The following is a 46,127-nucleotide window of genomic DNA, read 5'->3' as shown; positions in this document are numbered from 1 at the left end:
CGCTCGACAGGAAGCATGTCCGCATTCTTTGCAATGAAAGCAAACCTCATTTGCTTCGCTCCGCAAAGAACTGGTTCGTCCATTGTCCTTGGACCAATGGCGGAAAATGGTCTCACCCTTTTTTAATACCTCCCTCTCCTCCCGAAGCATGCGGTTCTCTTTGCGCAGCTCCGCAACTTCGCGTTCAAGATCAGATTGGGTAGAAAGCTTCTCTGGATTGCGCCGATCCTGCTGGATCCAACGGCTCCGTGTCGAGAAGCCAACGCCAAAATCTGCAGCAACCTGCTTACGTGGCAGCCCGCTGGTTAACGCTACCCGCACTGCCTCTGCACGGAATTCCGGGTGGGGTTCGATGCCATGATGTCTCTCCTTTGTGGCAAAATACCAAGTCAAAGGAGCGGTACAATTCCGTGACAGGTCCAATACTGTCGATCTCTCAGAAGGTTGGATGCAGCAGGGACAGCCTACGCATCTGGGTTAAGCAGCATGAGACCGACACCGGCAAGCGCGATGGTCTGACAACGGCTGAGCGGGATCGTATCAAGGAGTTGGAACGCGAGAACCGGCAGTTGCGTGAGGCGAATGAGATCCTCAAGAAGGGTGAGCCAATGGTCCGAGAGACATTGGCGAACGCTTATTTTGCGCAGGCGGAGCTCGACCGCCCGTTCCGCAAATGATTGCTTTCATCAAAGCCAACAGAGAGCTGCACGGGGTCGAGCCGATCTGCCGAGTTCTGCAAATCGCCCCGTCTACATTCTATGAACGCCTTGCGATCGAGCGCGATCCCGACCGCCCCTCGGATCGTGCGAAGCGGGATGCGTATCTGCGCAAGGAGATGACGGACATTTGGGAGAAGAACAGATCAGTCTATGGCGCACGCAAGCTGTGGCACGCGATGAAGCGTGAAGGCATTGATGTCGCCCGCTGCACCGTTGAGCGATTGATGCGCCAGCTTGGTATTCAAGGCGTTCGGCGGGGAAAAAGGATCAAAACCACCCACGGGCAATCTGCGGATCAATGCCCGTTGGACAAGGTAAATCGCCAGTTTCGAGCTTCGATGCCAAACGAGTTGTGGGTGTCAGACTTTACATTCGTCTCGACCTGGCGCGGCTTTGTCTACGTGGCCCTCGTGATCGACACCTTTGCCAATCGGATTGTGGGCTGGAAGGCATCAACAACACAGGACACGCAGTTTGTCCTGGAGGCATTGGAACAGGCGATCCACGCGCGCAGGCCTGCCGAAAAACTGATCCACCACTCAGATCGCGGCAGCCAATACGTGTCGATCAAGTACACGGAACGGTTGGTCGATGCTGGGCTAGAACCATCCGTCGGCAGCGTTGGTGACAGCTATGACAATGCACTGGCCGAGACGATCATCGGCCTGTTCAAAACCGAAGTCATCAATCGGCTGGGCCCTTGGAAGTCTAAAGATCAAGTCGAGTGGGAAACCCTGCAATGGGTAGACTGGTTCAACAAAGAGCGCCTGCTGGAGCCGCTCGGATACATCACACCAATCGAAGCGGAGGAACGATACGAACAAACCTTGAAATCCGACAAAATCGCAGCTTGAAATACGAACTCAACAGTCGCCGGCTAAACCGGGGCGGTTCAAGTTGCTCGACCGCCGGAAGTTCAAGACAAAGGCCGAAGCCCGAGTGGCCTGCTTCGAGTGCATCGAAGGGTGGTACAATCCCTCGCGCCGACACTCAGCTTTGGGGTATAAGTCACCGATCAACTACGAAAGGACTGCCGCTGAAGGGCTGGAATCTCTAAGCCCATAACCGTCTAAAAAACCGGGGGAACTACAAACGTCGCCTTCGATCACGATATGATCGCGCCGCTCCAGATCTGGCCATGCAGCGGCCAGAGATCCCAGCGGTCCTTCGGCAAAGTCCGTAACATCCAGATCGCCAAAGGGATGGCACAGCCGGATGACCGCCCGGGGCGCGAATGTCCGCGCCATGACATCTCGCCAATCGGTCGGCTGACCATCGCGCAGAACCTACCGGTAGGGCCCTAGGGCGGGATGTGTCATGTGGGAAATCCTGCGCCCACGTCAATTCTTTCGATTGCGCGTGATCAGAACATAAAGCGCGATGCAAAAGGTCAGCAAATCCATGATCCCCGTGGGACTGGGCGTGTAGCCGCCCTGGGATCCGCCCGGCGCCTGTTGAACAATCGTTTGCAGTTGCTGTTGATCCGCTCCGGTCAGGGACAGATCATCCCCGCCTTCGATCAGCTTATCTAGCGATTTGATCAGGTGTTTCCATGCCACTTCCGGCCCGTTCATGGCATCAAGCAGCGCCATGATCGCCTGCGCTAGCTTCACAGTCAGTGCCCGCAATCCCGCGACATTCGCCCTGTGGCCTTTCATGCTTTGGCGCTCCGAAAAGCTCAGCTTGCGGCCTTGAGCGAACCGAACCCGGACCAGCCCAGCCTGTGATTTGACGCTGCTTTGAAACCCTTTCAGCTGCCCCTGCCAGCGCGCAATCTTGGCCATCAACGCATCATTGGCATTCGTGTTGGGCGATGGCGCGCCCTTTGCCAGGATGGCGCGGGTCTCACTCTCGACGGCCCGGATCATGCGCTGCAGCACGATCACCTTGGCTTCGTGGTTCATCTGGGTCCCCCTGAGCTTCGTCAAAATGTGAAATCAGGCGGGGCGACGGATCAATTGGCAGCCCCGGGCTGACGTCACCGTAAACCGGATCCTTCCGCGTCACAATCAGCCGTGATGCCGGTCATGCTTCACAAAACGTGCTCTACCACGGCCGAACCGCGGCTACAGCCCGGCCACCCAATCGCGCATTAAAGCCACGGCCGGGGCGGTCTGCCCAGGGCTCAGGATGTCACCCATGATCACATGGGCACCCGGATCATCCGCATCGGTCAGTTTCGGCGTTTCCATCTGCGTGGGCGCGCCCCAGCGATCAATCACGGTGCGGGTTGTTTTGGCCTTCACGACCATGTCGCCGTCCGAGAAAATGAACAGGGCCGGGATGGTCACCCCTCCGTAATCCAGGCGGCGCGCATGGCGCACGAGGGCTGCCATGGGAAAGACGGCTTCTGACGGGTAGCGGGTGGTCCAATATCGCGCGTGGTCATCATTCAGCGGGGCAAAGCTGCGTTCGGATCCCGCCAAAAGGGGTAACCAGGACCGGGCAAAGGGCCAGGTCAGCAAGCGTGCCAGCGGATTGACCAACTCGAAATTGGGTGAGACCAGGATAAGCCCCGCCACCTCTGCTGACATTGCCGGGTCGGTTGCGGCAATCGCGGCGAGCGTCCCACCGGTGGAGGTCGCGATGACGATGACCTGATCCCCGATCCGGCGCCCGATCTCCAGCGCTTCGGCGGTTTCTTCCAGCCAGTCGCCCGCCGTTGCCTCTGCCATCGCGGCGCCGTTGCGACCATGGCCTTTGTAGCGGACGAAATGCAGATTTGCACCCAATGCTTCGGCCAACCGGTCGGGCACGGGCCGGATCTCTTCGGATGTTGCGGAAAATCCGTGCAGATAAACAATGGATAACGGTGTGGATTGGCCCGCTGACCCGGCCCAGACGATCCGCCGCAAAACGTCCGGGTTCAGGTTGGCAACCTCCGCTTCGGCCTCCGCCAAATAGCGGTCCAGATTGGGGGTCAGGCTGTCAGGGTCAAAGCTGATGTCGCGATCCACCGGTTCCCGCGGGCCAAGGACCCAGACGGCTCCCCCCGCGACGATCAAAAGCAACAGCAATCGCCCCAACCATTTGCCCAAGCGTCTCACCCGTGATCTTTGACTGATTGCAATACATTTTCCACGGCGTCCTCGATCAGCTTCAAGGCGTCAAGATCGGAAAATCGGTGATCGCCGCCTTTTAGCAGCACCAAGCGCATGTCTGGGCCGGTCGCGTGGTCCAACAGACGCAAGGCCACATCCATCGATACATCGGCATCTGCCGTGCCTTGCAGAAATCGCACGGGAAAGGGCAAATCCAACAGATCGCGCAGGACCAGCGAGTTGCGCCCCTCCTCGATCAGCCGACGGGTGATTATGTAAGGGTCACCGTAATCGGACGGCAGGGCGATCTGCCCGTCCCGTTCCAAGGCTGCGCGCTGATCCACATCGAAACTGGCCCACATACTGTCTTCGGTAAAATCGGGAGCAGCCGCGATGGTGACGAGCCCGGCAATCCGCTTGGGTATGGCCTTGGTCATCAAAAGCGCGATCCAGCCCCCCATGGATGATCCGATCAAAACCTGCGGTCCGGCTGTCCGGGCGGCGATGATCGCTTGCGCATCGTCGGCCCATTCGCCGATCGACCCCTCCTCGAACACCTCCGATGATTGTCCGTGGCCGGAATAGTCAAACCGCAAAAAACCCATTCCGCGCGCCTTGGCCCATGCTTCAAGATGCACGGCCTTGGTCCCGGTCATGTCCGACTTGAAACCTCCCAAAAACACCAGGCCCGGCCAGCTGCCCTCTGTTTGGTGAAATGCCAAGCGGCGCCCGTGCGGCGTTTCGAATATCTGCGGTGTTTCCATGGGCTTGCTCTGTTGTCTTGAATAGGGGTCAGGCGGTGGCCAAGATACCTGCTGCGGCATCCAACGCCCCGTCGCCATGGGGCACCTGCAATGCGACGAGGCCCGCATTGATGGCGCCCAGTGCGCCCATCACCATCTGCGCATTCACATGGCCCATATGGCCCAGTCGGATGAACCCCGTGGCCTCCGGGTCCTCTGGCGTTGCCATTCCCAACCCGATGCCCAGCGTCACCCCGGCGCGGGCAGAGATCCATTTGCGCAATTCCGTGCCATAGGGGACGGGCATCCGGATGCTTGTCACAGCCCGGCTGCGGGATGCCGGATCCCTGACATTCAATTCCACCGCCCCGGCGCTGCCCCACCGATCAAACGCCGCCCAAACAGCCTGGGCAAGGGTCTCGTGCCGGGCCCAGATCTGGTCAAGCCCCTCTTCCTTGATCATGTCCAGCGCAGCGCGCAGGCCATACAGGTGATGCGTCGGCGCCGTGCCACAGAAATACTGGTAAAATTCCGCGCCTGCACTCCGGGGGCGCCAATCCCAATAGCGGGTCAGCAGGTCCGCCTGATCTCGGGCAGCGTCGGCCTTGTCATTGAAAAACACGAAAGCCAGGCCGGGCGGTACCATCAGGCCCTTTTGGCTGCCGGTCACCACCAGATCCGCGCCCCAGGCATCCATCTCAAACCGGTCGCTGCCCATGCAGGCGATACAGTCGATCATCAGCAGGGCAGGGTGGTTCGTGCGGTCAAGAACACCGCGCAGGCCCTTGATGTCATTCAGAATGCTGGTCGAGGTGTCGACCTGCACCGCCAGAACCGCCTTAATCTCATGGCCGGTATCGGCGACCAGTGACGCTTCGACCCGGGCCAGATCCACGGCATCGCGCTTGCCAAAATCCAGCCGCCGGGTTTTGACGCCCATCACCTCCGCCATATCGGCCCAGCCATGGGCGAAAATGCCGGTGGCGAGCGACAGGATAGTATCCCCGCGGCTCAACGTGTTGCTCAATGCGGCCTCCCACGCGCCATGCCCGTTGGCAATGTAGATCGCCACATTGTGCTGGGTGCCCGCAACCGCCTTCAGATCCGGTATCAGGTTGTCGACGATCTCGTGCAGCTCACCCGTGTAGATGTTGGGGGCTGGCCTGTGCATCGCGCGCAACACGGCATCCGGCATGACGGACGGTCCAGGAATGGCAAGGTAATGGGTTCCGTTTCCAAGCGACATTTGCAAATGCTCCTTTGCGGCAGACCTATGCCGCCGTTTCGCAGGGGTCAATCTGGACTGCTTGCGTCCCATGGGTGTTTCACGCTAGACCGCCCCGTCAGTTTCAGAGCCATCGGCCCAGCATGTTCACCCAGCTTAGACAGCGCCTCAAGACCGCGGAACGCAAGGTCAGAAAATCGTTTGGCGATGACATCTCCACACCGTTCAAGCGCTGGCAGGCCTGGTTGCATTTTCATTTGCTGGACCATGCTTTTTTGCGGGTCTGGTGGACGAATTTCGGTCGCGTGGCGGACGGTGTCTATAGATCCAACCATCCCGGACCAAAAAGGTTGAAAAAGTACAAGTCGATGGGGATCCAGACGGTCCTAAATTTGCGCGGAAACGATGGATATTCACCATGGTTGTTCGAACAGGAGGCGTGCGACCGTTTGGGCCTGACCCTTGTTGAGCGCAAGATATATGCAAGAAAAGCAGCTGGTCAGCAGGAGATCCTCAACCTGATCGACACCCTCAAGACCTTGCCGAAACCCTTTGTGCTGCATTGCAAGTCGGGCGCGGATCGTGCGGGCTTTGCCGCCGTTCTTTACCGCGCAATTGTTGAAAAAGTCCCCCTGTCCGAGGCGCGCAAAGAGCTTAGTGTGCGCTACCTGCACCTGGATTGGACCGCGACCGGCATCGTCGATCACATCTTTGACGTCTATGAAAAGCGCAATGCCCAGGACCCCATCGATCTGGAGACCTGGTTCCGGACCGAGTACAACAAACGCGAGGTCGAGGAGAGCTTTGCCGCATGGCGCAAGGGCACGTCGTAAAACCGGACAGATTGTTCGCCTGGCTGTGGACCCGCTTCCTGGGGCGTCACTGGTTCATGATTGCCCTGGCGACCCTGCTCATGGCCATCGAAGGCTCCATGATGGGGCTGCTCAGCTACATGATGAAGCCCATGTTCGACGATGTCTTCATCGGCGGCAGCCGCGATGCGCTTTATTGGGTCGGTGGGGGCATTCTGGGCATCTTCGTGTTGCGTGCCGTCACCTCGGTCACCCAGCGGGTGATCCTCAGCCGGGTCGGTGCGCTGACGGTCTACGACATCCAGACCAAACTGTTGCGCCATGTCATGGATTTGGACAGCGCCTTTCACCAGACCTACCCGCCCGGTGCGATGATCGACCGGATCAGCGGCGATAGCGGGGCGATCCGCAGCATTGCCACCACTATCATCTCCGGCGCCGGGCGGGATATCGTCGCCCTGATATCCTTGCTGACGGTGGTTTTGTGGATCGACTGGCAGTGGACGTTGGTGGCCTTGATCGGAACGCCGCTTTTGGTGCTGCCCACCCTGGCCGTGCAGTCCTTCGTGCGCCGCACCACGCTGATATCGCGCCAACTGGCGGGTAAAATGACCACACGGCTGGATGAGATTTTCCACGGCATCGCACCTGTCAAGCTGAACGCGCTGGAACGCTACCAGACCAAACGCTACCGCGACCTGGCCGACGATCGGGTCAAGGCTGATGTGAATGTCGCGATGGGCCGTGCGCTCATTCCGGCCCTGATCGATGTGATGACCGGCATCGGGTTCTTCGCCGTACTGCTTTATGGCGGGGCAGAGATCATCGACGGCACCAAGACCGTGGGGGAGTTCATGAGCTTCTTCACCGCCATGGCGCTGGCGTTTGAGCCGTTGCGCCGCTTGGGCAATATCGCAGGGTACTGGCAGGCCGCCAAGGTCAGCATCGGGCGGCTCAAGGAGTTTTTCGATGAAGAGCCAAACCCGCAAAGCCCCGCCAACCCCCAACCCCTGCCAGCGGGCACACGGATCGCCCTGAATGATGTGCACCTGTCCTATGGCGCAACACCCGTTTTGCGCGGCCTGAGCTTTGTTGCCGAGGCCGGGCAAACCACCGCCCTGGTCGGTGCATCGGGTGCGGGAAAAAGCACGGTGTTCAACGTCCTGACCCGGCTGGTTCAGCCGCAATCGGGCCAGGTGACGCTGGATGGTACACCGATAGAGGCTCTTGATCTCACCGATCTGCGTGCCCAATTTTCGATGGTGACACAGGATGCGTTGCTTTTTGATGAGACCCTCCTCGAAAACATCACCCTTGGCGATGATCGGCTGCAGGGTTCGCTGCTGGAAAGCGCCATGACTGCAGCCCACGTGACCGAATTCGTTAATGCACTGCCTGACGGCGTGAACGCCAAGGCAGGCCCCCGCGGATCTGCCTTGTCCGGCGGGCAGCGGCAGCGGGTGGCAATTGCGCGCGCCTTGCTGCGCGATACGCCGATCCTTCTGCTTGATGAAGCGACCTCGGCCCTGGATGTGCGGTCGGAAGCGGTCGTCCAGGACGCGCTCGAAGGGTTGAGCAGGGGCCGCACCACCCTGGTCATCGCCCATCGCCTGTCGACGGTCCGAAAGGCGCACAAGATCGTTGTTCTGGATAATGGCCGCGTGGTGGAGGAGGGCACCCATGACGCCTTGCTCGCCCATAACGGTACCTATGCCGCGCTCCATGCTTTGCAATTCGAAAAAGGAGATCGCTGATGGAACGCACCGTGTTGCGCCTCTCTGGCCCGGATATGTCTGATTTCCTGCAGGGCCTGATCACGAATGATATCGCTCGGCTGGCCGATGGTCTGGTCTATGCCGCCATCCTGACGCCCCAGGGCAAATATTTAGCCGATTTCTTTCTGCTTCAAAGCGCCGATGATATCCTGCTGGATGTCGCCGCGCCGTTGGCCGCTGACCTGACCAAGCGCCTGACCATGTACAAACTCCGCGCAAAGGTTGAGATTGCGCCGACCGATATCAAGGTCCTGGTCGGAGACGGCGATGCGCCTGCCGGAGCGTTCACTGACCCACGCCACGCCAAGCTTGGGTGGCGCGCCTATGGCGACATTGCCGGTACCTATGACGATTACGATCGCCAGCGCATCCGGTATATGGTGCCCGAAAGCACAATCGAACTGATCCCGAATGACAGCTTCATTCTTGAGATGAATTTCGAAGCCCTCAATGGCGTCGACTTCAAAAAGGGATGTTATGTCGGGCAGGAAGTGACCGCTCGGATGAAACACAAGACCAACTTGCGCAAGGGGTTGGCCCGTGTTGCCATCGATGGATCCGCTGAACCCGGGGCAGAGATCACGGCGAATGGAAAGTCGGCCGGCCAGCTTTACAGCCAGTCAAGTGGTGAGGGTCTGGCCTATCTGCGCTTTGACCGTGCCACCGGGGCGATGACCGCCGGTGAGGCCACTGTAACGCGCCTGTAAGGGGTCAGGCGCGTTCCGAATATTCCATGGTTTCCGTGTTCACGACGATATCCTCGTCCTGACCCACGAAGGGCGGCACCATGACCTTGACGCCATTGTCCAGAACGGCCGGTTTGAATGAATTGGCCGCCGTCTGGCCTTTCACGACCGGCTCCGTCTCGATCACCTTGCAGGTCACCTTTTGCGGCAGCGTCGCGTTCAGCGCCTCTTCGTCATGGAATTCAACGACGATGGTCATACCGTCTTGTAGGAACGGCCGCCGGTCGCCTAGTATCTCTGCCGGTAATTCGATTTGATCAAACGTCTCGGCATCCATGAACACCAGCATGCCGTCAGATTCGTACAGAAATTGCTGGTCTTTCTGTTCCAACCGCACCCGTTCGATCTTATCCGCCGACCGAAAGCGTTCGTTCAATTTGGAACCATTGCGCAGGTTTCGCAGTTCCACCTGGGCAAACGCGCCGCCTTTGCCCGGCTTCACATGGTCTACCTTCACGGCGGCCCAAAGTCCATCATTATGCTCCAGCACATTGCCGGGGCGGATCTCGTTTCCGTTTATTTTGGGCATTTGCGGCGAAACCTTGTTGAAATCTTGTGGTTTTCTTGAGCCGTTCTATATATTGAGGACTGTTGTCATGCAAGCGAACATACTGTAGCTCGAAAACGCTAGATATGCGTTGTGCGCATGGCAGCCATTCCAATATCGGCATACCGAATCGCGGAATATCAGCCATATTCGCGGTCACGCCAGATCGAGAAAAGCAAGAACAAAGGACGACCAGATGATCGATTTCGTTGATGGTACAGCCTTCAACCACGAACAGGGATCACGGGCACGCAAATTGTTCGCAGCTGTGGTGCTTGCTGCTTTGGACGACGCCATTGCCGATGACAAGAAATACGGCAACGGCCCTGAGCAGATTGCGCGATGGGCGCGGTCACGCGATGGGCGTGAAGTTCTCAGCTGTGCGGGCATTGACCCGAATGAACGTGTCGTGTCGGGCTTGATGGAATTCGTCGGAAACGGCGTTCGGACATCTGTTGCCCTGTCGCGGGAAGAAAGCGAGCGCCGCCAGGCGGCGGAGCAAGCAGAAGCCGCGTAAATTCACATCGCGCGTTTCAGGAAAAAAGCGTGTCCCCGCGGGGACACGCTTTTTCGTTCTCGCGGGTCAGGCATTCGCAAAGACGAAAAACCAGATCATCACCGGTGAGATCTGGGTCAGCACAGCCAGCACAATCACCGCACGAGACAAAGGGGCTTTGAACCGGCGCCACAAGACACCGCACAAGATCAACGAGGCCACAACCTCGATCGGTCCGACGATGTTGCCATAGGCGCGGCTGTCCCAATAGCTGACGGGGCTTTCAAAGATCCAATTGGTCAACGGCCAGAATTGTGGTCGCCCGTCATCGTGGTGCAGGGGGAAATCCAGCGCCAGGTGGAGCAGCGCCGCCCCGGTCAGCGCGATGCACCAGCGGCTGCGACAGGCCAGGGCCGCCGCGAAGCCAACACCCCACAGGATGAAACTGTTATCGACGCGAAAGATCCGCATCCACGCATCCGAAAAATACAGTTGATCGAATACCACCTGCGCAGGCGTTCCCAACCACAGCAGATGCCAGCCCACCAAGACATAAAGCGACAGGTCCGGCAGCATCGCCCCTGCGAGTGCGGCGGTGGTCACAGCCGGTGCGTTGGGGCGGGCAAAGGCGGCGGCGCCAAAAATCAGATGTGCCGGTGTGTTCATCGCCGCTTCCTTCCCGGCTGGTGACATCCTATGTCGGGCATATTGGTAGGGCGGACACAATGACAAAAGCTATCATGATCCAGGGCGCCGGCTCGAATGTCGGCAAATCGATCCTGGTTGCGGGGCTGTGCCGTCACTTTGCGCGCCAGGGTCTACAGGTGCGGCCGTTCAAACCGCAGAACATGTCGAACAACGCCGCCGTCACGCCCGAGGGGGCAGAGATCGGGCGGGCCCAGGCCCTGCAGGCCAAGGCGGCAGGCGTCGCGCCCCATGTGGATATGAACCCTGTTCTTTTGAAACCCGAAAGCGAGGTCGGCGCCCAGGTGATCTTGCAGGGCAAACGCTTTGCAACGCTCAAGGCACGCGACTATGCGACGGCCAAGCCGCAGCTTCTGGCATCCGTCCTTGAGAGCTTCCACCGGCTGGCAGAGGGCGTGGATCTTGTCGTGGTCGAAGGGGCAGGCAGCCCGGCGGAGATCAACCTGCGCGCGGGCGACATTGCAAATATGGGATTTGCAGAGGCTGCGGACCTGCCCGTCGTGCTGGTGGGCGACATTGATCGCGGCGGGGTCATCGCGCAACTGGTCGGCACACAAGCGGTGTTACCAGCGCAGGATGCCCGGCGGATCAAAGCCTTTTTGGTCAATAAGTTCCGTGGCGATCCAACCCTGTTCGCCGACGGGCAATCCGCCATTTCCCAACGCACCGGGTGGCATGATCTGGGCGTCTTGCCCTGGTTCGATGGTGCCTGGAAATTGCCGGCTGAGGATATTCTCGACCTCTCCTCCCGCGCGGGGGGCAAGATCAAGGTGGTCGTGCCAAAGTTGCCTCGCCTTGCCAATTTTGATGATCTGGACCCGTTGGCGCAGGAACCTGACGTAACGGTCGCGATCGTGCCGCTGGATCACGCGTTGCCGGGGGATGCGACCCTCGTGCTCTTGCCCGGATCAAAATCGACCATCAGCGATCTGGAAGCGCTACGCCGCAGCGGGTGGGATATCGACGTCGCCGCCCATCTCAGGCGTGGGGGGCATGTGTTGGGCCTTTGCGGGGGCTATCAGATGCTGGGGCAGCGCATTGATGACCCGCTCGGGATCGAAGGGCAGGGGGGCACGGTGCCGGGCCTGGGACTGCTGGATGTGACAACCAGGATGGTGCCGGAAAAACAGGTGGTTCTGACCGCCGCCCACCATCCGGCCAGCGGAACGGATGTGGAGGGGTATGAAATCCATATCGGTGAGACGACGGGGCCAGATCGCGCACGCGGCTGGCTTCAGATGAACGGGCAGTCAGAAGGGGCCGCATCTGCAGATGGCCGGATCCTGGGCACCTATCTTCACGGGATCTTTGCGGCCGATGGGTTTCGCCGGGCGTTTCTGAACGAATTGGGGGCCGCGTCGAGCGACCTGCAATACGATATGACAGTCGAGGCCACGTTGGACGCGTTGGCAAATCACATGGCGGCCCACCTTGATCTTGAGGGGCTACTCGCCTGCGCAACCGACCTGCCGGTATCAGCCCGCTAAAGCGGCTGCCCCACGATCCGATGCGATTTTGGCTGGCAAGACAAGGCCTTGGCCCGATCCCATACCTGCCCCCAAAAACGACTATTATTTTTCCTGAATGTAGATTACAGAAAAACTGAAAATCACGATGGAGCCGGATATGACCCAAGCCCCAAACGTCTATGACGCCGAACCGATCCCTGACGCGGCGCGGGCAGAGATCGACCGTCTTTTGGCGTCGGGCGATCTGTTCCGCTACACCGCACCGGAAAACGCCCCGGTCACGCTGCTGGAACAGGAATTCGCAGCTGTCATGGGGTCCAAATATGCACTTGCGGTATCGTCTTGCTCGGCGGCGCTGTTTTTGTCGTTGAAGGCCTTGGATCTGCCCGAGAAAGCCCGTGTTCTGATCCCGGCATTCACGTTTGCAGCCGTGCCATCCGCTGTCATCCATGCGGAATGTTTGCCGGTTCTGGTCGAAGTCTCAGATAATTATCGGATCGACATGGCCGATTTCGAAGCCAAGCTGGATGACACGATCAGCGCCGTCATCATCAGCCATATGCGCGGGCACACCTCTGATATGGACGCGATCATGGCGTTGTGCGATGCCCGCAATGTGCCGGTGATCGAAGATGCCGCGCATTCCCTTGGCACCACCTGGCATGACCAAAAGATCGGAACCTTGGGTCAGGTCGGCTGCTTTTCGTTCCAGTCCTATAAACTGGTCAATGCAGGCGAAGGTGGCATCATGATCACCGACGATGCCAATCTGGTGGCGCGCGCTGTGATCATGTCGGGCGCCTATGAGCATACCTGGAAAAAGCACAACATGTTGCAGGAGCATTTTGCGAAATGGCAAAACCAACTGCCGCTGTATAATCTGCGCCTGCAAAACCTGTCTGCCGCTGTCATTCGTCCGCAACTGGCCCATATCGAACGCCGTGTACGTGATGGACGCGCGGGCCATGATCATGTGGCGGGGCTGCTCAACGGGTCACCCTGGATCGATGTGCCTGCCCCTTTGCGCCCGGAATGTCGCGCCCCGGACTCCATCCAGTTCAACCTCGTGGATATGGACGATGCCGAGACAATGGCCTTTGCCAGCGCTGCTGCGGATCGCGGGGTCAAAGTGCAGGTCTTTGGCATGAGCCAGGACAATGCCCGGGCATTCTGGAACTGGCAGTTCATTCCGGGTGAAGTGCCCGATCTGCCGCAAACGCGCGCCATGCTGATGCGGGCCTGCGACGTTCGCCTGCCCGCCCGCCTTACCCGCGCCGAACTGGATGCCGTCGCAAATATCCTGCTCGCAGCCATGGACGATGTCATGGGACAGCCCCTGGCATACGGCACATAATGAACTTAGGGCGTTGCGTCGGTCAGTACTTTCAGTCTGCCGTCCAGCCATGGCACGCGGGCGATTGTCGGGGTCACGATCAACTCTTGGAGCAAGGGCCCGAGCCGATTGGCCAGTGTTTCAGGCATATCCTGCAACACGCCAGTGCGTGCGGTCAGGGAGATTGTGCGGATCAACGGATCCGTTGGCAGAGGCAGGATATCTGCATCATCGCGAAATCTATGGGCGCGCATCAGGCCAAGGGGGGGCAGGATCGTCCATCCAGCACCTTCCGCGACCATTGCCATAATGGCGTGATAGCTATCAAGCTCGAACCGGTGGGTCAGGCGCAGTTTCTGACGGGCCAGGTGGGTTGTGATCAGGCGCCCCATCAAGTGGCGCTGGGTGTATTGGATAAGTGGCATGCGTTTTAGCTGGCTCAGCATATTGCCATCGGGGTCAATCCGGCCCCGGGGGGCGGCCACCAGAAATGGCTCTTCCAGCAGCGGATAGACCTCCATCCAATCCTGCGGCGCGCTGATATCGCTGGCGACGATGACATCCAGCGTTCGGCTGTCCAGCAGATCGAACAGACGGTGGCTGGCCCCGGTTTCCAGCAGGAACTGGCAGCGTTTCAGCTCTTCGGCCATGTCGGAGAGTAGGCGCGGGGTGACGTCGGCATCGAAATCCTCGATCATGCCGAGGCGCAGATTGGTGAGGTTTGCCAGATCCTTGGCGGCCAACTCCGCGCGGGCCTGGGCCGCCTCGTTCAAGATGACTTGGGCACGCCTGCGAAAGGTCTCTCCCTGTGGTGTCAGGACCACGGGCCGGGTTGAGCGATCCATCAGGGACACACCCAGCGCGCCTTCCAGCGCCGTCAATTGCTGGCTCACGCCGGACGGGCTTGCCCCCAATCGTCGGGCAGCGGCCGAAACGGCGCCTTCCTCTGCGGTGGCCAGAAAAACTTCGATCCCCCAGAGGGTGATCCGTCCGGGCGCGTCGGGCATGGATCCTCACTTCGTATTTGTCGCGGCACGCTACTGGATCCGTTCAGGGAAGGGAAACGCCTTCGCGGCCTTGCCAATTGCGCAGACGTTACGCACCTTTGGGTCATGGGCAACATCACCGGTCAGTGTCTGTGCGGCGCCTGCCGATATACGTTCGCCGAAAGCGCGATCCTGTGGCAGCAGCTGTGCTATTGCGACAGCTGTCGGCGCGCGAGTGGTGCGGGGGTGGTCGGATGGATCGGTGTGTCGCAGGATGAGCTCGATTTGACGGGGGATGCCTTGACCGCATTCAGCGCCAGATCAGATACCGTGCGGCAATTCTGCGGGATCTGCGGCAGCCAACTGACCTATCGTTCCACCCAATGGCCCAATGAGATCCACATCACCGCGGGTACGCTGGCGGAGCCGGACAGGTTCGTTCCCACAGGCCAGGTCCATTGTGCCGAGCGTCCGAAGGCAACACCGCTGCGCCATGACCTGCCAGCCCATCCCGGCCAATCGTCGGACTGATTTACTTGTCCAGTTTGGCGAGCTTTTGTTGAAGATCCGCCAGCTGTTTCTTGATCTCGCCCAGATCCTCGCTCGTCGGGTCTGGCATGGCGGGGGCATCGCTGTCCGGAGCTGACCAGTTGCCCGCCATCCCGCCGGTCATCGCCTTCATGAACAATTCCTGCTGGGTCCGCATCGCATCAAAGCCTGGCATCGAGGTAAGGGGGTTCATCTTTCCCATATTCTCCATGACCTTGGACTGGCCATCGCGCAGCATCTCGAAACTCATGGCCAGAAACTGGGGCACAACGCTTTGGGCCTGCGTGGTGTAGCTGCGCACCAGATCGGTCAGAACGGTGGTGGGCAACACGTTGTCACCCTTGCTTTCATGTTCGGCGATGATCTGAAGGAGATATTGCCGGGTCAGGTCATCACCGGATTTCAGGTCAACGATCTGCACCTCGCGACCCGCCCTGATGAACTTGGCGATATCCTCCAGCGTGACATAGTCACTGGTTTCGGTGTTGTAGAGGCGACGGCTCGCATATCGCTTGATCAGGAGCGGTTTTTCATCGGTCAACTAGGTGTCTCCCATTCCCTGCGATCAACCGTAAGTCAGCGCCGCACAAAAAGAAAGAGCGAGCCGCAGGGGCTCGCTCTTCTTTAAGGCAATGTCGTTGGCCGTGGGAGGTCGGCCTTGGACCTTGCCCGATTACTTGGCCGTGGCGGCTTTCTTGGCAGCTGTCGTCACCTCATTGGTGGCTTTCTTGACAGCGGCTGTGGCGTCTTCAGAGAAATCCTTGCCAGCGGCCAGCATCAGTTCGACAGTTTCCATCTGAACTTTCTTGGCAACCTCAGCGAACGCGGCCATATGCTCGGCAACCAGTTCGGCCTGAGCGGAGGCGAAATCGGTGACGGCTTTCGAATAGTCAGCAGGCTCGTCCTTGATCTTGGTGATCTCGCCCATCTTCGACAGCGTGTCGGTGGTCAGCTTGGCGGAGATTTCGGTGGACTTGCTGGCAGCTTCCAGAGCCACTTTCGACATCTTCTCACCCAGGGCGGCAGATGTCTTGAATGCGTCGGTCATGGCATTTGTATCCATGGGGAAGGAAGCCATCATTTCCTGCATCATCTTTGTCATGTCGTTCGTCATGGTCGTGTCCTTTCTTGTGCGCCCCCACACACTGGTCAGCGCCATCTCATTTCGATGATCCATGATATACATGCTGCACTGCAGCATTGCAAGATTTTTCTGCATTGCAGCAAAATTAATTGGGGTAGGATCACTCGGCAGCGAGCACATAGGTGCCGGGTGCCGCATCCAGCACCGGAAAATCCTTTGTCCCCAGCTTGCGGGCCGGAACTTGCGCGCCCGACCGTTTCTTGAGCCAAGCTCCCCAGCGCGGCCACCACGACCCCTGATTGTAGCGGGCACCCTCCTGCCATGCGACCGGGGTGAGGGTCATGTCGTCATTGGTGTAGTGGCCGTATTTCTGTTTGGTCGGCGGATTGACGATCCCTGCGATATGGCCCGATTCCGACAGGATAAAGGTCTTTTGCTTGGACCCCATCCTTTGCACACCGCGATAGCTGGATTTCCACGCGGCGATATGATCGGTCTCGCAGGCGATGGCGCAAACCGGCAGATCGACATCTGCCAGCGATAGCGTTTCTCCGAACATCTGGATCTCACCACGGGCGAACCTGTCATCCTGGCACAGGTACCGCAGATATTCGACGGCCATCTTGGCGGGTAAATTGGTGCCGTCGCCATTCCAGAACAATAGATCAAAGGCAGGGGGCGCCTCTCCCATCATGTAGCTTTTGATGGCCGGGGCATAAATCAGGTCATTCGACCGCAGATAGGAGAATGTGCGCGACATGAAGAAACTGTCGAGCACGCCATGATCGGCTACCTCATCCTCGATCGCGTCGACGAAATCATTGTCCAGGAAAACGCCGACCTCTCCCTGATCCGAAAAGTCGGTAAGGGTCGTGAAAAAGGTGGCGGACCGCAAAGACGTATCCTTGCGCTTCTTCATCAGGCTCAGCGTCAGGCCCAGGGTCGTGCCCGCGATGCAGTAGCCCACGGCGTTTATCTTGTCTTCGCCGGTGATCGCCTTGACGGTTTCGATGGCGGCCAGATAACCTTCTTCGATATATTGCTCCATCCCGACATCGGCATAACTCGGATCGGGGTTGACCCAGCTGACGACGAACAGCGTGTAACCCTGGCTGACGATCCAGTTGATCAGGCTGTTTTTCTCCTTCAGGTCAAGGATGTAGAACTTGTTGATCCAGGGCGGGAAGATCACAAGCGGGGTGCGGCAAACCTTGTCGGTTTGCGGCGCATACTGGATCAGTTCGAACATGCGATTGCGGTAGACGACCGCGCCTTCGGTCGTGCCCAGGTTCTCGCCCACCTGGAACGCCTCCCGATCTGCCAGCGTGACCACCAGATTGCCATCATTGGCCTCAAGGTCGCGCACCATGTTCTCCAGACCATCGACCAGGCTTTGTCCTTCGGTCTCCACCGCGCGGGCCAGGGCATCGGGGTTGGTGCCCAGAAAGTTGGCGGGGCTGAACATATCGACGATCTGACGAGAAAAATAATCGAGCCGCTTCTTGTCTGCGTCGTCCAACCCGTCCAGGTCGGCAACGGCAGCTGTGATCGCCTCCGACGACAGCAGATATTGTTGTTTGATGTAGTTGAAATAGGGGTGGTTCTGCCACAGTTCCCCAGCAAATCGGCGGTCCTTGCCGGTATGGTCCGTGGGGGCTGTCAAATGGCCGCTGGCCAGCGCCTGGTTGGCCTCCATGTGATGTTTGAGCGTTTTTCCCCAGAAACTGATCTGATGTTCCATGATCTTGGCAGGATTTGCCATCATCTCGGTCATGTAGGCCGTGGCAGCCTTTAAAAACAATTCGTTAGAGGGGGCCTGCAAACCCGGTGGCACGCTGCGCTGATGCGATAGCGCCGTGACGACCCGGCGGGACAACTGCTCAATCTTGGCCAAATTGGAACCCAAAGTATCAAGCTCGCCCCCCGTGCGATTTTGATCAGTTGTCATGGCTACGGTTCCCCCCTAAGTTTGCGACATATTAATTACCGTCGCACATTGTTGGGGGGCAAAGCGACGATTTGTTCCGGGGTGGCCGGGGAAGGTGCGCATGAAATATATGGCGACATACGACTTTATGGAAAGTGTGCGGATTACCAACCAATGGTTGGGGGCCAGCGCCAAGGCCATGTATTCATACCCAGTTTTCGGGCTCACGGCCAATCCGATGATTCAGATGACCGCTGCCTGGGGGGAGGTGACGGAACGCAGTTTCGCCCGCATGGTGGTCAAACCTGACTGGAATATCGACTCTGTCGTCGGCGCGGATGGGCGCGACCACCTGGTCAAGATCAATGTCGAAGTGGATCGTCCGTTCGGCGATTTGATCCATTTTGACGTGCTGGGGCGGGAAGAGATGCCGCGCAAAGTGCTTCTTGTTGCGCCAATGTCAGGTCATTACGCAACGTTATTGCGCTCCACGGTCCTCAGCCTTTTGCCCGATTGTGAGGTCTATATCACCGACTGGCACAATGCGCGGGACATCCCCGTCAGCGACGGCAAGTTTGATGTGGAGGATTACACCCTCTATCTGGTGGATTTCATGCGCTACATGGGCCCCGACACCCATGTGATTGCCGTATGCCAACCTGCGCCCTTGGCCCTTGTCGCCACCGCATATCTGGCGGAAGAGGATCCGGCTGCGCAGCCGAACACACTGACCCTGATTGGTGGCCCGATTGATCCTGGCGCCGCCCCGACGGAGGTGACGGATTTTGGCCGCGCCGTCACCATGGGGCAACTTGAACGCCATGTGTTGCAACGGGTGGGTTTCAAATATGGCGGGGCCGGGCGGATGGTTTACCCGGGCCTGCAGCAACTCGCCTCCTTCATCGCGATGAATAGCGAGACCCATGCGACGGCTTTCTTTGATCAGATCGTCGCCACAGCCAAGGGCGAGGCCAGCGACAATGACCGGCACAACCGGTTCTACGACGAATATCTTGCCGTGATGGACATGACGGCGGAGTTTTATCTGTCTACCGTCGACCGCATCTTCAAAAAGCGGGAGATTGCCAAGAATGCGTTCGAGGTTGGCGGCAGGCCCGTCGATATCTCGAAAATCACCGATGTGGCGGTCAAGACAGTCGAGGGAGCGAATGACGATATCTCTGCCCCTGGCCAATGCATTGCCGCTTTGGATCTGCTGACCGGACTACCCGATGCAAAAAAGGCCAGCCATCTGGAACCTGATGCAGGCCATTACGGCATTTTTGCCGGGCGCAGCTGGCGCAATAATATTCGCCCGCTGGTTCTGGAATTCATCGACGCCAACATGACTCATTCCAAACGGTCCCTGAAGCGCAGCGCCTGACTGGGGCTCAACTGGTCGCATTGAAAAGACTGGTAAAATCCTGTCCCCGCGGGGACAGGAGCTTCTAGGCGACAGCTGTCAGCATTCGGTCAGTGGCAATTTATCAGACATTCAGCAACAGATGCTCTCTCTCCCAAGGGGAGATCACCTGCAAGAACCCGTCATATTCCAGCGCCTTGACTGCGCGGTAAACGTCGCAAAATTCCTTACCCAGAACCTGTTGGATCGGATCGGCCTTGGCAAAGGCATCGAGCGCTTCACCAAAGGTGCGGGGGATGTCCCCCTCGCTGTCATAGGCGTCACCGATGAACTCATCGGTCGGGTAGAGCTTGTCCTGCAGCCCCAGATATCCACACGCCAGCGACGCGGCGATGGCCAGATACGGGTTGCAATCCATGCCGGGAATCCGGTTCTCGATCCGCCGTGCCTCCCGCCCCGAAACCGGCACACGCAGACCGGTCGTGCGATTGTCGCGCGCCCAGGCCAGATTGATCGGCGCTGCGAGATCCCGGACATAGCGGCGATAGCTGTTCACATACGGGGAGAGCAGCGCGATGACAGACGGCAAATGCCGTTGTAGGCCCGAAACAAAGTGCATGAATTCAGGGGTCTCCCCGTCGTCGCCTGTGGCAAAGATGTTGTGGCCGCTGGCCGTATCAACGACGGAATGGTGGATATGCATGGCGCTCCCCGGCTCATCCTGAATGGGTTTGGCCATGAAAGTCGCATAGCAGTCATGGCGCAGGGCCGCCTCCCGGATCAGGCGTTTGAAATAAAAGATCTCATCGGCGAGTTTTACCGGGTCGCCGTGGCGCAGGTTCATTTCGATCTGGCCTGCGCCGCCTTCATGGAGGATGCCGTCGATCTCAAGGCCCTGCGCCTCAGCAAAGTCGTAGATGTCATCGATGATCGGCCCGTATTCATCGACTGCTGACATGGAATAGGCTTGGCGGGCAGCAGCGCGGCGGCCTGATCGGCCGATGGGCGGCTCGATGGGTTGGCCCGGGTCAATGTTGGGCGCAACGAGGTAGAACTCCATCTCGGGGGCTACGACCGGGGTCAGCCCCGCATTGATATAGAGATCGACCACACGTTTCAGGACGTTGCGCGGTGCAAAGGGGATCGGATCGCCCTGACGGTCGGTGATGTCATGGATCACCTGAATCGTGTAATCGGCGGTCCAGGGCGCGGCGGTCGCGGTGGAAAAATCGGGCCGCAGGACCATGTCAGGCTCGGTAAAGGCGCGACCTTCGACATCGGCCCAATCCCCTGTAATCGTTTGCAAAAAGATCGAGTCTGGCAAATAGAACTGCTCCTGCGTGGCGAATTTCGAGGCAGGCATGGCCTTCCCACGGGCGACCCCAGCCAGGTCTGAGACGATGCATTCCACTTCATCCAGTCGCCGCCCATCCAGATAGGTCTTCGCGGCCTCCGGAAGCTGTTCCATCCAAGATTTCATGCCGGTTCCTCCCGGTCCAGATGGAAGAAGGCGGCAATGTCAGCTGCGATCTGGACCCCATCCGTCGGGCCGCCCAATTGCGCGCGGGCATAGTCCAGACGGTTCTCGGGGACGACACCGGGCGCGCGGTGTTCAATCAGACCGGCCATGAAATCATCGCGAAACTCGGGGTGGGGTTGCAGGGTAAGTGCCTGTTTGCCATAGAGGAAACCGGCATGTTCGCAAAACGCATTCTGGGCGATGGAAGTGGCTAGAGGGGGCTTTTCGACGACCTGGTCCTGGTGCCAGGCGTTCAGCGTAACCTCGGCCCCGGCATAGCTGTAGACCTGCCGCCCGACACCCCAACCCTTTGTGCTTTTCTCGACCCGACCCCCCATAGCTTGTGCGATGATCTGGTGACCAAAGCAGATGCCGACCATGGGAACCTGGGCGATGAACGCGGCCTGGATGAACTGGATCAGGGGAGGAATGAAGGGATGATCTTCGTACACGCCGTGGCGCGATCCGGTGATCAACCACCCCTCTGCGGCGTCGATCGAATTGGGAAAATCCATGTCGACCACATCCCAGTTTTGGAATGTAAGCCCCTGATTTTCCAAAAACTTCGCAAAGACGGTTTCATAATCACCGCTGTGGGGGCGCAATTCTGCCGGGACATGCCCGGCCGTGAGGATACCGATATGCATATGTGCTCGCGTGCTGGATCTACCGGGAGGCTACCGGAGGCAGACGATGGTGGGAAGGCATCCGCAGATGCCATGCAGAACCGATGCACAAACCATGCATATCCTATACATACGGACCGTTCGGTGGGTGTTGCAACAGACGGAGCCGGGGCTTGTGCCGGGCGCCGTAGACATAGCGCGCCCAGAGCACGAAGAGCGGGGTCAACAGGCCCGCATTGATGATGACGTGATCGGTCAGGGTGGCACCCGTTTCTGTCGGGGTCACGGTCAGTTCATGCTGCCAGCTTTTGACGCCCGCACCGTGTTCAAGGGATCGAAACATGCGGGCGGCGGGGTCACATTCGACCACATCCATATGGTAGGGTTGCGCTGGCAGGATCCCCAGTATGGATACCTGAACGCTGATCTTCTGACCCTGGGCGATCTGCCCCCCGGGCAGTCCGGTGAAGGTGGCGACGCCCTTCATGACCTCCGGAAACGAATCCAGATCGGTGGCCAGTGCCCAGACATCATCTGCGCTGGCGGGGTAATGGTGGGTCAGGATGATCGTCCGGGGCATGGATCAGCCCTTGGTGTTGGGAAAGAGCAGGCGGCAAATGTTGTCGGCGTGTCGGGCGATTTCGTCTGGATCGGCGGCGGGGGCCACGGCGCGACCAACATAGGCCCAGTGCAAGAGCAGCGCCGAGGCGCGCGCGATCTGCACAGGCTGACCCATTTGGCGGAAGGTCTGGTCAAGATAGCCGATGCGGAGGGTGTCGACCTCCGTCACGGCCTTGGCGACGGCCGGGGTGGCATTGGCCCAATGTCGCATCGCGGCCTCCAATTCCTGCGGTGTGGTGAGGGCGCGGTGGATCAGGTCCCTGATCTGGGCCGGACCGTCGGGCAGGTCCTTGAGATCGGCGATCACGGCCCCGGTGATTTGGGTGCGCCAGGCGGTCAGGAGCGCTTGGTTGAAGTCGTCGATATTCTTGAAATGCCAGTAAAAGCTGCCGCGCGAGACATTGAGCGCTTTGACCATACGGTCGGCTTTCAGGCCGTCGGGACCGGTTTGCTTGAGTGTGGCGAAGCCGTGGAGGATCCAGTCCTGCCGGGTCAGTCGATCTGTCATGGGTTGACAATACAGTGGTGTACGGTCTTTTCAATACAGAACTGTATGGAGAGGTCAAGCATGTTGATATTAGCGGCAATTCTGTTGTTTGCAGTTGGACTGATGCACAGCCTGCGTGGCGACCGGCACCTGATCGCGCCGATCTTGGCGCTGCCGGATCTGCCCATCATCTTGGGCAGTCGGCGCAATACTGAGCTGACCTTGCGGATCGGGTGGCATGTCACCACGCTGTTTTGGTGGATCCTGGGGGTCGTGCTGATTGTGATGCAGTTTCGCATCGCGGCAGCGCCCGATGTGCTTTTGTGGGGGATCAGCGGTGCCTGCGGTGTGACCGGCCTTGCCGCGTTGATCTTGTCGCGCGGCAAGCACATGTCCTGGGTGTTTTTCTTGCCGATTGCGGTGTTGGCCGGGGTCTCGGCGCTTTGGGCGTGACCCAATTAGGGCTGATCGGTGCCGATGGCGTGGGCCAGGCTCCCATGGCCGTCGCGGGCGGCCAGGTCGTCAAGCTCACGCGCGATCTGAGCGGCGAGGCCTAGGCCGTGATAGGCCAGCGCCGTGTAAAGCTGGACAGCGGTCGCGCCTGCCTTGATCTTGGCATAGGCGTCTTGGGCGGAACTGATACCGCCCACGCCGATCAACGGCAGCTTGCCATCGGTGAGGCGGTAGAGATCGGCCAGCGTTTGGGTGGATTTCCTGAATAAAGGTGCGCCCGAAAGGCCGCCCCGTTGGTTTTTATGCGGGCCATGCAGACCATCCCGGTCGAGCGTCGTGTTGGTGGCGATGATACCGTCGATCTGGCGGGCGAGGGCGGTTTCGGCGATGTCGGCCAGTTCCGCCTTGGTCAGGTCGGGCGCGATTTTCAGAAAGAGCGCGGGGCGGTTCGGCAGCGCGTTCCGGGTTTCGATGACCTGGGCGAGCAGCGCGTCGAGGGCGGCCTTGCCCTGCAGATCGCGCAGCGCCTCAGTATTGGGGGAGGAGACATTGACCGTGGCGAAATCCAGATGCGCGCCGCAAGTGGACAGGACGCTGGCATAATCGGCCGCGCGGTCGGTGCTGTCCTTATTAGCGCCGAGGTTGAGGCCGATTACCGCGGATTTCGGGCGGTGTTTCAGGCGGGCGGCCATGGCGGCGGCACCGGAATTGTTGAAGCCGAACCGATTGATGACGGCCTTGTCCTGCGGCAGGCGAAAGAGGCGCGGGCGCGGATTTCCGGGTTGGGGTTTGGGTGTGACAGCCCCAAGTTCAATAAAGCCGAAGCCCGCGCGGGACAGGGGCGCCATGGCGAGGCCATCCTTGTCGAACCCCGCCGCGAGGCCCACGGGGTTGGGTAGGTCGAGACCTGCGAGGCTGGTTGCAAGGCATGGAGATTTGATGGCATCCGGCAGCGGAACGAGGCCCCCCGACAGGGCCTTGAGCGCCAGACCATGGGCGGTTTCGGGATTGACGCTGCGCAGGACGGCGAGGCCTGCGCGTTCCAGCAGGCTCATACCACGCCTTCGGGGAAGATATGGCCGGTGGCGCCCAGTGGCAAGGATTTGTCCCACACCACATCGGCCAGGCTGAGCGGGCGGTAGAGATGCGGAAAAAGAGCGCCGCCGCGGGACGCCTCCCATTTCAGGGTGTCGCCGAGGCGGGCCGTATCCACTGCAACGAGCACAAGGTCGCTTTCGTCTGAGAAGTGCCTGGCCGCCGTCTCTGCCACCTGGTTGGAGGTCGACATGTGGATGTAGCCATCGGCTAGGTCGATGGGCGCGCCCTGGGTTTTGCCCCGGCTGCGCAGCTCCTCCCATTCCGGGCGGCGAAAGATCTTGAAGATTAACATGGGCTCGGTGTGCCCTTAACCCGGCGGGTGGTCAAGTTTGTGCTGTTCTGAGCTTGCCAGCATGTCTGTACGGATGTGAAACTAATATCTGGGGTCTAAACAAAGTAATAGGTGTTTGGTGGGTAGCATATATGACGTGAGCCAGGTCAAATCGTCATCGGATTGCGGATATTTCTGCGCGTACATCGCCGCGCAGGTGAATGCCGGTACGGATTGGCGAACGATCACGTACACGCCGCAAGATGTTTACGCCTTTCGAAATGCCCATGGTACAAAGTTTCACGGTCCGTCCCCCAAAGACTATGTCGGGATGAACTTCGCCACCGCGATGCCGCCTTTTTTGAAACTGGCCGGTGTGACCGGTTACCGTGTTCACAGCCTGATAAAGCAACCGGCCGGAACGACGTCATTTGATCTGTTGGCCAAGTATACTGAAAAACGGAAGCGGGATGTGACGTTTGTTGCATTGAATGCGATGAAGCACTGGATTTTACGGCTGCAATCGACACCAGAATATTGGACCTTCTACGATTCGGCTGCGGTTGTCTTGTCCGGTTCCCATGTGTTTCGGGTCAGACCTGAACTGGTGAAACAAAAGCTGGGTCCTTATTTTCAGAACATCGTCGTGCGATAGGGAGGAATAGGGTCAAACATCAGGCCGGAGCAAAGCGTATCTGGGTTTGACGTTTCTGCATGCGATGGACATTCTGGCCTGAACCAACTGGGGAGTCTTTCATAATGCCGATGCGTTTATTCACCTCTGCTCTTGCAATTGCGGCCTGTTCCAGCGCGGCTCAGGCCGAGTTCACATTGCATGTCTTGCATATCAACGATCTGCACAGCCGGATCGAACCGATCAACCGATTTGACAGCACGTGCAGCGCTGAAGACGATGCCGCGGGCGAATGCTTTGGTGGCGTGGCCCGGGTGGCGGCCAAGATTAACGAATTGCGTGATCAGCTGGTGGCCGATGGGCAGAACGTGATCGTGCTGGATGCGGGCGACCAGTTCCAGGGCAGCCTGATGTACACGACCTATAAGGGTGCGGTTGAGGCTGAGTTCATGGAGGCCATCGGGTTTGACGCCATGGCGGTGGGCAACCACGAATTTGACGACGGTCCGGCGGCGTTGCGCGCCTTTACGGATTTGGTGAATTTCCCGGTGATCTCGGGCAATCTTGATTTGAGTGGTTCGGCAGAGTTGAACGGCGAGATCGACAACCATGTGGTGCTGGAGGTTGGTGGAGAGAAGATCGGGATCATCTCGGCCCTGGCGACCAATACGGTTGAGACATCGAGCCCCGGACCGGATGTGGTGTTTCAGGACGAGATCGAGAGCCTGACGGCGGATGTGGCCACCCTTGAGAGCGAGGGGGTGAACAAGATCATCGCGCTGACCCATGTGGGGCTGGGCAAGGATATGGAGATTGCCGGGGCGGTGCCCGGTCTGGACGCCGTGGTGGGGGGGCATTCGCATACCTATCTGTCTGCCAGCGATCCCGAGGCAGCGGGCAAATATCCGACCATGGTCGACAATGGCAATGTGCAGGTGCCGGTGGTTCAGGCCTATGCCTATTCCAAGTACCTGGGGCACCTGGAACTGACGTTCAGCGATGATGGCGTGGTGACCGCGTCTGGCGGAGATACGATCCTGCTGGACGCGTCTGTGACCCCGGATGAAGGGATCGCGGCGCGGGTGGCCGAGCTGGCCGGGCCGATTGAAGAGCTGAAAGCGCAGATCGTATCGGAGGCGGCGGAACCCATCGAGGGGTCGCGCGAGGTTTGCCGTGCCGGGGAATGTCCCATGGGCAATCTGGTGGCGGATGCCATGCTGGACAGGGTGAAGGAACAAGGCGTGTCGATTGCCATCCAGAATGGGGGTGGTATCCGCGCCTCTATCGATGCGGGCGAGATCACGATGGGCGAAGTGCTGACGGTGCTGCCGTTCCAGAACACGCTTGCCACGTTCCAGTTGAAGGGGGCGGATGTGATTGCGGCCCTGGAGAATGGCGTGAGCGAGGTTGAGGATGGTGCGGGGCGTTTCCCGCAAGTCTCCGGCCTGAAGTACACCTGGGATGCCAGTGGGGCGCCGGGTGAAGGCCGTATCAGCGATGTGATGGTGGCGGAGGGTGACAGCTTTGTCCCGATTGACCCGGAAAAGGTCTATGGCGTCGTCACCAACAATTATATGCGCGGCGGTGGAGACGGCTATAGCGTGTTTTCGACCAATGGGATGGAGGCCTATGATTTCGGGCCGGGCCTTGAACTGGTTGTGGCCGATTACCTGGCGGATAAGGGACCCTATGCGCCTTACACGGATGGTCGTATCACCCAGAAATAGGAATGCCCGGTCGGTTTGTTCAGACCTTAACGGCCCGGGACAGTGCCGCCCGTTTTGGGGCGGCTCTATCCGACGGTCTGCCGGACGTTCCGCGCTACAACATTTGTCCGACCCAAGAGGTGATGGCGGTCGTGTCGGATGACGGGGTGCGGCGGCTGATATCGATGCGTTGGGGCTTTGTGCCCGCTTGGGCCAAGGGTTTGAGTGACGGGCCGCTTATGATCAATGCGCGGGCGGATACGATTGCCGAGAAGCCGGCCTATCGTGAGGCATGTCGTCAGCGGCGCTGCATCGTGGTGGCCAGCGGGTTTTACGAATGGACGCCTGAGAGCGATGGTGGCAAGGCGCCGTGGTATGTCTATCCGCGGAATCGAGACGTGGTTGCCTTTGCGGGGATCTGGCAGGATTGGGGGCCACCCGAGGCGCGGGTGACGACCTGTGCCATTGTGACGACGGAGGCCAATGCTGCCTTGTCGGTGCTGCATGACCGGATGGGCGTGACCCTGGCGCCGGAAGATTACGCGATGTGGCTGGGTGAGGCGGGCAAGGGTGCGTTTTACCTGATGAAGCCTGCACCTGAGGATCGGTTCGGCTATTACCGGGTTGGGCGTGAGGTGAACTCCAACAGGGCCGCGGGTGCGAGGTTGATCGAACCGCTGGATGGATAGCGCTCCCGCCCCTTTCGCCTTTGTGGCGAAAACTTTGGGGGTGGGGGTGTCCTGAACGGCGGCGGGGCCTGTGTCCCCACCTTCGTTCAGGACGTTTGGGACGCGGCCTTGTGGCCGCGACAGCCCTTGCGGGCTGGGAGGCAGGGCCGTAAGTCGGTCTGAAAATGTTCGGGAGAGTGGCATGTCTTTTGATCGGTCGGTGAAGATTGCGCCGTCTATTCTGGCCGCGGATTTCGCCAATTTTGGCGCGGAATGCCGGGCCGTCGAGGCACAGGGGGCGGACTGGATCCATATCGACGTGATGGACGGGCATTTCGTGCCCAACCTAACCTTTGGCCCGCCCATGTGCGCCGCCCTGCGGCCCCATATCCATACGGTGATGGATGTGCATCTGATGATCGCGCCGGTTGATCCGTTCATCGAGGCCTATGCCGCGGCGGGAGCGGATATACTGACCGCCCATGTTGAGGCAGGTCCACATATCCACCGGACGTTGCAGGCCATTCGCGGGGCGGGAATGCGGGCTGGTTTGGCGTTGAATCCCGGAACTCCCGCCGAGGCGGCGTTGGGGCTGTTGGATATGGTCGATCTGGTTTGTGTGATGACGGTCAATCCTGGCTTTGGCGGGCAGAGATTCATCCATTCGCAGGTGGAGAAAGTGCGCTCCTTGCGGGCGGCCATCGGCGACCGGCCTGTGCATATCGAGATTGATGGCGGTGTGGACCGGGAGACCGCGCCGCTGGTCGTGGAGGCCGGTGCGGATGTTCTGGTCGCAGGATCGGCGGTGTTTCGCGGGGGGTCGGTTGATGAGCCCGCAGCCTATGGCACGAACATGGCGGCGATCCGGGCGGCGATATGAATATCGTCTTTGATCTGGACGGGACCTTGGTGGATTCGGCACCGGATATTCGCGCCGCAGCCAATGGGGCGCTTGCGGACCGTGGCATTGCGCCCTTGACCATGGCGGAGGCCCGCGGCTGCGTGGGACACGGGGCTGCCGTTTTCATGGAGCGGGCACGGGGGTTGCGCGGTGTTGGCGCCGATTTGCAGACGCCCTTATTGGAGGCGTTTCTGGCGCGATATGAGGACGCGGTGGATCTGACACAGCCCTATCCCGGTGTGATGGCGGCCTTGGCGGGGTTCCTGGAGCGGGATGTGCCGATGGCGGTTTGCACCAACAAACCCATCGTGCCGACCCGGAATGTGTTGGCGCATCTTGGGTTGGACCGATTCTTTCCGGTCGTGGTCGGTGGTGATACGCTGCCGGTTCGCAAGCCTGACCCGTCGCCCTTGTTGCATGTGATCGACGCGCTGGGCGGTGGATCGATTTTGTATGTCGGCGACAGCGAAGTGGACGCGGAAACGGCTGACCGGGCGGGAGTGCCATTTGCGCTGTTCACGGAAGGGTATCGCAAGGCTCCGGTCGAGACACTGCCCCATGCCCATGCATTTGATCATTTTGATCTACTGCCGGGGATCGTCCGTCAGGTTGCGGCCGGGCCTGCGGTTTGATCGACAGGCAGTTCAGAGGAGATGTCGGAAGCCTCCGGCGGGAGTATTTGAGACAATAAGAAAGTGAATGCCGGGTTGCGATTTGCCGACGCGTTTTGAAAACGGAGCAGCCCTTTAGTGCCTAATTCAAGGCAACATGCTGTAATGTTTGGAAACCTTTGAGTTTACGCAGCATCAAGTGCCGCGCGTTTAACGCCAGTTGATTGGATCGCTGGCAGGGAGTTGCAAAACCTAGAGACCGTTGACCGGAACCTTCAGCATTGGATTGCCTTTCCGGTCCTTGGGAACTTCGCCGGCGCGCATGTTGACCTGCAGGGACGGGATGATCAGTTTTGGCATGGAGAGCTGGGCGTCCCGTTCGGTGCGGAAGGTGACGAAGTTTTCCTTGGTTTTGCCATTGCCGACATGGATATTGGCGGATTTTTGTTCGGCCACGGTCGTCTCCCACCCGATGGCGCGGCCACCGGGCCCGTAATCGTGGCAGATGAAGAGGCGGGTCGCGTCGGGCAGGGCCAGCACCTTTTGGATGCTGTCATAGAGATCTTCGGCCGAGCCGCCGGGGAAATCGCAGCGGGCGGAGCCGCCATCGGGCATGAAGAGTGTGTCACCGGCAAAGGCGGCGTCGCCCATGACATGGACCATGCAGGCGGGGGTGTGACCCGGTGTGTGCATGGCGAAACAGGTCATGGCGCCAACCTGGTAGGTGTCGCCATCCTGAAACAAGGCGTCGAATTGGGAGCCGTCACGCTGGAACTCGGTACCTTCGTTGAAAACTTTGCCGAAGGTTTCCTGCACTTCCGTGATTTTCGCGCCGATACCGATTTTTCCGCCGAGTTCCTGCTGGATATAGGGGGCGCCTGAGAGGTGATCGGCATGGACATGGCTTTCGATCACCCATTCCAGCCGCAGGTCATGGTTCCGGATATGGGCGATCAGCTTATCAGCGCTGTCATGGGTGATGCGGCCGGCGGCATAGTCGATATCCATCACCACGTCGATGATGGCGCAGGCGGGGCCATCGGGCTCTTGAGCGACATAGCTGATCGTGTTGGTGGCGGGGTCAAAAAAACCGGTCACGGAAGGTTTGACGGATAGATCCATAGGATAGGTCATGGCGATGCTCCGGGGTTGGCGACGTCCCTGTACAGAACATCGTCGTGCATCACGTCCAGATCAAGGAAAAATGTTCATGATCCAATGCGGTGGAGGGGTGTTTTCCTTATCCTGGCGTGAGGCCGCGCAGGCGTTCGGAACGGCGGCGCAGAACCTCGACCGTTGTCAGAAGGCCGATGGAGAAGATCACCAGGATCGTGGCAACCGAGAGGATGGCGGGACTGATCTGTTCCCGGATCCCGTTCCACATCTGGCGCGGGATGGTTTGCTGGTCGAAATCGGCGACGAAGAGGACGACGACGACTTCATCAAAGGACGTGACGAAGGCGAAGAGGGCGCCAGAGATCACACCCGGCAGGATCAGGGGCATGATGATGCGGAAGAACGTTGTGGTGGGAGACGCGCCCAGATTGGCCGCGGCGCGGGTCAGGGAGTGGTCGAAGCCCACCAAAGTGGCTGTCACGGTGATGATGACGAAGGGGATGCCCAGGGTCGCGTGGGCCAGGATCACGCCGGTATAGGAATTGGCCAGGCCCACATCGGAGTAGAAGAAGAACATGCCCGTTGCGACGATGATGATGGGCACGATCATGGGCGAGATGAGGATGGCCATGATCGTGCGCCGGTAGGGCATTTCCGGTCGCGAGAGGCCCAGAGCGGCGAGGGTTCCTAGAACGGTGGCCAGGATCGTGGCGAAAAAGCCAATGATGGCAGAGTTCTTGGCGGCCTTGATCCAGGCGGCATTGGCCCAGGCATCGGACCACCACATGCCATCGCGAGGCGCGCCCGGGTTTTGCATGCCGAAGGTCAGTAGGAGATCGTACCAGCGTGTAGAATAGCCCTCGGGGTCGAGGGTCAGCATCTTTTCGGTGAAGGTGAAATAGGGCTCCGCGTTGAAGCTTAACGGGATCACGACCAGGATCGGGGCGATCAGGAATATGAAGACCAGTGTGCAGATCACGAGATACGTGTAATGCCAGATCTTTTCGAGCGGGGAGGCGTGTTTGGGGAGGGCCATTTTGCACTGTCTGGGGGGCTAGCCCCCCAGACCCCCCAGAGTATTTTCGACAATAAGAAAAGGCATTTGGATCATCCGAGTTTCAGGTTGTCGATACCAACCAGGCGGTCGTAGAGCCAGTAGAGGGCGAGGACGCCTGCCAGAAGAAGTGCGGCGAGGGCTGCGGCCAGGGACCAGTTGAGGCTGTCTGTCATGTGAAAGGCGATCTCGTTGGAGATGAGGGTGCCTTTGGCGCCGCCGACGAGGGCAGGGGTGATGTAATAGCCGACGGCAAGTATGAAGACGAGGAGCGCGCCTGCTCCAATTCCCGGAACGCATTGCGGCAGGTAGATTCGGCGGAAAGCGGTCCAGCTTGTGGCGCCAAGCGATCGGGCCGCGCGCACGTAGGAGGGGTTGATCGTGCGCATGACCGAAAAGAGTGGGAGCACCATGAAAGGCAGCAGGATATGGGTCATGGCGATGACCGTTCCGATCTCGTTATAAATCAGTTGAACGCGACCGTTTGCGCCGACAATTCCGAGGGAGACCAGGATGTCGTTGAGCACGCCCTGGCTTTGGAGCAGGACGATCCAGCTGGTTGTCCGGACCAGGAGTGATGTCCAGAACGGCAGCAGGACCAGGATCATCAGCAGGTTTGAGTAGCGCAGAGGCAGGGTGGCCAAGAGATGCGCGATGGGAAAGGCCAGAAGGAAACAGGTGAGCGTAATGATAATCGACAGGGTCAGGGTGCGCGAGAAGAGCTTGACCCGGATCTGACGGTTTTCGGCGACGGCCACGATCTCTCCGGTCTCAGATCGGCGCATATCAAGGGCCGCGAGGTAGAAGTTCATCGTGTAAGGCGAGGCCGCGGTGCGCATGGCCTGCCATAGTTCGGGGTCGGCCCAGTCTTCGTCCAGATCCAGAACGGCTTCCTTGAACGGGGCCTCCAGCTTTGCGGCGCGGCGGGCTGATTTGGTGAAAAGCGAGCGGGTGCCCGGTACGTCATAGTTGATCCGCGTGCCGACCTCGCCCTGGCCCCGCAACTCCCTGAGTTGAATGAGATCTGATACCAGGGCCGCGAAGGCGGCTTCGTCTGGGACCGTTCCAATCTCGGTCTCGCGAAACCACACCTGCAGATTTACCATGATCGGGGTTTGGATCTTGGTTCCTTTATCCTCGTGGATGGTGAAATCCGGATTATAGACCGATTGGTGCAGCATCTGTCCGATCGGGAAGATGAAGGTGATCAGAACAAAGGCCAGAAGGGGTGCGACAAGGTAAAAGGCGCGTCGTTTCGCCTTCGATGCTGCCGATTTCAACGCAGCCTTCAGGGGTTGACCATCGGCGGTTGTCAAAAGGGTGGTGTCGGCCTGCATCAGCGATCCTTGGGGAGTGGGGCCAGGATCGCGGTGTATTTTGCCCGGTCTTCCTGTGACATCTGGGGGAGGATCACTCGAACTGTGTAGGTGCCGTGCATCTTGTCGCCAGACCGGAACATCCAATCGCTGATATCATTTTGTGTAAATTTAACCGGGTCGCCGCGATTGCCGTCGGTGTAATGCGGCTGGTTCGACAGGTTTCCTGAAAATTCCCCGGGTGCCGTTTGGCGGATGTTTTCAACCCAGATATGTTCGTGGCGATCCGTTCCATCGGCCAGGGCCGCCTTTAAAAGAAAGCCATTTGCACCGGCAGGTGCGCCCGCCATGGCAGTGAAGAACGGATCCAAGGAACGCCGCACATCGCTGATCGCTGTGTTCATGGCTGAGTTGTTGTCCTTGAACAGGTAGATCGGATCACCATCCTTGGCCGCTTGGCTCAGGCCAGGCGACGGGGTAAGGCTCACAAACAGCCATACCAGAGCGCGTGCCGGTAGCATCATGTGGCTTGTTGCCCGGGTGATCATACGCGCAATCCAGTAACCGTTCATGTCATCCTCAAAGGCCGAGGGGGAGTGCCAGAGGTCCAAAGGCCTCGGCCCCCGGTAGGGGCCGAGTATGGTCGTGTCGCCCCGCTTGCGGTGCGTCCGTTGGATTATTGCGCAAGCCACGCGTTGAAGCGTTCGCTCAGCTCGGTGTCGCGGTCGGCCCAGAACTCGAAATCATTGACCAGAGCATTGGTCAGGTTGGCTTCGGCCGTGGGCATATGTGAGGCCATTTCCGTCTTGCCATCTTGATACAGACCCACCAGCGCACCCGAAGATTTGCGTGCCGGGCCATAGCTGATCCATTTGGCCTGATCTGCAAGACGCTGGGTGTCGGTCGAGAACTTGATGTAGTCCAGCGCCAGCTCTTTGTTCGGTGCACCTTTCGGGATCACGAACAAGTCAAAGTCGAGGATTTGGCCATCCCACACAATCTCAAACGGTTGGTTTTCACTGACCGCGGCATTGAAGATCCGGCCATTGTAGGCGGTCGACATCGTCACCTCCCCATCGGCTAGTAGTTGCGGCGGCTGGGCGCCTGCCTCCCACCATACGATCTCGTCTTTGATCGTGTCGAGCTTGGCAAAGGCACGGTCCACACCTTCATCCGTTTCCAGCATGTCATAGACTTCGCCAGCCGGGACCCCGTCGGCCATCAACGCCATTTCTAGGTTGGCTTTGGCCGCTTTGCGCATGCCGCGTTTGCCCGGAAATCCCTCGAGGTCAAAGAAGTCGGCCATGGTGGTGGGCTCACCCTCAACCACGTCCGAGTTATAGGCATAGACCGTGGACCAGACGATGTTGGCGACGGCGCAATCGGTCAGGGCGCCTTCGATAAAGTCATCCTCGGGCGCCGTTCCATCGGGGGCGGCAGGCAGGGCCGATGTATCGATCTCTTCCAGCAGACCCTCGTCACACAGGCGCACCGCGTCGGAATATTCGACATCGGCAACATCGATGGTCACGTTGCCTGCCTCGACCTGGGCCTTGATCGGCGTGGCCGGGTTGTCGGCATCCACCATGACGATGTCTTTGCCCGTCTGCTCTGCGAAGGGTTTGTTGTAGGCTTCAATCTGGCTTGTACCGTAGGCGCCGCCCCAGCTCATGATCGTCAAATCGGCGGCAGATCCCATCGTCCCAAACGCTGTCAGCGCGGTGGTCAGGATAAGTGTTCGTTTCATAGTTCCGTCTCCCTTGGTTGTCGTCATGTCCCTTGAGGGTTGCAGCCCTTCTTGGATTTGTGTCAAAGCGGGTCTAGCGCCCGAGCATCCTCAGCGGCCCAGCCGACCTTGGTCAGCTCGCCAACCGAAAGCGGCACCTTTGCGGCCCCGTTCGGCAGTTTGACAATGAACTGATCATTGCCATGCACATCCATTCGACAGCGGATGTGATCCCCTAGATAAATCAACTCCAGCACGCGCGCATCGGTGCTGTTGGTCAGGTCATCGCGGCCCACGCTGACCCGTTCGGGCCTGATCGAGATTAGGGTCGGCTCGCCTTCTGACACGGCCTGCACCGCGAGGGCCTGGCAATGTTCGCCGTCGTTGAACTCCACATGGATTATGTCGCCCGACCGGCCCTTAACCGTGCCCGGCAATTTGTTGTTCTCACCGATGAATTGGGCGACAAAGCTATTGTGTGGCCGCTCATACAGATCATCGGGCGGGGCCAGCTGTTGGATGACCCCGTCATTGAACACGGCCACGCGGTCCGACATCGTCAGCGCTTCTGACTGGTCATGGGTCACGTAAACCACCGTAATTCCAAGATTTTCGTGCAGATGCTTGATCTCGTATTGCATATGTTCACGCAGTTGTTTGTCGAGCGCGCCCAGCGGTTCGTCCATCAATACAAGCGTCGGATCAAAGACCAGCGCCCGGGCCAGGGCCACGCGCTGTTGCTGGCCGCCGGATAATTGTGCGGGGCGGCGGGCGCCAAAGTCATCCATCTGCACCATGTTGAGCGCGCGCTTGACCTTGGCCTCCCGGTCGGTTTTGCTGATCTTGCGCACCTCCAGCGGAAAGGCGAGATTTTCGGCCACCGTCATATGCGGGAATAACGCGTAGTTCTGGAACACCATCCCGATGCCGCGCTTGTGCGGTGGGATATTATTGATCTCGCGCCCATCCAGCCGGATTTCACCATGTGTGGCTGTCTCGAACCCGGCCAGCATCATCAGGCAGGTGGTCTTGCCAGAACCCGAGGGGCCGAGCATGGTCAGAAATTCGCCCTTGGGCATCGACAGGTTCAAGTCTTTGACGACCAGCGTCTCACCATCGTAACTCTTTTGCACACGTTCGAATTCAACGAACGCGTCAGCGCTTGATACATTGCCCAACGGGGGCTCCCTGTCTGACCGGGCTTTTTCGCACCCGTTGGCAAGAGTAGAACGTGCCGTGATAAAGGTTTCAAGCGCTTTGGCTCAAAAACCGGGCAAAAAGGGTCGATTGGCCAAATACGCCGCTTTTACAGGTCTGGCCGACTATTTCGTCGTCGCTTGCAGTTCAAATGAGTTCGGGATCGGCCATGATCTCAACCAGTGCAGGGCCGTCGACGGCCAAGGCCGTGACCAGGGCCTCTTCGACATCGGCACTGTTGACCACCTTTTGGCCGTGGGCGCCGCAGATCTTGGCGAATGCTGCGAAGGACGGGTTATGGAGGCCCGTCTCCCAGACAGGCCATTCACCCGCGCGCTGTTCTTTCGAGATTTTGCCCAGCTCGCCGTTATGCAAAAGGATATGGGTGATATCCATGTCGTGTTTGACAGCCGTCGTCAGCTCCATCGGATACTGGCCGAACCCACCATCACCGGAGATCGAGATGACCTTGCGGCCTTTGAACGCGTCCAGATCGCGGGTCGCGGCCCATGCCCCCATGGCCGCCGGAAAACCAAAGCCGATAGACCCCAGATAACCCGACATCAAAACGCGCTGGCCCTTGGTCTCGAAATACCGGCCAAAGGAATAGGTGTTGTTGCCGACATCGACAGCGATGATCGCATCGAGGGGTGCGACCCGGCTGAGCGCATCGAAGACGGCAAAGGAATGGACGCCTTTGTCGGTCTCCTCGGCCATGCGGGATGTCTTTTCGTCCCGCCAGATCTGCCAGCGCTCTGCCAATTCCGCGATCTGATCAGGGGCGTCCGCATGGCGTTTGGCCAGTGGGGTCATGGCCGCACAAAAAGCGCCCAGTTCCGACCACACGGGAAGGGCGACCGGGTGGAACTTGCCCAGCTGCATCCGCTCGTAATCCACCTGGATGATCGGTTTCGACCGTTCGATCCCCGTATGGTTCGAGAATGAGGTGCCTAAGGATATGATCAGGTCCGCCTCGTTCATGAACCAGCTCGCGATGGGTGTGCCCGACCGGCCGAGGACGCCCGCGGCATTGGGGTGGCTGTCGGGGATCACACCTTTGCCTTTGAACGTCGTCAGCACCGGCGCAGCCAGCGCCTCTGCCAAGGCGATGATCGGGGCGCGGACCTCCCACGCGCCGTGGCCGATGACAAAGATTGGGCGTTTGGCGGCGTTGATCATCGCCACGGCCGCGGCGACATCTTCATCGCCGGGTTTGACCACGGCGCGCCCCATGCGGCCCTCGGGCTTTGCTGCTGGTGCGTCACTGGAGATCGTCTGCACGTCATCGGGGAAGATCAGGTGTGCCACGTCCCGTTCGACCAGTGCATTTTTGCAGGCCAGCGATACCAGCTCTGCATGGTCGGACGTGGTCAGCACGGGTTGAGAAAAACGGGATACGGCCTGAAACGCGGAATGCAGGTCGATATCCTGGAATGCACCGGGGCCAAAGACTTGGGTTTGCACCTGTCCGGTCAGGGCCAGGACGGGCGCACGGTCGACCTTGGCGTCCCAGAGGCCGGTCATCAGGTTGGTGGCACCCGGCCCGGCAATCGTCAGGCACGCGGCGGGGGTGTTCGTCAGTTTGCCGTAGGCAGAGGCAGCAAAGGCCGCCGCCCCCTCATGCCGGATGCCAATGAAGGACATGTTGCCCGCCTCTGTCTGGAGGCGGATCGCATCAGCTAGGCCCAGATTCGAGTGGCCCACCATGCCAAAGACGGTTTTGACGCCCCAGTTGACCATCGTTTCGGCCATGACATCGGTCACGGTGCGTTCATGGGGTGCGGCAGGCTCCAGGCCCACGAAAATTTCCTCCTCGCGCAGCTCAACCGGATAGGTCGTCTGGCCGGTATCCTCATGCCCGCCCGGTGGTGCGCCGGTGATCGGGTCGAAATCCCAACCATGCCAGGGGCAGCGGATCCAGCATTGCCCCTCAACCCCACGCTCAATGGAACCTTCACCCAAAGGGCCACCCTGGTGGGGGCAGTGATTGTCCATCGCGGCCCACTGCCCGTCAAAATGGGACAGGCAGATCGAGACGGTGCGAGCGGTAACGGTTTTTACACGGCCTTCGGGCAGATCGCTGGTCTTGCCGACGCTGATCCAGTCCAGATCGGTGTCACTCATGGGTGTCTCCCTTTTTGGCATCGTGCAAACGGTTCAGCCGTCGTCGCGTTTGAACAGGTCAAAGAGTTTTTGCAGGAGGGTCAGCACCAGAAACGCGCCCACGGCCCAGATCAGCAGGTCATATTCGGTGAAATCACTGCCACGCAGCCAGCGCGTTACAAGGCCCCCCTGCGGGCGCAGGGCTTCGATGCCTAAGAGGCCGTCGCGTGGCCAGAGCGACCAGCCCCAAAAGCGGGAAATGTAGTAGAGGACCGCGCCGGCCAGCGTGGCAACGGTCAGGCCGAGGATGCGACCGATCACGGCAAAACCTCAATTGTCGTGGGGTCCATTGCAAAGACCAACAGGTCACCGTGGCGCGTGATCTCGCCTTCGACCGAGATGTATTCGGCCATCGCGTCATAGCCTTCCTGCGGCATCACCCCCCCGTCCGGGCCAGTCAGCATAAGGAAGTCAGACCCTTCGACAGGTTGAGAGGAGACAAAGACCGGCGGGATCTCCCCGGCGACACACAGGTTGGCGCAGGCCCGGTGGGCCAGACCGCGGCCCGGGCGCATGATCCCAGCATAGCATTTGCCATCGCAGATCTCTCCTGCCAGCTTCCAACGACCCAACGGCTTGGGTCTGGGCACGGCGCCATTTCCGTCGGCGGCTTGCAGGCCATTATTGCCGCCGCGCAGCTGCACCATGTCCAATTCGCCGCGTTCCAAAAGCAGGCCAGAGACCTGCACCACTTGTCCCTCCAAGGGGGCTGCGCGACCGACGGCACCGTTCTTGCCCCCGCTCGACAGTATCAGCGTTCGGCCCGTGGGGATCCGGTCCGTGCCTTGCGTAACATGTATCACGGGGTATCCGATCATTTCGACGACGCCCGTCACCGTCTGGCGGCCTTGGCCTGCGCCGGGGCCGGGATCGTCTTGTGTGGATCCGATCAGCAGGCCGGTCGCGCCAAAGATCACCACGAACGATACGATGCTGACGATGAGGAACAGACGCAGGTCCGGCGGGGCGGGCAGGTATCCTACGAAGAAAGGCTTTTTCGGGTCGCTCATGCCAACACCTCCTGCGGGACGGGGACCGGGTCGACGGGCGTACCCGGCGGGTTGGCGACCGGGTTTACCATGACGCTGCTGCCGTGGAGCCGGATGTCATAGGTTGGGATCTTTTCGGTGAACGGCGCGGGTGAGCGGCCGTTGCGCACGTCATATTGAAAGCCGTGCCAGGGGCAGGTGACCAGACAGTCGATCACCTTGCCCTCACCCAAGGGTCCGTTCTGGTGGGCGCAGGCATTGGAGATAGCCGATAGCAGCCCGTCTTGCCGGAATACCGCCACCCGGTCGCCGCCTGGCAGCCGCGCGATCTTGGCAAAGCCTTCGGTGATGTCATGCGCGTCGCAGATGCGGACCCAATCGGTACCTTCGGCCCGGGTATCGCTGCCGCGTGTCTCGGAAAACGCGGCCAGCAGGTGCAGGGTGGCGACAGCCAGCGATCCGATCAATACGATCCAAAGGAAGGTCACGTTCTGCGCGTCCAGCAACACCCCCAGCGCGACATGGGCCACCACGGCGGCATAGGCGGGGTAGATCAGGTAGTGCAGGCGCTTCCACACCGGCGGGGTCAGGAATTTCATCCAAAAGTCATGGCTGGTCGCCGACAGGATCATCAGGACGATCAAGGCAAAGACCCCAAAGATCTCAAACGGAAATCCCAGCGCCTGGCCGAAATCAGTGTTCGCAGACAGGACGGCCACGTATTTGTTGGTGGGCGAGAAGTTGAAATACCAGTCGATGATGAAACTGGCATGGGTGATTGCCACAAAGACGGTCATCACCCCGAAATGACGGCGATTATAAAGCAGCGGCAGAAAACGCTGGTCCAACCGTGCCAAGGGCCCGATGCACAAGATCACCGTCAACATCACAAAGGCGCAGGCCCCAAAGGCGCGGCCGTTATGAATGGGCGCGTTGATGGGGCGTTCATGGCTCAGCAGACCCGGGGCCAGTTCGACGAAGATCCAGAGGAATAGGGCGACCCCGGCCAGCATGACAGCGTCGTAGATCCACTTGTTGCGGTTCCATTGGACGGGGACGTATTTGACACTCATTCGTTTGCCTCCCCTGGTGCGGAAAGGCGTTCGGGTGCGATATCGGCGGGCCAAGTCTGGCGATTGCTGAGGCCCAGGAACAGCGCTGTTCCGATGCCCGCAGCCATCAGGATCGCGGCGACCAGGTGGCTGGCGCGCGGTGGGCGATAGTGTTTTGACCAGATCTCTCGTCCCGCCTCCAGTACGTACCACCGCCACAGGACCAGCGGCCAGATCAGCAAGATGGCGGGAACCAAGAGCGGGCGAAAGATGTAGGCCCCCCGAGCATCTTCATCGATCCGGTCGATGCCAATGAACAGAAACGCGACCGAGATCATGGCGCCAATGATCAACCACCAACGGACGAGGAGCAGGATGGTTTCGGCCCCGCTCACGCTATACCCCCGAACCTGACGCCCGAGATATCAGCCATATCCTTTTTCCAGGTGGTCAGATCCGCGTGGTTAAACTTCGACAGGTGATCGTGGCCACAGGCGCGGGCCATGACCTGCATCAGTTCAACGCTGGCCTCAAAGAAGTTGGTCAACTGCCGCGCTGATTTCTCAACCACCAACCGGTTGACCAAGTGCGGTTTCTGGCTGGCGATGCCCACGGGGCAGTTGTTGGTGTGACAGGCGCGCATGGCGATACAGCCGATGGCTTGCATCGCGGCATTGGACAGCGCGACCGCGTCCGCCCCAAGGGCCAGCGCCTTGATGAAATCAGCCGGTTTTCGCAGGCCACCGGTGATGACAAGGCTGACATCGCGGCGCTCCAATCGGTCCAGATGCCGCCGGGCGCGTGCCAGCGCGGGGATCGTCGGGACCGAGATGTTGTCGCGGAAGATGATCGGTGCTGCCCCGGTGCCACCCCCACGGCCATCCAGGATGATGTAGTCGACCCCGACCTCCAGCGCCGCATCGATATCCTTTTCGACATGCTGGGCAGACAGCTTGTAGCCAATGGGGATGCCGCCTGTCCGGTCGCGCACCTCATCGGCGAAATCTTTAATCTGGCGCGGCTCGGTCCAGTCGGGAAAGCGAGGTGGAGAGATTGCGTCCTGCCCAGGCTTAAGCCCGCGCACTTCGGCAATCTTGCCATCAACCTTGTGACCGGGCAGGTGGCCGCCCGTGCCGGTCTTGGCCCCTTGGCCGCCCTTGAAGTGAAAGGCCTGCGCCTTGGCTAGCTTGTCCCAGTCGAACCCGAACCGGGCCGAGGCCAACTCATAGAAGTAGCGGCTATTGGCTTCCTGCTCCTCTGGCAGCATACCGCCTTCGCCAGAGCAGATACCGGTGCCTGCGAGTTCCGCCCCGCGTGCCAAGGCGATCTTGGCGGGCTCTGACAACGCACCAAAGGACATGTCCGAGACGAAAAGCGGGATCCTCAGATGCAGTGGCTTTTGCGCATTGGGGCCGATCACGACGTCGGTGCCGACAGCGTCATCCTCCAGCAAGGGAACCTTGTGCAACTGCGCGGTCAGCAATTGGATATCATCCCAGTCCGGCAATTCCACACGCGGGATGCCCATCGCATCGACCACCCCGTGATGGCCCGTCTTTGACAGACCGTCGCGGGCATATTGCTGGATCAGGCCGGTATAGGTCTCTTCCTTTTCGCCATGGGACGGATCGGCATAGAGGCCCAGATAAGCGTCGCGGCTATAGGGTTGGGGGTTTTTCAACGCCCAGGCGGCAATCTCATCGGCATCCACCAGAACGTCATCGCCATCGACCCAACTGGCAAATTTGGGCAATGCTTCGTCATTGGCATATTCGGAGACGCCGCTATCTAGCCGGTAGTCCCAGTCATGAACACCGCAAATCAAGTTATCGCCCCGCACGAACCCATCGGCCATCAGTGCGCCCCGATGCAGGCAGCGCCCGTAAAAGACCGAAATCTCATGATCAAAGGCGACAACAACTAAATCGACTTCGCCGACCAAAGCGTATTCGGGTGTGCGGTCTTTCAGATGGCTACGCTTGGCGATAGCTGTCTTGTTCATATCGGTCCCTTCTGGTGGCCTGTCCTGACCTTGGGGCAATCTTGCATGACTCCGGCCCAGGCAAAAAGCGCTATCGGCTATTTGAATCATCACAATTGCCTCGGTTGGACGGGTTAACGTGCAAATCTTCATCAAATGGATTGGTCAGAACGCTTGACTTTATGGGGCAAAGCCACGATGTCAGGCTCAAGCGCTCGTCTTCTGCCGCGTGAGCAGATCGGCCCTAACAACCCGGGCCAACTAGCGCAGTTACCACCGTTCCCACATCACGCAGGGGGGCCACCGCGTTGGCGGGCCTCGGACAATTCGGTCCCGGCTTTTGTCGCAGCGCAACCCTGACGTCTCGCGGACCCGGCAACCGGGCCCGCTTTTTATGTTTTCCGGGTCGCAGGACGGCCCGCCCGAAAGGATTATCCTGATGGATTTCGATATGCTGGGCCTTGCGCCCCGACTGACTGCAAAACTGACCGAACTTGGCCTGACCGAACCGACCTCGATCCAGGCGCAGGCCATTCCCCATGCCATGAACGGCCGCGATGTTATGGGGCTGGCTCAAACCGGCACCGGCAAAACAGCCGCCTTTGGTTTGCCGTTGCTGGACGCGCTGCTGAAAGTGGGCACCAAGCCGCCCGCGCGCACCGTGCGTGCCCTTGTGCTGGCCCCCACGCGGGAACTGGCCAAACAGATCACCGACAACCTGGCCAGCTTTACCAAAGGCAGCCATCTGAAGGTCGGTCTGGTCGTAGGCGGCATGTCCATCAATGCGCAGATCAACCGGCTGGCCCGCGGCACGGATCTGCTGGTCGCCACACCTGGCCGCCTGATCGATCTGTTGGACCGCAAGGCTGTTGATCTGAGCCAGACCCGCTTTCTGGTATTGGACGAGGCTGACCAGATGCTGGATCTCGGCTTTATCCACGCCCTGCGCCGCATCGCCAAAGTGCTGTCGCCTGAGCGTCAGACAATGCTTTTTTCCGCGACAATGCCCAAGCAGATGGCCGAGCTGTCCGAAAGCTACCTGACCGATCCCGTGCGGGTTGAGGTAGCGCGGTCCGGCAAGGTGGCCGACAAGGTCACACAAGAGGTGCATTTCGTGGCCCAAGGCGACAAGACCGCGTTGTTGATCGACAAACTGGACGTCCACCGCGATGCCTTGGCGCTGGTCTTTTCGCGTACCAAACATGGGGCGGAGCGGCTTATGAAAAACCTCGACCGCGCCGGTTTCGCCGCAGGCTCGATCCACGGAAACAAAAGCCAGGGCCAGCGTGACCGCGCGATCAAAGCCCTGCGCGAAGGGAAGATCCGGGTGCTGGTCGCCACGGATGTGGCCGCCCGCGGCATCGACATCACGGGTGTCGAATATGTTTACAACTACGACCTGCCGAATGTGGCCGAGAACTATGTCCACCGCATCGGCCGTACGGCACGGGCCGGTGCCTCGGGCACGGCCATCGCGTTTTGCGCGGAGGCCGAGATGGGCGAGTTGAAATCCATAGAAAAACTGATGAAGGCGGCGATCCCCGTCGCCAGCGGCACCCCGTGGGAAAGCGCCAAGCCCGACCGCAAGCCGCGTCCCCAACAACGCCGCCGCCGTCCCGCCAACCGCAACCGGGGCCGCAAAGCCGCCTGATCCGTTACCCCGGCATGCGAAAGCGTGTGTCGGGGATGACCGCAACGGGCGTCAGTTCCACCAGAAAATCGAGATGCCCCAGCCCCGCTACCATGACGGAGGTGGAGGCGGGGCCCTGAGTTTGCCCAAACATGCGCAGCCGGATGGCCTGGATGATGGGGAGCTGATCGCGGTCGGTGAAATAGGTGGTCAACGACACGATATCGGCTAACTGACCTCCGACCTGCTGCAACAGCGCCTCGATATTTGCGAAACACCGCTGCGTCTGCGCAGCGATATCACCGGTGCCAACAATGCGCTCCTGTGCATCCCACGCGACCTGACCCGTCAGATGGACCATCTGCCCCGCAGGCTGCACGACACCCATTTGAAGCCCGCGGCCTTGGGATTGCCAGACATCGGGAGAGGCGAAGCCGGTTACCATTTGAAGTCAGGCGCGGCTGGTGAGTAGTTTAAAACCGGCAAAGGCAAAGAATGCGCCCAGGGTGATCTGGATATAGCGTCGAGCCCCGCCATAGATCCGCACCATGATCGGGGTCGAGAACGCGACCGCATAAAGAACGTGGAACAGGATCGATAAAGCGAAGGTGCCCAACACGATGGTCACGGCCACCCAAAGCGGGGCGTCCGGTTGCAGCCCCAGGGAGATGATGGCGATCCAGGATAAGGCGGCCTTGGGATTGGTCATTTGGATTGTGTAACCCCGCAGCGCGTAGCCGAAGGAAGAGCGCGCACCACCGGCCAGCGTCGTTGCCTCAATACCATGGGCCGATGCTGCCGCCCGAAAGGCCTTGTATGCCAACCACAGCAGATACAGGCCCCCGGCGATCTTGATGGCCGTCAGCGCCACTGCGTAACTGGCCAGCAACGCGGACAGTCCGGCCGCCGTCAGGACCGCCCAGGTGAAGGATCCCACAGCCACCCCCAATGCCAGCGCGATACCGGATTTCCGACCCATGGCCATCGACGTGCCCATCACGGCCAGCACGTTGGGGCCCGGGCTTGAGATCCCGAGCATAAAGGCGCTATAGGCCAAAAGGATGCCCGGCAGATAAAGTGCTATATCGGTCATGAACTGTCCCTGTCTTGCGTGTTCTTAGGTCGTTCTACCCTTCACAGCGGGATCTGACGACAGATGTTCGACCTATAGCCGATCACTGCTGTCAAACCTGACATCTCGCCGCCGTCTCAGGGGCATATGATGCATGCGGACAGCTTTGATATCGATCAGTATTTGATCTGCGATCAATTTCCGCGCGACGCGCAATTGCCGTTAACCCCGGTATGCTCTGCCGGGACGGACACTATGATCTACTGGCTGGGACCGGAGTTGTCTGTGCGCGTACCGCGCCGACTTGGGTCGGCCCGTCTGGTTGAAAAGAAATATGATTGGCTGCCTCGACGGGGAACCTGCGGTGATGGAGGTCATCGCCGACCCCAGCCAGGCGGCCACCATCTTGGGCCGGTTGATCACCGCCTTGCACAAGGTAGATATCGCGGATGCGCCACGGAGCGGCTCCGCGAACCACCATTGCGGTGTGCCGTTGATCCAGCGCGATGATCTGGCCCGCAAAGCAATTCATGGGTTGCGTGGTATCTTTAACAGCGCGGCGTTGACGCGAGCGTGGGAGGCCGCTTTGTCGACCCCGCCCTGGACCGGCGCACCGGTATGGCTCCGTAGCGATCTGAATGGGGGCAACCTTCTGTCCCGCCGTGGCCCTCTGATGGCAGCATGGATTTCGGATTGATGGGCGGGGGCGACCCGGCTTGTGACTTGCTCACCGGCTGGTGGTATCTGTCGACTGCTACGCGCCCGACCTTCCGCGCCGCCCTTACGGTCGATGATCATACCTGGAACCCGGGCAGGGGATGGGCGCTCTCGACCGCTGTCATCGCGCTTGATTACTATATCGACACAAATCCCACGCTCGCCGCCACCACATACCGGCCATCGAACAGGTCCTTACCGATCACGCTGGACCCCGCTTTGCCAGCGGTTAGGGTACGCGCATGGCCACCTACACCCACACCTTGCGCGTCTACTACGAAGACACCGATATGGGTGGCATCGTCTATTACGCCAATTATCTGAAATTCATCGAACGGGGCCGATCGGACTGGGTGCGGGCCATCGGGATGGACCAGAATGCCATGAAAGACGACCACGGCATCGTTTTTGTGGTCCGCCGGGTGGAGGCTGAGTATCTAGCGCCTGCACGCCTTGATGACGTGTTGACGGTTGAAACGCAGCTGTCTCAGGTCAAAGGCGCGCGCTTTACCATGGATCAGCGGGTGCTGCGCGCCGAACAGCCGTTGTTCACCGCCAAGGTCGACATCGCTATCATGACCCTTGCTGGAAAACCCACCCGCCTTCCGGCAGAGATCCGCGCATTGCTCACACCATAATACCTGCCTTTGGGGAATGACGCCTTCGTGTTGGCATTCTGCTGCGAAACAGGGTAAAAGCCCCTAAATGAAGGGTGCAAAGAACACCCGCACACTAGGTAACGAGCAGGCTATGGAAACCTCTACCCTCGCTGCGGCGCAGGAGATTGACTTCTCCTTGTGGGCCCTTTTCATCCGCGCGACCTTCACGGTCCAGGTTGTAATGATCATGCTGACAGTGGCCTCATTCTGGGCCTGGGCGATCATCATCGGTAAAATCATCATGTTCCGCGCCGCCCGGCGGGAGGCGAACCGGTTCGACGGTGCCTTCTGGTCGGGCGAGCCCTTGGACGAATTGTTTGACAAGATCGGGGCAGATCCC

The 46,127-nt window shown here is 59.7% G+C and carries 51 protein-coding genes and 1 other annotated feature (1 of these 52 running past the window's edge); of the genes, 20 read left to right on the top strand and 31 right to left on the bottom strand.

Going from position 1 to position 46,127, the window contains the following annotated elements:
* Nucleotides 1-393: transposase (locus tag IU397_RS11875; protein ID WP_239479741.1), on the bottom strand; the 393-nt coding region annotated here is incomplete at its 3' end.
* Between IU397_RS11875 and IU397_RS11865 the strand changes: the two genes are divergently transcribed.
* Together IU397_RS11865 and IU397_RS23880 are read left to right on the top strand one after the other, a co-directional pair.
* Nucleotides 372-1,573 (top strand): IS3 family transposase gene (locus IU397_RS11865; protein WP_370541669.1). Its coding sequence is split into 2 segments (ribosomal slippage): nucleotides 372-642 and nucleotides 642-1,573, totalling 1,203 coding nucleotides; the frame shifts between segments, so codons are not numbered across the junction. The genes IU397_RS11875 and IU397_RS11865 overlap by 22 nt on opposite strands.
* Nucleotides 632-748 (top strand) — a sequence feature (AL1L pseudoknot). Its footprint overlaps the gene before it by 117 nt.
* 85 nt (nucleotides 1,574-1,658) lie before the next feature.
* Entirely contained in the window at nucleotides 1,659-1,784 is a 126-nt protein-coding gene (locus IU397_RS23880; protein WP_370541668.1) for a hypothetical protein, read from the top strand.
* A gap of 275 nt (nucleotides 1,785-2,059) precedes the next feature.
* On the opposite strand, the gene IU397_RS11860 is transcribed toward IU397_RS23880, so the two are convergent.
* The 4 genes from IU397_RS11860 to IU397_RS11845 all read right to left on the bottom strand — a co-directional run bounded on the left by IU397_RS11860 (nucleotide 2,060) and on the right by IU397_RS11845 (nucleotide 5,749).
* A complete protein-coding gene (locus IU397_RS11860; protein ID WP_204413767.1) occupies nucleotides 2,060-2,623 on the bottom strand; it encodes a hypothetical protein in 564 nt (187 codons plus the stop codon).
* Nucleotides 2,624-2,785: 162 nt separating this feature from the next.
* The gene (locus IU397_RS11855) at nucleotides 2,786-3,766 is read right to left on the bottom strand and encodes an alpha/beta fold hydrolase (protein WP_204413766.1); all 981 of its coding nucleotides are present in this window, start codon (nucleotides 3,764-3,766) and stop codon (nucleotides 2,786-2,788) included.
* Nucleotides 3,763-4,524 (bottom strand): carboxylesterase, encoded by a 762-nt coding sequence (locus tag IU397_RS11850; protein WP_204413764.1) that lies wholly within the window; start codon nucleotides 4,522-4,524, stop codon nucleotides 3,763-3,765. The genes IU397_RS11855 and IU397_RS11850 overlap by 4 nt, the downstream gene beginning before the upstream one ends.
* A gap of 28 nt (nucleotides 4,525-4,552) precedes the next feature.
* Nucleotides 4,553-5,749, bottom strand: coding sequence for an alanine--glyoxylate aminotransferase family protein (locus tag IU397_RS11845; protein ID WP_204413761.1), 1,197 nt, complete (start codon nucleotides 5,747-5,749; stop codon nucleotides 4,553-4,555).
* 122 nt (nucleotides 5,750-5,871) lie between these two features.
* Here IU397_RS11845 and IU397_RS11840 point away from each other — a divergent pair, with 122 nt between their 5' ends.
* Genes IU397_RS11840 through IU397_RS11830 form a run of 3 tightly spaced genes read left to right on the top strand, consistent with a single transcriptional unit; the run spans nucleotide 5,872 to nucleotide 9,022 of the window.
* Nucleotides 5,872-6,561, top strand: a complete 690-nt coding sequence (locus tag IU397_RS11840) for a tyrosine-protein phosphatase (RefSeq protein WP_204413759.1) — start codon at nucleotides 5,872-5,874, stop codon at nucleotides 6,559-6,561.
* Nucleotides 6,540-8,294, top strand: coding sequence for an ABC transporter ATP-binding protein (locus tag IU397_RS11835; RefSeq protein ID WP_204413757.1), 1,755 nt, complete (start codon nucleotides 6,540-6,542; stop codon nucleotides 8,292-8,294). Before IU397_RS11840 ends, IU397_RS11835 begins: the two co-directional genes overlap by 22 nt.
* The gene (locus IU397_RS11830; RefSeq protein WP_204413790.1) at nucleotides 8,291-9,022 is read left to right on the top strand and encodes a folate-binding protein YgfZ; all 732 of its coding nucleotides are present in this window, start codon (nucleotides 8,291-8,293) and stop codon (nucleotides 9,020-9,022) included. The genes IU397_RS11835 and IU397_RS11830 overlap by 4 nt, the downstream gene beginning before the upstream one ends.
* A gap of 4 nt (nucleotides 9,023-9,026) precedes the next feature.
* On the opposite strand, the gene efp is transcribed toward IU397_RS11830, so the two are convergent.
* Complete coding sequence (gene efp, locus IU397_RS11825) at nucleotides 9,027-9,590, bottom strand: elongation factor P (protein ID WP_204413755.1); 564 nt, start codon at nucleotides 9,588-9,590, stop codon at nucleotides 9,027-9,029.
* A 214-nt stretch (nucleotides 9,591-9,804) separates the two neighbouring features.
* Here efp and IU397_RS11820 point away from each other — a divergent pair, with 214 nt between their 5' ends.
* Nucleotides 9,805-10,125, top strand: a complete 321-nt coding sequence (locus tag IU397_RS11820; RefSeq protein ID WP_204413751.1) for a DUF6280 family protein — start codon at nucleotides 9,805-9,807, stop codon at nucleotides 10,123-10,125.
* 66 nt (nucleotides 10,126-10,191) lie between these two features.
* On the opposite strand, the gene IU397_RS11815 is transcribed toward IU397_RS11820, so the two are convergent.
* Nucleotides 10,192-10,770 carry a cobalamin biosynthesis protein CobQ gene (locus IU397_RS11815; RefSeq protein ID WP_204413750.1) on the bottom strand — a complete coding sequence of 193 codons (579 nt, stop codon included), beginning with the start codon at nucleotides 10,768-10,770 and terminating at the stop codon, nucleotides 10,192-10,194.
* 59 nt (nucleotides 10,771-10,829) lie between these two features.
* On the opposite strand from IU397_RS11815, the gene IU397_RS11810 reads away from it, so the two are divergent.
* Nucleotides 10,830-12,296 (top strand): cobyric acid synthase, encoded by a 1,467-nt coding sequence (locus IU397_RS11810; RefSeq protein ID WP_204413749.1) that lies wholly within the window; start codon nucleotides 10,830-10,832, stop codon nucleotides 12,294-12,296.
* A 139-nt stretch (nucleotides 12,297-12,435) separates the two neighbouring features.
* The gene (locus IU397_RS11805; RefSeq protein WP_204413747.1) at nucleotides 12,436-13,632 is read left to right on the top strand and encodes a DegT/DnrJ/EryC1/StrS aminotransferase family protein; all 1,197 of its coding nucleotides are present in this window, start codon (nucleotides 12,436-12,438) and stop codon (nucleotides 13,630-13,632) included.
* Nucleotides 13,633-13,637: 5 nt separating this feature from the next.
* Here the strand turns inward: IU397_RS11805 and IU397_RS11800 are convergent, their stop codons facing one another.
* Nucleotides 13,638-14,618 (bottom strand): LysR family transcriptional regulator, encoded by a 981-nt coding sequence (locus IU397_RS11800; protein ID WP_204413745.1) that lies wholly within the window; start codon nucleotides 14,616-14,618, stop codon nucleotides 13,638-13,640.
* A gap of 105 nt (nucleotides 14,619-14,723) precedes the next feature.
* Between IU397_RS11800 and IU397_RS11795 the strand changes: the two genes are divergently transcribed.
* Complete coding sequence (locus tag IU397_RS11795) at nucleotides 14,724-15,128, top strand: GFA family protein (RefSeq protein WP_204413743.1); 405 nt, start codon at nucleotides 14,724-14,726, stop codon at nucleotides 15,126-15,128.
* A gap of 1 nt (nucleotide 15,129) precedes the next feature.
* Here IU397_RS11795 and phaR read toward each other — a convergent pair whose 3' ends face one another.
* The 3 genes from phaR to IU397_RS11780 form a co-directional block, all read right to left on the bottom strand.
* The gene (gene phaR / locus IU397_RS11790) at nucleotides 15,130-15,687 is read right to left on the bottom strand and encodes a polyhydroxyalkanoate synthesis repressor PhaR (protein WP_204413741.1); all 558 of its coding nucleotides are present in this window, start codon (nucleotides 15,685-15,687) and stop codon (nucleotides 15,130-15,132) included.
* A 132-nt stretch (nucleotides 15,688-15,819) separates the two neighbouring features.
* On the bottom strand, nucleotides 15,820-16,260 hold the full coding sequence (locus IU397_RS11785; protein WP_204413739.1) for a phasin family protein: 441 nt from the start codon (nucleotides 16,258-16,260) through the stop codon (nucleotides 15,820-15,822).
* A 130-nt stretch (nucleotides 16,261-16,390) separates the two neighbouring features.
* Nucleotides 16,391-18,178 carry an alpha/beta hydrolase gene (locus IU397_RS11780; protein ID WP_204413738.1) on the bottom strand — a complete coding sequence of 596 codons (1,788 nt, stop codon included), beginning with the start codon at nucleotides 18,176-18,178 and terminating at the stop codon, nucleotides 16,391-16,393.
* 100 nt (nucleotides 18,179-18,278) lie between these two features.
* Here IU397_RS11780 and phaZ point away from each other — a divergent pair, with 100 nt between their 5' ends.
* On the top strand, nucleotides 18,279-19,541 hold the full coding sequence (phaZ, locus tag IU397_RS11775) for a polyhydroxyalkanoate depolymerase (protein WP_204413737.1): 1,263 nt from the start codon (nucleotides 18,279-18,281) through the stop codon (nucleotides 19,539-19,541).
* A 103-nt stretch (nucleotides 19,542-19,644) separates the two neighbouring features.
* Here phaZ and IU397_RS11770 read toward each other — a convergent pair whose 3' ends face one another.
* The 4 genes from IU397_RS11770 to IU397_RS11755 form a co-directional block, all read right to left on the bottom strand.
* The gene (locus IU397_RS11770) at nucleotides 19,645-21,000 is read right to left on the bottom strand and encodes a glutamine synthetase family protein (RefSeq protein WP_204413736.1); all 1,356 of its coding nucleotides are present in this window, start codon (nucleotides 20,998-21,000) and stop codon (nucleotides 19,645-19,647) included.
* Nucleotides 20,997-21,686, bottom strand: coding sequence for a type 1 glutamine amidotransferase (locus IU397_RS11765; protein ID WP_204413735.1), 690 nt, complete (start codon nucleotides 21,684-21,686; stop codon nucleotides 20,997-20,999). Before IU397_RS11765 ends, IU397_RS11770 begins: the two co-directional genes overlap by 4 nt.
* A 103-nt stretch (nucleotides 21,687-21,789) precedes the next feature.
* Nucleotides 21,790-22,245, bottom strand: coding sequence for an SRPBCC family protein (locus IU397_RS11760; RefSeq protein WP_204413734.1), 456 nt, complete (start codon nucleotides 22,243-22,245; stop codon nucleotides 21,790-21,792).
* Between the two features lie 3 nt (nucleotides 22,246-22,248).
* Nucleotides 22,249-22,794, bottom strand: coding sequence for a TetR/AcrR family transcriptional regulator (locus IU397_RS11755; protein ID WP_204413733.1), 546 nt, complete (start codon nucleotides 22,792-22,794; stop codon nucleotides 22,249-22,251).
* A 60-nt stretch (nucleotides 22,795-22,854) separates the two neighbouring features.
* On the opposite strand from IU397_RS11755, the gene IU397_RS11750 reads away from it, so the two are divergent.
* Entirely contained in the window at nucleotides 22,855-23,226 is a 372-nt protein-coding gene (locus IU397_RS11750; RefSeq protein WP_204413732.1) for a hypothetical protein, read from the top strand.
* A 5-nt stretch (nucleotides 23,227-23,231) separates the two neighbouring features.
* On the opposite strand, the gene IU397_RS11745 is transcribed toward IU397_RS11750, so the two are convergent.
* Nucleotides 23,232-24,281 (bottom strand): quinone-dependent dihydroorotate dehydrogenase, encoded by a 1,050-nt coding sequence (locus IU397_RS11745; protein WP_204413730.1) that lies wholly within the window; start codon nucleotides 24,279-24,281, stop codon nucleotides 23,232-23,234.
* Nucleotides 24,278-24,616 carry a DUF952 domain-containing protein gene (locus IU397_RS11740; protein WP_204413728.1) on the bottom strand — a complete coding sequence of 113 codons (339 nt, stop codon included), beginning with the start codon at nucleotides 24,614-24,616 and terminating at the stop codon, nucleotides 24,278-24,280. The genes IU397_RS11745 and IU397_RS11740 overlap by 4 nt, the downstream gene beginning before the upstream one ends.
* A 136-nt stretch (nucleotides 24,617-24,752) precedes the next feature.
* Here IU397_RS11740 and IU397_RS11735 point away from each other — a divergent pair, with 136 nt between their 5' ends.
* From IU397_RS11735 to gph, 5 genes are all read left to right on the top strand, one after another.
* Nucleotides 24,753-25,250: a hypothetical protein gene (locus IU397_RS11735; protein WP_204413726.1), complete on the top strand. Its 498-nt coding sequence runs from the start codon at nucleotides 24,753-24,755 to the stop codon at nucleotides 25,248-25,250.
* A 104-nt stretch (nucleotides 25,251-25,354) separates the two neighbouring features.
* The gene (locus IU397_RS11730) at nucleotides 25,355-26,956 is read left to right on the top strand and encodes a bifunctional UDP-sugar hydrolase/5'-nucleotidase (RefSeq protein WP_204413724.1); all 1,602 of its coding nucleotides are present in this window, start codon (nucleotides 25,355-25,357) and stop codon (nucleotides 26,954-26,956) included.
* A gap of 2 nt (nucleotides 26,957-26,958) precedes the next feature.
* Nucleotides 26,959-27,624 (top strand): SOS response-associated peptidase, encoded by a 666-nt coding sequence (locus IU397_RS11725; protein WP_204413722.1) that lies wholly within the window; start codon nucleotides 26,959-26,961, stop codon nucleotides 27,622-27,624.
* Between the two features lie 181 nt (nucleotides 27,625-27,805).
* Nucleotides 27,806-28,483 carry a ribulose-phosphate 3-epimerase gene (gene rpe, locus IU397_RS11720; RefSeq protein WP_204413720.1) on the top strand — a complete coding sequence of 226 codons (678 nt, stop codon included), beginning with the start codon at nucleotides 27,806-27,808 and terminating at the stop codon, nucleotides 28,481-28,483.
* Nucleotides 28,480-29,136 carry a phosphoglycolate phosphatase gene (gene gph, locus IU397_RS11715; protein WP_204413718.1) on the top strand — a complete coding sequence of 219 codons (657 nt, stop codon included), beginning with the start codon at nucleotides 28,480-28,482 and terminating at the stop codon, nucleotides 29,134-29,136. Before rpe ends, gph begins: the two co-directional genes overlap by 4 nt.
* 231 nt (nucleotides 29,137-29,367) lie before the next feature.
* Here gph and IU397_RS11710 read toward each other — a convergent pair whose 3' ends face one another.
* The 12 genes from IU397_RS11710 to IU397_RS11655 form a co-directional block, all read right to left on the bottom strand.
* The gene (locus IU397_RS11710; RefSeq protein WP_204413710.1) at nucleotides 29,368-30,249 is read right to left on the bottom strand and encodes an MBL fold metallo-hydrolase; all 882 of its coding nucleotides are present in this window, start codon (nucleotides 30,247-30,249) and stop codon (nucleotides 29,368-29,370) included.
* Nucleotides 30,250-30,355: 106 nt separating this feature from the next.
* Entirely contained in the window at nucleotides 30,356-31,267 is a 912-nt protein-coding gene (locus IU397_RS11705; RefSeq protein WP_204413708.1) for an ABC transporter permease, read from the bottom strand.
* Between the two features lie 71 nt (nucleotides 31,268-31,338).
* Nucleotides 31,339-32,622 (bottom strand): ABC transporter permease, encoded by a 1,284-nt coding sequence (locus IU397_RS11700; protein WP_204413706.1) that lies wholly within the window; start codon nucleotides 32,620-32,622, stop codon nucleotides 31,339-31,341.
* Nucleotides 32,622-33,212 carry a YegJ family protein gene (locus IU397_RS11695; RefSeq protein ID WP_204413704.1) on the bottom strand — a complete coding sequence of 197 codons (591 nt, stop codon included), beginning with the start codon at nucleotides 33,210-33,212 and terminating at the stop codon, nucleotides 32,622-32,624. The genes IU397_RS11700 and IU397_RS11695 overlap by 1 nt, the downstream gene beginning before the upstream one ends.
* Before the next feature lie 65 nt (nucleotides 33,213-33,277).
* Nucleotides 33,278-34,348, bottom strand: a complete 1,071-nt coding sequence (locus tag IU397_RS11690; RefSeq protein WP_204413702.1) for an ABC transporter substrate-binding protein — start codon at nucleotides 34,346-34,348, stop codon at nucleotides 33,278-33,280.
* A 62-nt stretch (nucleotides 34,349-34,410) separates the two neighbouring features.
* Nucleotides 34,411-35,505: an ABC transporter ATP-binding protein gene (locus tag IU397_RS11685; RefSeq protein ID WP_204413700.1), complete on the bottom strand. Its 1,095-nt coding sequence runs from the start codon at nucleotides 35,503-35,505 to the stop codon at nucleotides 34,411-34,413.
* A 166-nt stretch (nucleotides 35,506-35,671) separates the two neighbouring features.
* Nucleotides 35,672-37,648, bottom strand: a complete 1,977-nt coding sequence (locus tag IU397_RS11680) for a thiamine pyrophosphate-binding protein (protein ID WP_204413698.1) — start codon at nucleotides 37,646-37,648, stop codon at nucleotides 35,672-35,674.
* A 33-nt stretch (nucleotides 37,649-37,681) separates the two neighbouring features.
* Complete coding sequence (locus IU397_RS11675; protein WP_370541667.1) at nucleotides 37,682-37,948, bottom strand: hypothetical protein; 267 nt, start codon at nucleotides 37,946-37,948, stop codon at nucleotides 37,682-37,684.
* Entirely contained in the window at nucleotides 37,945-38,697 is a 753-nt protein-coding gene (locus IU397_RS11670; protein ID WP_204413696.1) for a hypothetical protein, read from the bottom strand. Before IU397_RS11670 ends, IU397_RS11675 begins: the two co-directional genes overlap by 4 nt.
* Nucleotides 38,694-39,749, bottom strand: coding sequence for a Rieske 2Fe-2S domain-containing protein (locus IU397_RS11665; protein WP_204413694.1), 1,056 nt, complete (start codon nucleotides 39,747-39,749; stop codon nucleotides 38,694-38,696). Before IU397_RS11665 ends, IU397_RS11670 begins: the two co-directional genes overlap by 4 nt.
* The gene (locus tag IU397_RS11660) at nucleotides 39,746-40,123 is read right to left on the bottom strand and encodes a hypothetical protein (RefSeq protein ID WP_204413684.1); all 378 of its coding nucleotides are present in this window, start codon (nucleotides 40,121-40,123) and stop codon (nucleotides 39,746-39,748) included. The genes IU397_RS11665 and IU397_RS11660 overlap by 4 nt, the downstream gene beginning before the upstream one ends.
* Entirely contained in the window at nucleotides 40,120-41,730 is a 1,611-nt protein-coding gene (locus tag IU397_RS11655; protein ID WP_204413682.1) for a glutamate synthase-related protein, read from the bottom strand. The genes IU397_RS11660 and IU397_RS11655 overlap by 4 nt, the downstream gene beginning before the upstream one ends.
* A 418-nt stretch (nucleotides 41,731-42,148) precedes the next feature.
* Here IU397_RS11655 and IU397_RS11650 point away from each other — a divergent pair, with 418 nt between their 5' ends.
* Nucleotides 42,149-43,360 (top strand): DEAD/DEAH box helicase, encoded by a 1,212-nt coding sequence (locus IU397_RS11650; RefSeq protein ID WP_204413675.1) that lies wholly within the window; start codon nucleotides 42,149-42,151, stop codon nucleotides 43,358-43,360.
* 4 nt (nucleotides 43,361-43,364) lie between these two features.
* Here IU397_RS11650 and IU397_RS11645 read toward each other — a convergent pair whose 3' ends face one another.
* Together IU397_RS11645 and IU397_RS11640 are read right to left on the bottom strand one after the other, a co-directional pair.
* Nucleotides 43,365-43,784, bottom strand: coding sequence for a RidA family protein (locus tag IU397_RS11645; RefSeq protein ID WP_204413674.1), 420 nt, complete (start codon nucleotides 43,782-43,784; stop codon nucleotides 43,365-43,367).
* A gap of 6 nt (nucleotides 43,785-43,790) precedes the next feature.
* Nucleotides 43,791-44,432, bottom strand: coding sequence for a LysE family translocator (locus IU397_RS11640; RefSeq protein WP_204413673.1), 642 nt, complete (start codon nucleotides 44,430-44,432; stop codon nucleotides 43,791-43,793).
* Between the two features lie 313 nt (nucleotides 44,433-44,745).
* Between IU397_RS11640 and IU397_RS11635 the strand changes: the two genes are divergently transcribed.
* The 3 genes from IU397_RS11635 to tolQ all read left to right on the top strand — a co-directional run.
* Entirely contained in the window at nucleotides 44,746-45,108 is a 363-nt protein-coding gene (locus IU397_RS11635; RefSeq protein ID WP_204413672.1) for a hypothetical protein, read from the top strand.
* A 262-nt stretch (nucleotides 45,109-45,370) separates the two neighbouring features.
* A complete protein-coding gene (gene ybgC / locus IU397_RS11630; RefSeq protein ID WP_204413671.1) occupies nucleotides 45,371-45,766 on the top strand; it encodes a tol-pal system-associated acyl-CoA thioesterase in 396 nt (131 codons plus the stop codon).
* 112 nt (nucleotides 45,767-45,878) lie between these two features.
* Nucleotides 45,879-46,127 carry the 5' portion of a protein TolQ gene (tolQ, locus tag IU397_RS11625; protein ID WP_204413670.1) on the top strand. Its footprint extends 447 nt past the window's final position, so the window shows 249 of its 696 coding nt (coding positions 1-249); its start codon is at nucleotides 45,879-45,881; its stop codon lies off the right edge, out of view.

Origin of the sequence: Actibacterium sp. 188UL27-1 (genome assembly GCF_016901225.1) — a bacterium.
Classification (GTDB): domain Bacteria; phylum Pseudomonadota; class Alphaproteobacteria; order Rhodobacterales; family Rhodobacteraceae; genus 188UL27-1.
The sequence above is the reverse complement of the archived record's forward strand: the minus strand, read 5'-3'. Positions and strand labels throughout refer to the sequence as shown.

What these genes read in the sequence shown, in the direction of transcription:
- ybgC (WP_204413671.1), top strand. Translation starts at nt 45,371, where the DNA reads ATGGCCACCTACACCCACACCTTGCGCGTCTACTACGAAGACACCGAT.
- IU397_RS11670 (WP_204413696.1), bottom strand. Translation starts at nt 38,697, where the DNA reads ATGAGCGACCCGAAAAAGCCTTTCTTCGTAGGATACCTGCCCGCCCCG.
- IU397_RS11680 (WP_204413698.1), bottom strand. Translation starts at nt 37,648, where the DNA reads ATGAGTGACACCGATCTGGACTGGATCAGCGTCGGCAAGACCAGCGAT.
- IU397_RS11760 (WP_204413734.1), bottom strand. Translation starts at nt 22,245, where the DNA reads ATGCCCCGGACGATCATCCTGACCCACCATTACCCCGCCAGCGCAGAT.
- IU397_RS11725 (WP_204413722.1), top strand. Translation starts at nt 26,959, where the DNA reads ATGCCCGGTCGGTTTGTTCAGACCTTAACGGCCCGGGACAGTGCCGCC.
- IU397_RS11835 (WP_204413757.1), top strand. Translation starts at nt 6,540, where the DNA reads ATGGCGCAAGGGCACGTCGTAAAACCGGACAGATTGTTCGCCTGGCTG.
- IU397_RS11805 (WP_204413747.1), top strand. Translation starts at nt 12,436, where the DNA reads ATGACCCAAGCCCCAAACGTCTATGACGCCGAACCGATCCCTGACGCG.
- IU397_RS11710 (WP_204413710.1), bottom strand. Translation starts at nt 30,249, where the DNA reads ATGACCTATCCTATGGATCTATCCGTCAAACCTTCCGTGACCGGTTTT.
- efp (WP_204413755.1), bottom strand. Translation starts at nt 9,590, where the DNA reads ATGCCCAAAATAAACGGAAACGAGATCCGCCCCGGCAATGTGCTGGAG.
- IU397_RS11640 (WP_204413673.1), bottom strand. Translation starts at nt 44,432, where the DNA reads ATGACCGATATAGCACTTTATCTGCCGGGCATCCTTTTGGCCTATAGC.
- IU397_RS11705 (WP_204413708.1), bottom strand. Translation starts at nt 31,267, where the DNA reads ATGGCCCTCCCCAAACACGCCTCCCCGCTCGAAAAGATCTGGCATTAC.
- IU397_RS11820 (WP_204413751.1), top strand. Translation starts at nt 9,805, where the DNA reads ATGATCGATTTCGTTGATGGTACAGCCTTCAACCACGAACAGGGATCA.
- IU397_RS11700 (WP_204413706.1), bottom strand. Translation starts at nt 32,622, where the DNA reads ATGCAGGCCGACACCACCCTTTTGACAACCGCCGATGGTCAACCCCTG.
- IU397_RS11655 (WP_204413682.1), bottom strand. Translation starts at nt 41,730, where the DNA reads ATGAACAAGACAGCTATCGCCAAGCGTAGCCATCTGAAAGACCGCACA.
- IU397_RS11845 (WP_204413761.1), bottom strand. Translation starts at nt 5,749, where the DNA reads ATGTCGCTTGGAAACGGAACCCATTACCTTGCCATTCCTGGACCGTCC.
- IU397_RS11860 (WP_204413767.1), bottom strand. Translation starts at nt 2,623, where the DNA reads ATGAACCACGAAGCCAAGGTGATCGTGCTGCAGCGCATGATCCGGGCC.
- IU397_RS11650 (WP_204413675.1), top strand. Translation starts at nt 42,149, where the DNA reads ATGGATTTCGATATGCTGGGCCTTGCGCCCCGACTGACTGCAAAACTG.
- IU397_RS11810 (WP_204413749.1), top strand. Translation starts at nt 10,830, where the DNA reads ATGACAAAAGCTATCATGATCCAGGGCGCCGGCTCGAATGTCGGCAAA.
- IU397_RS11750 (WP_204413732.1), top strand. Translation starts at nt 22,855, where the DNA reads ATGTTGATATTAGCGGCAATTCTGTTGTTTGCAGTTGGACTGATGCAC.
- IU397_RS11770 (WP_204413736.1), bottom strand. Translation starts at nt 21,000, where the DNA reads ATGAAATCTTGGATGGAACAGCTTCCGGAGGCCGCGAAGACCTATCTG.
- IU397_RS11690 (WP_204413702.1), bottom strand. Translation starts at nt 34,348, where the DNA reads ATGAAACGAACACTTATCCTGACCACCGCGCTGACAGCGTTTGGGACG.
- rpe (WP_204413720.1), top strand. Translation starts at nt 27,806, where the DNA reads ATGTCTTTTGATCGGTCGGTGAAGATTGCGCCGTCTATTCTGGCCGCG.
- IU397_RS11665 (WP_204413694.1), bottom strand. Translation starts at nt 39,749, where the DNA reads ATGAGTGTCAAATACGTCCCCGTCCAATGGAACCGCAACAAGTGGATC.
- IU397_RS11745 (WP_204413730.1), bottom strand. Translation starts at nt 24,281, where the DNA reads ATGAGCCTGCTGGAACGCGCAGGCCTCGCCGTCCTGCGCAGCGTCAAT.
- IU397_RS11755 (WP_204413733.1), bottom strand. Translation starts at nt 22,794, where the DNA reads ATGACAGATCGACTGACCCGGCAGGACTGGATCCTCCACGGCTTCGCC.
- gph (WP_204413718.1), top strand. Translation starts at nt 28,480, where the DNA reads ATGAATATCGTCTTTGATCTGGACGGGACCTTGGTGGATTCGGCACCG.
- IU397_RS11795 (WP_204413743.1), top strand. Translation starts at nt 14,724, where the DNA reads ATGGGCAACATCACCGGTCAGTGTCTGTGCGGCGCCTGCCGATATACG.
- phaZ (WP_204413737.1), top strand. Translation starts at nt 18,279, where the DNA reads ATGAAATATATGGCGACATACGACTTTATGGAAAGTGTGCGGATTACC.
- IU397_RS11765 (WP_204413735.1), bottom strand. Translation starts at nt 21,686, where the DNA reads ATGCATATCGGTATCCTCACGGCCGGGCATGTCCCGGCAGAATTGCGC.
- IU397_RS11635 (WP_204413672.1), top strand. Translation starts at nt 44,746, where the DNA reads ATGATTGGCTGCCTCGACGGGGAACCTGCGGTGATGGAGGTCATCGCC.
- IU397_RS11800 (WP_204413745.1), bottom strand. Translation starts at nt 14,618, where the DNA reads ATGCCCGACGCGCCCGGACGGATCACCCTCTGGGGGATCGAAGTTTTT.
- IU397_RS11780 (WP_204413738.1), bottom strand. Translation starts at nt 18,178, where the DNA reads ATGACAACTGATCAAAATCGCACGGGGGGCGAGCTTGATACTTTGGGT.
- IU397_RS11730 (WP_204413724.1), top strand. Translation starts at nt 25,355, where the DNA reads ATGCCGATGCGTTTATTCACCTCTGCTCTTGCAATTGCGGCCTGTTCC.
- IU397_RS11815 (WP_204413750.1), bottom strand. Translation starts at nt 10,770, where the DNA reads ATGAACACACCGGCACATCTGATTTTTGGCGCCGCCGCCTTTGCCCGC.
- IU397_RS11840 (WP_204413759.1), top strand. Translation starts at nt 5,872, where the DNA reads ATGTTCACCCAGCTTAGACAGCGCCTCAAGACCGCGGAACGCAAGGTC.
- IU397_RS11850 (WP_204413764.1), bottom strand. Translation starts at nt 4,524, where the DNA reads ATGGAAACACCGCAGATATTCGAAACGCCGCACGGGCGCCGCTTGGCA.
- IU397_RS11785 (WP_204413739.1), bottom strand. Translation starts at nt 16,260, where the DNA reads ATGACGAACGACATGACAAAGATGATGCAGGAAATGATGGCTTCCTTC.
- IU397_RS11645 (WP_204413674.1), bottom strand. Translation starts at nt 43,784, where the DNA reads ATGGTAACCGGCTTCGCCTCTCCCGATGTCTGGCAATCCCAAGGCCGC.
- IU397_RS11740 (WP_204413728.1), bottom strand. Translation starts at nt 24,616, where the DNA reads ATGTTAATCTTCAAGATCTTTCGCCGCCCGGAATGGGAGGAGCTGCGC.